Origin of the sequence: Paenibacillus ginsengihumi DSM 21568 (assembly GCF_000380965.1) — a bacterium.
Lineage (GTDB): Bacteria > Bacillota > Bacilli > Paenibacillales > NBRC-103111 > Paenibacillus_G > Paenibacillus_G ginsengihumi.
The window spans coordinates 1-41,599 of sequence record NZ_KB905592.1 but is presented as its reverse complement, the minus strand read 5'-3'; the positions used below and the strand labels follow the sequence as shown (position 1 = coordinate 41,599).

Annotated in this window: 39 protein-coding genes and 4 pseudogenes; 18 read left to right on the top strand and 25 right to left on the bottom strand. The window is 49.1% G+C overall.

The annotated features are described in order from the left end of the window. Positions 1-377 precede the first annotated feature (377 nt). A pseudogene (locus F591_RS30655) lies at positions 378-751 on the top strand (transposase); the annotation flags it as partial. A 37-nt stretch (positions 752-788) separates the two neighbouring features. Here the strand turns inward: F591_RS30655 and F591_RS32085 are convergent. The 4 genes and pseudogenes from F591_RS32085 to F591_RS28505 all read right to left on the bottom strand — a co-directional run bounded on the left by F591_RS32085 (position 789) and on the right by F591_RS28505 (position 3,651). Next, positions 789-944: a hypothetical protein gene (locus tag F591_RS32085; RefSeq protein ID WP_019536247.1), complete on the bottom strand. Its 156-nt coding sequence runs from the start codon at positions 942-944 to the stop codon at positions 789-791. Further along, positions 911-1,165: an ImmA/IrrE family metallo-endopeptidase gene (locus F591_RS33615; protein ID WP_425414369.1), complete on the bottom strand. Its 255-nt coding sequence runs from the start codon at positions 1,163-1,165 to the stop codon at positions 911-913. The genes F591_RS32085 and F591_RS33615 overlap by 34 nt, the downstream gene beginning before the upstream one ends. A 153-nt stretch (positions 1,166-1,318) precedes the next feature. Further along, a complete protein-coding gene (locus tag F591_RS0119215; protein WP_019536246.1) occupies positions 1,319-2,092 on the bottom strand; it encodes a TerC family protein in 774 nt (257 codons plus the stop codon). 201 nt (positions 2,093-2,293) lie between these two features. Beyond that, positions 2,294-3,651: pseudogene (locus F591_RS28505) on the bottom strand (IS4 family transposase). Between the two features lie 394 nt (positions 3,652-4,045). On the opposite strand from F591_RS28505, the gene F591_RS0119205 reads away from it, so the two are divergent. Together F591_RS0119205 and F591_RS0119200 are read left to right on the top strand one after the other, a co-directional pair. After that, positions 4,046-4,363: a hypothetical protein gene (locus F591_RS0119205; RefSeq protein ID WP_019536245.1), complete on the top strand. Its 318-nt coding sequence runs from the start codon at positions 4,046-4,048 to the stop codon at positions 4,361-4,363. Positions 4,364-4,369: 6 nt separating this feature from the next. Next, a complete protein-coding gene (locus F591_RS0119200) occupies positions 4,370-5,242 on the top strand; it encodes a hypothetical protein (protein WP_019536244.1) in 873 nt (290 codons plus the stop codon). 112 nt (positions 5,243-5,354) lie between these two features. Here the strand turns inward: F591_RS0119200 and F591_RS0119195 are convergent, their stop codons facing one another. Further along, on the bottom strand, positions 5,355-7,475 hold the full coding sequence (locus F591_RS0119195; RefSeq protein WP_245581083.1) for a multicopper oxidase family protein: 2,121 nt from the start codon (positions 7,473-7,475) through the stop codon (positions 5,355-5,357). Positions 7,476-7,641: 166 nt separating this feature from the next. On the opposite strand from F591_RS0119195, the gene F591_RS0119190 reads away from it, so the two are divergent. Continuing rightward, positions 7,642-8,340 carry a response regulator gene (locus tag F591_RS0119190; protein WP_019536242.1) on the top strand — a complete coding sequence of 233 codons (699 nt, stop codon included), beginning with the start codon at positions 7,642-7,644 and terminating at the stop codon, positions 8,338-8,340. Continuing rightward, a complete protein-coding gene (locus tag F591_RS0119185) occupies positions 8,330-9,661 on the top strand; it encodes a sensor histidine kinase (RefSeq protein WP_019536241.1) in 1,332 nt (443 codons plus the stop codon). Before F591_RS0119190 ends, F591_RS0119185 begins: the two co-directional genes overlap by 11 nt. An 81-nt stretch (positions 9,662-9,742) precedes the next feature. Here F591_RS0119185 and F591_RS0119180 read toward each other — a convergent pair whose 3' ends face one another. Both F591_RS0119180 and F591_RS0119175 read right to left on the bottom strand, forming a co-directional pair. Then, the gene (locus F591_RS0119180) at positions 9,743-10,867 is read right to left on the bottom strand and encodes an FtsW/RodA/SpoVE family cell cycle protein (protein ID WP_019536240.1); all 1,125 of its coding nucleotides are present in this window, start codon (positions 10,865-10,867) and stop codon (positions 9,743-9,745) included. 56 nt (positions 10,868-10,923) lie between these two features. Beyond that, complete coding sequence (locus tag F591_RS0119175; RefSeq protein WP_019536239.1) at positions 10,924-12,042, bottom strand: LCP family protein; 1,119 nt, start codon at positions 12,040-12,042, stop codon at positions 10,924-10,926. Between the two features lie 286 nt (positions 12,043-12,328). Here F591_RS0119175 and F591_RS0119170 point away from each other — a divergent pair, with 286 nt between their 5' ends. Beyond that, positions 12,329-12,979 carry a DUF1232 domain-containing protein gene (locus F591_RS0119170; RefSeq protein ID WP_019536238.1) on the top strand — a complete coding sequence of 217 codons (651 nt, stop codon included), beginning with the start codon at positions 12,329-12,331 and terminating at the stop codon, positions 12,977-12,979. An 81-nt stretch (positions 12,980-13,060) separates the two neighbouring features. Next, positions 13,061-13,873 carry an undecaprenyl-diphosphate phosphatase gene (locus F591_RS0119165; RefSeq protein WP_019536237.1) on the top strand — a complete coding sequence of 271 codons (813 nt, stop codon included), beginning with the start codon at positions 13,061-13,063 and terminating at the stop codon, positions 13,871-13,873. Between the two features lie 111 nt (positions 13,874-13,984). Here F591_RS0119165 and allB read toward each other — a convergent pair whose 3' ends face one another. The 4 genes from allB to allC all read right to left on the bottom strand — a co-directional run bounded on the left by allB (position 13,985) and on the right by allC (position 19,590). Further along, positions 13,985-15,385, bottom strand: a complete 1,401-nt coding sequence (gene allB / locus F591_RS0119160; protein WP_019536236.1) for an allantoinase AllB — start codon at positions 15,383-15,385, stop codon at positions 13,985-13,987. Beyond that, a complete protein-coding gene (locus F591_RS0119155) occupies positions 15,382-16,809 on the bottom strand; it encodes an NCS1 family transporter (RefSeq protein ID WP_019536235.1) in 1,428 nt (475 codons plus the stop codon). The genes allB and F591_RS0119155 overlap by 4 nt, the downstream gene beginning before the upstream one ends. A 298-nt stretch (positions 16,810-17,107) precedes the next feature. Continuing rightward, complete coding sequence (locus F591_RS0119150) at positions 17,108-18,343, bottom strand: pyridoxal-phosphate-dependent aminotransferase family protein (protein ID WP_019536234.1); 1,236 nt, start codon at positions 18,341-18,343, stop codon at positions 17,108-17,110. Further along, entirely contained in the window at positions 18,340-19,590 is a 1,251-nt protein-coding gene (gene allC, locus F591_RS0119145; protein ID WP_019536233.1) for an allantoate deiminase, read from the bottom strand. The genes F591_RS0119150 and allC overlap by 4 nt, the downstream gene beginning before the upstream one ends. 234 nt (positions 19,591-19,824) lie before the next feature. On the opposite strand from allC, the gene F591_RS0119140 reads away from it, so the two are divergent. From F591_RS0119140 to ggt, 3 genes are all read left to right on the top strand, one after another. Continuing rightward, positions 19,825-21,468, top strand: a complete 1,644-nt coding sequence (locus F591_RS0119140) for a PucR family transcriptional regulator (RefSeq protein WP_019536232.1) — start codon at positions 19,825-19,827, stop codon at positions 21,466-21,468. Positions 21,469-21,684: 216 nt separating this feature from the next. Further along, positions 21,685-22,860, top strand: coding sequence for an amidase (locus F591_RS0119135; RefSeq protein WP_019536231.1), 1,176 nt, complete (start codon positions 21,685-21,687; stop codon positions 22,858-22,860). 40 nt (positions 22,861-22,900) lie between these two features. Further along, positions 22,901-24,505: a gamma-glutamyltransferase gene (gene ggt, locus F591_RS0119130; RefSeq protein WP_026326737.1), complete on the top strand. Its 1,605-nt coding sequence runs from the start codon at positions 22,901-22,903 to the stop codon at positions 24,503-24,505. Between the two features lie 48 nt (positions 24,506-24,553). Here ggt and F591_RS0119125 read toward each other — a convergent pair whose 3' ends face one another. The 4 genes from F591_RS0119125 to F591_RS0119110 all read right to left on the bottom strand — a co-directional run bounded on the left by F591_RS0119125 (position 24,554) and on the right by F591_RS0119110 (position 27,306). After that, on the bottom strand, positions 24,554-24,823 hold the full coding sequence (locus F591_RS0119125; RefSeq protein WP_019536229.1) for a CD3324 family protein: 270 nt from the start codon (positions 24,821-24,823) through the stop codon (positions 24,554-24,556). A 16-nt stretch (positions 24,824-24,839) separates the two neighbouring features. After that, positions 24,840-25,787 (bottom strand): hypothetical protein, encoded by a 948-nt coding sequence (locus F591_RS0119120; protein ID WP_019536228.1) that lies wholly within the window; start codon positions 25,785-25,787, stop codon positions 24,840-24,842. Positions 25,788-26,188: 401 nt separating this feature from the next. After that, positions 26,189-26,545 (bottom strand): toxin-antitoxin system TumE family protein, encoded by a 357-nt coding sequence (locus F591_RS31595; protein WP_156829628.1) that lies wholly within the window; start codon positions 26,543-26,545, stop codon positions 26,189-26,191. Between the two features lie 71 nt (positions 26,546-26,616). Then, complete coding sequence (locus tag F591_RS0119110; RefSeq protein ID WP_019536226.1) at positions 26,617-27,306, bottom strand: helix-turn-helix domain-containing protein; 690 nt, start codon at positions 27,304-27,306, stop codon at positions 26,617-26,619. 183 nt (positions 27,307-27,489) lie between these two features. On the opposite strand from F591_RS0119110, the gene F591_RS0119105 reads away from it, so the two are divergent. After that, complete coding sequence (locus F591_RS0119105; protein WP_019536225.1) at positions 27,490-28,668, top strand: FAD-dependent oxidoreductase; 1,179 nt, start codon at positions 27,490-27,492, stop codon at positions 28,666-28,668. Between the two features lie 161 nt (positions 28,669-28,829). Here the strand turns inward: F591_RS0119105 and F591_RS0119100 are convergent, their stop codons facing one another. Beyond that, complete coding sequence (locus tag F591_RS0119100; protein WP_019536224.1) at positions 28,830-29,873, bottom strand: ankyrin repeat domain-containing protein; 1,044 nt, start codon at positions 29,871-29,873, stop codon at positions 28,830-28,832. Positions 29,874-30,049: 176 nt separating this feature from the next. Here F591_RS0119100 and F591_RS0119095 point away from each other — a divergent pair, with 176 nt between their 5' ends. Next, positions 30,050-30,868: a hypothetical protein gene (locus F591_RS0119095; protein ID WP_019536223.1), complete on the top strand. Its 819-nt coding sequence runs from the start codon at positions 30,050-30,052 to the stop codon at positions 30,866-30,868. Between the two features lie 112 nt (positions 30,869-30,980). Here the strand turns inward: F591_RS0119095 and F591_RS0119090 are convergent, their stop codons facing one another. The 3 genes from F591_RS0119090 to F591_RS30645 all read right to left on the bottom strand — a co-directional run bounded on the left by F591_RS0119090 (position 30,981) and on the right by F591_RS30645 (position 34,350). Next, entirely contained in the window at positions 30,981-31,487 is a 507-nt protein-coding gene (locus F591_RS0119090; RefSeq protein ID WP_019536222.1) for a GNAT family N-acetyltransferase, read from the bottom strand. A gap of 524 nt (positions 31,488-32,011) precedes the next feature. Further along, on the bottom strand, positions 32,012-33,274 hold the full coding sequence (locus tag F591_RS28500; protein WP_245581082.1) for an ATP-dependent helicase: 1,263 nt from the start codon (positions 33,272-33,274) through the stop codon (positions 32,012-32,014). A 302-nt stretch (positions 33,275-33,576) separates the two neighbouring features. Beyond that, on the bottom strand, positions 33,577-34,350 hold the full coding sequence (locus F591_RS30645; RefSeq protein WP_019536220.1) for a GNAT family N-acetyltransferase: 774 nt from the start codon (positions 34,348-34,350) through the stop codon (positions 33,577-33,579). Here F591_RS30645 and F591_RS33610 point away from each other — a divergent pair. The 4 genes from F591_RS33610 (at position 34,240) to F591_RS33605 (ending at position 37,227) form a co-directional block, all read left to right on the top strand. Further along, the gene (locus F591_RS33610) at positions 34,240-34,659 is read left to right on the top strand and encodes a hypothetical protein (protein WP_425414368.1); all 420 of its coding nucleotides are present in this window, start codon (positions 34,240-34,242) and stop codon (positions 34,657-34,659) included. The genes F591_RS30645 and F591_RS33610 overlap by 111 nt on opposite strands. 103 nt (positions 34,660-34,762) lie before the next feature. Continuing rightward, positions 34,763-36,022 carry an IS481 family transposase gene (locus F591_RS0119070; protein WP_019536219.1) on the top strand — a complete coding sequence of 420 codons (1,260 nt, stop codon included), beginning with the start codon at positions 34,763-34,765 and terminating at the stop codon, positions 36,020-36,022. After that, positions 36,015-36,815, top strand: coding sequence for an ExeA family protein (locus F591_RS0119065; protein ID WP_019536218.1), 801 nt, complete (start codon positions 36,015-36,017; stop codon positions 36,813-36,815). The genes F591_RS0119070 and F591_RS0119065 overlap by 8 nt, the downstream gene beginning before the upstream one ends. Then, positions 36,772-37,227 (top strand): DUF5348 domain-containing protein, encoded by a 456-nt coding sequence (locus F591_RS33605; protein WP_425414367.1) that lies wholly within the window; start codon positions 36,772-36,774, stop codon positions 37,225-37,227. Before F591_RS0119065 ends, F591_RS33605 begins: the two co-directional genes overlap by 44 nt. Before the next feature lie 632 nt (positions 37,228-37,859). Here F591_RS33605 and F591_RS33600 read toward each other — a convergent pair. The 4 genes from F591_RS33600 to F591_RS32070 form a co-directional block, all read right to left on the bottom strand. Further along, positions 37,860-37,949, bottom strand: coding sequence for a DUF4411 family protein (locus F591_RS33600; protein WP_169445865.1), 90 nt, complete (start codon positions 37,947-37,949; stop codon positions 37,860-37,862). A gap of 134 nt (positions 37,950-38,083) precedes the next feature. Beyond that, positions 38,084-38,275, bottom strand: coding sequence for a DUF4411 family protein (locus tag F591_RS33595; RefSeq protein WP_083935554.1), 192 nt, complete (start codon positions 38,273-38,275; stop codon positions 38,084-38,086). Beyond that, positions 38,272-39,423, bottom strand: coding sequence for an ImmA/IrrE family metallo-endopeptidase (locus tag F591_RS0119050; protein WP_019536215.1), 1,152 nt, complete (start codon positions 39,421-39,423; stop codon positions 38,272-38,274). Before F591_RS0119050 ends, F591_RS33595 begins: the two co-directional genes overlap by 4 nt. A gap of 196 nt (positions 39,424-39,619) precedes the next feature. Next, positions 39,620-39,964 (bottom strand): restriction endonuclease, encoded by a 345-nt coding sequence (locus F591_RS32070; protein WP_019536214.1) that lies wholly within the window; start codon positions 39,962-39,964, stop codon positions 39,620-39,622. Between F591_RS32070 and F591_RS33590 the strand changes: the two are divergent. Beyond that, a pseudogene (locus F591_RS33590) lies at positions 39,878-40,120 on the top strand (transposase); the annotation flags it as partial. The gene F591_RS32070 and the pseudogene F591_RS33590 overlap by 87 nt on opposite strands. A gap of 75 nt (positions 40,121-40,195) precedes the next feature. Here F591_RS33590 and F591_RS0119040 read toward each other — a convergent pair. Together F591_RS0119040 and F591_RS0119035 are read right to left on the bottom strand one after the other, a co-directional pair. Further along, positions 40,196-40,594, bottom strand: coding sequence for a nuclear transport factor 2 family protein (locus F591_RS0119040; protein WP_019536213.1), 399 nt, complete (start codon positions 40,592-40,594; stop codon positions 40,196-40,198). Between the two features lie 72 nt (positions 40,595-40,666). After that, positions 40,667-41,131 (bottom strand): DinB family protein, encoded by a 465-nt coding sequence (locus tag F591_RS0119035; protein WP_019536212.1) that lies wholly within the window; start codon positions 41,129-41,131, stop codon positions 40,667-40,669. Positions 41,132-41,333: 202 nt separating this feature from the next. Between F591_RS0119035 and F591_RS0119030 the strand changes: the two are divergent. Next, a pseudogene (locus F591_RS0119030) lies at positions 41,334-41,498 on the top strand (LysR family transcriptional regulator); the annotation flags it as partial. Positions 41,499-41,599 lie beyond the last annotated feature (101 nt).

Sequence of the window (41,599 nt, the reverse complement as noted above, 5' to 3'; positions counted from 1 at the left end):
ATGGTAGAGATATCTCAGAGGGCTTTTATTCGACAGGGGTGGGTCATTTTCTTTCCGGCGATCCTGGGTCAATTATAATCCGGCGGTAACAATTAGGGCATATGAAAGAATGGGTGAACTTCCAAAAAGAATGACTATGTATGTTGACCGTAAGACTTGTAATATGTGTTAGGGTGAGATGCCTGCTTTACTGAAGCATCTGGGCATTGAAGAGCTTGAGGTCTTTAGCGGGGATAGCAAGGTACCAATAATTTTAAAAGCTGCTAAGTAAAATAGACGCCCATGCGGCTGGCGCGGCACCATCAGAAGGATGAAAATGGGCCGCGCACCCCCGGGCTATTTTCAAGATAGAATTAATAGAAAGGTTGGGAGAACACATGGGATTGTGGTCAAAGGAGCAGCTTAGGGCATTTATCAAGGAGAACAACCTGGTTACCGCTCAGGACTCACAGAACGCATTAAAAGACTTATTCGCTGAAGGAGATGCTTGAAGCAGAGTTGGACACCCATCTGGGTTATGAGAAGCATGATGTGCAAAACAAGCAGACAATTAACAGCCGCAACGGAAAAAGCAAGAAGAAGATCACGAGGCGAGTACGGAGAGCAGGAAATAGCCGTCCCCAGAGACCGTCTTGGTGAGTTCGAGCCGCTTGTCGTTCGGAAACATCAATCCAACGTAACCGGCATGGAGGACCAGATCATCGCGCTCTACGCTAAAGGTGTCAGTACCCGTGATATTCAAGATCATCTGTAAGGGCTGTATAGCATCTCTCTATTCCTCCCTCTGGTTACGTTCTGCCTGTCACGCTATTCATCGTTCCACGTACTGCGTCCTGAACTGTCACTCTCAATTCAACTGTTGAGCCTATATCATCAACTTCAATGACTTCACTATTGTCTACGATCTCAATTACAAAGCTATCGCTGCTCTTGTTGGCCTGCATCGTATAGGCTCCCTTCTCTTTATTAGATACGGGTATTTCAAGTATTTGTTTACCTGTGAGTGGAAGCCCGTTAACTGAGCATATTTCTTAAGGTCATGTAAAATATGGCAATAATCATGAGCAATGGTGTAATTTTGTCGACCAAGCGATTCGCTGGCATTCACAAAAATAGCTCTTTGTCCATCGAACACACGAACGAATCCGGAACATCCCAGATTCATCATTACGAAAGCAATTGGAAACCGTTCCCTTTGTATATAATCTCAAAGGCCACCCGCTTGCGGATGGCCTTTTCTTCGGAGCAACGAAGCCCGTTAATCCTCTTATGTTACACATGGATGGCGTATTGGGCCCTTTCCCCGCGCGCTGGCGGTTCAGGAATGCCCTCTTGCCTTGGATGGCTTGTTGCTGGGCGCAAACCAGCCGATCAGGGCGATCGCCACCAGGACGCCATAGAAGACAAGCGTCCAGCCCGTGCTGTGAGGAAAATGGTGCTCCAGGACGCCAACATCCTCATGCGCCAGCGTAATTACAGCCAGCTTCACGCCAACCCAGGCCACGATCGCATAAGCCGTCGTTTCCAGCGCCGGACGCTGCGCCAGCAGCTTGACAAACCAGGTCGCCGCGAATTTGATCAGGATCAGCCCGGCAATTCCGCCGAGCAGCACGACCAGAAATTTCCCGCCGTCCATACCGCCGAACTCGCCGAGCGGCGAATCAGGCAGTCCAAGCGCGAGCGCTACCGCGGCGAGAATCGAATCGATCGCAAAAGCGAGGTCGGCCAAAGCGATCTTGCCTACCGTAGGCCAAAAGCCTTTTCCTGCGGCTTCCTGCGGTTCTTCTTGATGAGCCTGCCCCTTCTTCCCGAAACGCGCCTGGATGATGTGCTTTAAACCGAGGTACAGCAGATAAGCCGCGCCAATCGCCTGAACCTGCCACACATTGGCGATAAAGGAAATCGCAAATAGAGCGCCAAAACGAAAAACAAAAGCCATGATGATCCCGTAATTGATCGCTTTCTTCTTCTGCTCGTCCGGCAAATGTTTCGCGATCACCGCTAACACGAGCGCATTGTCCGCCGACAGCAAGCCTTCGAGCCCGATGAGAATAAGTAATGCCCACGCATACTCCAGCCAAAGCGAATCCAACTTGAATGCTCCTCTCTTGATCTTGGCAAAGGATAGTACTAGCAAATACAGATGGAATGACGTTTTCTTGCTTAGGCATCAGCTCACCGTCAGCTTAAAACCCGAATCAAGTCAACTTTTCTTACAATATATCATAATCATGCTCCCGTACCAAGACCTCTCTTTGGGTTATTTTCAATGTTTCAAGAGGGACTTATTTACTCAACTTTCGCAGCTTAAATTCGGTAGGTAAGCCTTGATGTAATTGGGCAAACCGGCGATCCAATGCTGAAGTTGTGTTTGGATAAGTGTTGTGATCTTCTTACTGGCTTTCTTAGCGACTTCCTCGAGCAATTCAATAAGTTGCTTTAAGGCTACTGCCCAATCTAATTGACTTACTTCATCGCATAGCAAATGAAACAAGCCGCCTAGCGTGCGGTTGTCAGTGCTTTGTCGGTGTTGCCACGCCAGCAATATGTAACGGGAAAAGACAATCGTAGTATGACTGATGAGCAAGTCATACGAGCGCCCCTGAAACTCTTTTTGTAGACGCAGCAAGGATTTGGCGCACTTGAAGAACACTTCAATATCCAGCGAATTCCGTAGATCCGGATTATTTCTTCTTCGGGGATGGAGAGGTCAGTGCATAGAATCGCAAGCCATTCTTTCTTCTTTGAGCGGTGGCGCACGAAAACCATTGTGACCGGAATCCCTGGGGACAACTCGGTACGAATGGAACGCAGGATTCCATTGTTCTTCCCTTGAACGGGGATGGCTTCAAAGTAAAGCTCTTGCAAGGATAAACGGCGACCGCGAACAAGATAACGTTTCTTGTCCGCTTTGACCATGCCGATCACATCCAGACCGCAATCAAGGATCGCTTGGATTAATGGGGCATGTGTGAACCAACTGTCCATGAGGACGTACGAGGCTTGCATGCCCGCCGAAAGCGCACGATCAATCATCGCTGGAATGACTTCAGGAGCAGGCAGCAAAGCTTCGACCCGCCGTTTGTAGCCGGACGTTCTCTTGTCGATCCCCTGCATGATGCCGTTCACTTGCGACTTGATTGAAGCGAGCAAAGAGAAGTCAACCGGAATAAACGTATGGCCGTCCGACCAGCCTAGCGTGAGCATCCGGAATCCTTTGTAGTAGCAACCCGTCGCATGATCCTTAAATCGGGAAAGCAGTTCAACCGCCTTGCTGCGATTTCGCTCAAACATGGAGTCGTCAACAACAAATACGGATACGCGATTTTCTCCTGTCAGCGGCTGAATCTTACCAATGGTGGAGGAACTAAGCAATGTTAGAAATCTGCGCCATGCATAGCCGCTGTGATTTAGGAAGCGATAGACCGCATCCTTGCCAGGAAATGATTCACCCTTGTGGCTTTCCAACAAACGAAACCAGTTCTTGTGATGAAACAAGAGCACAAAGACAAGTTGGAATAGAAACGAGCAAGTATATCCGAATTTCTTTTTGAAGCCCGCTGTTCTTAAGTGTTGCAACACTTTCAGTTCTTTGAAGGCTGATTTGATTTCATTTGGAAGTTGATTCTGTTGTACGTTTTGCTCTATCATGTAGAGGACACCTCTTCTGTATGGTAGTGTTTGATTCGACACTCTCACTTTACCAAACGAAGCGGTGTTTTTCTATTTTTACAACATCCGTATTGAATCTGCTGTTTGTCTAGTCACATCATGCAATTAAACCGATTTTCGCTCTGCGAAAGTTGAGTTATTTACTATGAAGTATGCCACAAAATGCATCGGTTTAAATGCACCCAAAGAAAAAAATGCCTGTTCGCAGTGCGAGGCCCTTGTTCTTACGGGCAACTTATAAGCTACCCGAGGGCCGAAATCCCCCGTATCCATTAGTAAAAATAATCCATCTGTTATGATTTAAACAGGAAATTACCAATTATTCTCCATATTTTTGGTTGCGAGGACATAAGCTTTTGCGGAAGGTGCTGCCATGAGAACGCGATCCACTTGCATTGTGCTGTTTTTTATTTTGCCACTTCTGTTCATGACAGGATGCTCCAAACATTACAAAACGGATTTTCTTAACAAGTTTGATTCCTATCTCGAATATTCTTTAGGCGACTTTGAAGTGATCGTCAATAAAGAAAAAATCGAATGGAGAGGCGACCCGCTCCCTGTCAGCGGAACGGGGCTGCGGTGGGTCGTAGCTTATACGGATGATGGCGGGTCCCAAAGAGAATTTGAATTCCTCAATTACGGGTATACGGAAGGCGGGGATGCATCGAATTTCGGGTATGCTGTCATGTAATATGCCATGAACTTAGGCAGAGAGCGAATTACCCAGGATGTGCTGCTTCAATACTTCCAGCCAGACGAAATCGGAGTGCCCGAAGACGAAACGAATGAGCCGGAAACATCGGTTTTGCTGATCTTCGAATATCCTCCTAAAGGGGACGACGAGTACGCACGATTCGTTGACCCCCGCCAAGGACTCCAGCTAAAATCGCTTCATCCCAAGCAGCTCATTCATGAATGGGGGGCTTCCTATAACTTTAAGTTTAGGACTTCACTCATCGACGACGAAGACCAGGCGAAACAATTCATTGCCAAGATTGAACAGGTATTAAGAGATTATATGAAATACGTGGATAGCGATGATCTCCTTCCCATTGAGATCCACGATAAGGATTACGAGGATGGATACCGTGGGACCTATGATAAAAAAACAGACTCCTTTACTTGGATCACAAAAAAAGAGTACGAAAAATCGTTAGATTACATTGATGGAAAATTAAAAGAACTGAACAAGGTGATCCTTAACGGCAAAGAGTACATAGTGGGTGAAACGTATGCCGATGAAAAGGTCTATTATTTGGCCGCCACGATCACTTATTGCCAAGATACCCAGCAGTATCATATTCGCGATTTTGAAGACCTGCTGACCTTGCTTGGGATTCAGGTATCGAATCTTGACAAAGGGAATGCGTTTGAATGGACCATCGGTTCAGACACTTACGCGGTCAATAAACTAGGAGGTTGGACGCTGACCAAGAATGGCGGCGCGAATTTGTTGCAATACAACGCTCATGAATGTAAGGGAATCTCGCAATCCGACTTTGAAATGATCAGCAACACGACAGTGAATGTGGACCAGGAAAATGGGGCTCTCATCGTTAACAGTCATTAAGCTTCCATCCGGATACCGATTCGAAAATAACGAAGGAGCTTGCCGCGGCAGCTCCTTCGTTATTTTGGCATGGACCCGCTTGATCCTGAATCGCCCTTCTCGATCAATGCTTCTAATCAGGCAAGTTGCCGGACCGCGTCCCGACTTCATAAGAAGGACGCACGTGATCGTACATCAGGTGCAAAACCATGCCGGTCGCCGCATGATCCAGGTTATGGCAGTGGTCCATCCACATGCCGGGATTATCCGCGACAAATGCGACCTCGTACGATTCGCCGGGCATGACGTTTAGCGTATCGGTAAGCCATGGCGTGTTCACCTTCTCGCCGTTTTTCTTCAAAACCGTCATATGATGCCCGTGCAGATGCATCGGATGCTCGGCCAAGCTTTTATTGACGAACGTCGTTTTGACGAGATCGCCTTCTTGGACGACGAAAGTCGGAACCCGAGGATACACCTCCCCGTTGATCGTCCACAGAAAATGAAACATGCCGTTGTAAAAGCCCATCTCGTTGCCGAGTATCATTAGGAACTCCCGGTCGAATTGGCTTGCCGCAGTGACGGCGTTCACGACCGGCTGGCCGTAATCGGACGGATCAAACATCGCAGATTCGGCTTGGAGGACCGGTTTCTCCGGAGGACTGTCAGTATAAAAAACGATTCCCGGATTGCTTTCGTTCCTGGCCTCGCCGAGCTTCAAGAAGACCGGCCGGTCCGGCATCGTGAAGACGACGTCATATCTGCCGCCCGAACCGAGCCGAAACGCCGTTTGATCGGACAAGGGCTGCGGGTCTTGAATCCGCACGCCGTCAATGCTTGCAATTCGGAAATCGGTTCCTTGCAGCAGGTACTTTTCCGACAGGTTATGGGCATTGATGATTCTCAGCTTGACGGTTTTCCCCAGCTGCACCTGCTTCCACTGCCATTCGTCGCGGCTTCCGAATGCTTTTCTATATCCTTGGTCGGTCTTCCATCGATGGTTAATGACGGTTACTTGTTCATCATAAGTCTCGGTTTCCTGCTCAGGCTCGACGATCAGTATGCCGAATAGCCCCTTCACCACCTGCTCCGCCGCCTGCTGATGAGAATGGAACCAGTAGGTCCCTTCCTGCTCGGCCCGAAACTTGTAAACGAACGATTGTCCCGGCTTCACGACATTTTGGGTCATCCCCGGCACGCCGTCCATTGCATTCGGCACGTTATAGCCATGCCAGTGAATGGTAACCCCGCTCTCGATATCTTGATTGATCAGCTTCACTTCGACGATATCGCCCTGCTTCACTCTCAGCTCGGGCGCGATTTCTCCGTTATACGTCCAGGCGTCGATAACGGCTCCGGAAGCAAGCGCTACCTTCTTCTTTTGCGCTACTATCTCAAAGGTCACATCGGCAGGATCCGTTATATTTCCTGTCAGAGCAGCGACCTCCACCGTATCAGCTTGATGATTCGCGTGATGCGATGGATGGTGATCGGAGCCTCCGGACATCCGGGTAGCTGCGCCGCCTCCTTCGTCAATCCAGTCGTGATTCATCATATCGGAGGCTTCCGGCAGCTTGGAGGCTTGGACTCCCGCCAATACATGGGACACAAGGATAACGATTGCCACTATGGCCGTAAGAATACCTGCCGATATGACGTTCAACAGCCTGGCGGCAAGGCTACGCCGAAGCGCTTCCCCTCGCATCACCTTCAAGTACCTTCTTCTCGCAAATATCGCCGGCACGAGCAATAGCAGCGTCACCAGCACGAACCGCTGAGCGATCTCCGCCGGGCCGGGCAGGACCGGTTGGGCAAAGACGAAGCTATGGGCGGAAAGGCCGGAGGCGAGCGCGGCCGCATAGAAGGACAGCGAGACGGAAGGCTGAGCCGCCGCTTGCAGCGCCGCCTGGGCCGGCGGTTCTTCGCCGGAATCCCGCAAGCCTTTTAACCGGGGAAGCACCGTTAACGCTATATACCCCTGAGGAATCAACGTCAGCGGGATGAGCGTCTTGACCGTACCCTCTACAAACAGCCAGCCGCTCTTGATGCATTGAAGGATAATTGTCACGTACCAGACGGCACTTAGCAGAAGCGCGGCGCCGGCCACCCAGAGCAAGAAGGTTCTTTTCCTCGTCAAGCTTCGGTTGGTACTGGCGTAGGGCAGGATGGCCGCGGCGATGCCGGCGGTCCCCCATAATAAGGTCATGCTGACCGTAAGGATGACGCTGGTGAACGTTCCGAACAAGATTACCACTCCTTATGACCGGATGCCGCCTCAGGCTGCCGCCCCCGGATTCGATTTGCGAACCTTATCTTACCAGCGAAATGTTGTGAACTTGTGGTGAAACCATTTACGGATTGTGGAGGCCGCCAACATCTTATAAGATAGGGACAAGAATGAATAGGTCTGGGGTGCAGGAATGGGAACCAGAGTTCTGATCGTTGAGGATGAAATCAAAATTTTGTCGGTCATGGAATCGTTTCTTCAATCCGAAGGATACGATGTCCTGACCGCGATGGACGGCCAAACCGCCTTGCAGCTTTATAGAGAACATAAACCGGACATCGTCATCTTGGACTGGATGCTTCCGCACCTGAATGGGCTGGACACCTGCCGGCAGCTCAGACAGACAGGGTCGCCCGGCATTATCATGGTAACGGCCAAATCAGAGGAAACCGACAAAATCGTCGGCCTCGAGATGGGATCGGACGATTACTTGACGAAGCCCTTCAGCTTGCGGGAGCTTTCCGCACGTATCCGCTCCTTATTGAGACGAATGAACTTAACCGTGAACGACGAATCCGGCAGCGTGCTGCGAAGAGGCGATCTGAAGATTGACGAGGAACGTCTGCAGGTGTTTAAAGGAACGCAAGAGCTGCATCTGACGCCGACCGAATTCAAGCTTCTTCACCTGCTGGCGTCGAAGCCCGGACGGGTATACAGCCGGATGCAGCTGCTGCGGCACGCGTTCGAGGAGGAATTTATCGTCGACGAACGGACGGTGGATTCCCACATCAGCAAGCTTCGCAAAAAGATTGAAGGCGGCGGCCGGACCTCCGACTACATTCAGACGGTCTACGGGTTCGGCTACCGTTTCGGAGCGGAATATGACCATTAGAACGAAGCTGACCTTGTCGATGAGCGTGCTGATCGTGTTTATCCTGCTTTTTCTCCTGGGCGTCACGCATGTCCAGTTTTATATTTTCCGCGATTTTGCCTATCTTGAGGACAAGGCTGCGTTCGAATCGCTCAGAGAGGAGTTCGAACAGTATTACAGAACCAACGGAGATTCGTGGGATCATGTTCAAAGTGCGAGGTTCGAATATAGCGGCTCCTTTGCCGAAATCGTTTTGTCGGCGGAGGGAGAATTCTTGGTTCAGCAAGGAACGCTCAGCGCCGATGAACTTCGCAAGAACGGGTACAAGCTGGTGCTTTTCGAGGGTGACCGGAGGGTCGGCAGACTGTACGTCATGAACGATAAGCAGTACAAGACGTACGAGTTCAAAACAATGTGGTACACCATGCTGCCCAATATCGGCATCGCTTCGCTGCTGTTTACTTTCATCGCGGCGCTGCTGACCATCTTCTTATTGTCGTGGAGGCTGACAAGCCCTATACGCCAAATCATCCAAGGCATCGCGTCCATCCAAAAAGGCGGCGCCGCGGCCGTCTTTCCTGAGCGAAGGAAAGATGAATTCGGAGCGATCTCCAAGGCGCTTCGCGAGATGAACGATTCGCTGGCCGACGCGGAACGAACCCGCAAGCAGCTGATGTCCGATGTCGCGCATGAATTGAAAACGCCGCTGATGATCATTCAAGGGGAATTGGAGCTGGCCCATGAGACGGGGAAGCCCCTATCTGCCGCCAAGCAAGCTTCGATTCTCGATGAAGTGCTGCGGCTGTCGCGCTTGGTTCATGATGTGCTGGATTTGTCCAAGCTCGAAGCCGGCATGACGGAGCTGCGTCCGCGAACGGAGAACCTGGCTGCGCTGCTGGAGGATGTCGTGGAGAAGACTCGGTATATGGCGGAGGACAAGCAAATCCAGCTTTCCATGCACGCCGTGGAGGAGTCGATTCCCGTATCGGTAGAAAAATCCCGTATTCTTCAAGCGCTGTATAACCTCCTGACGAATGCCATCTACTATACGAACCCCGGCGGACAAATCCGGCTCCTTGTAGAAACGACGCACGTCCCTAACCGGCAGCAGCCCTATGCCCGCATCCGCATTGAAGACAGCGGCGTCGGCATTTCCGAGGAGGATTTGCCCCATATCTTCAACCGTTTTTATAGAGCGGATCATTCCAGGGCCCGCCCCAGCGGCGGAACCGGTCTGGGGCTCGCCATTGCCCAGCAAAACATCCTTGCTCACCGGGGGTGGATCGAGGTGCGGAGCGTGGTCGGCGAAGGTTCGGTGTTCACCATCTATTTGCCGATGTGATGTCAAGAAGGCCGGTTCCCCGGCCTTCATTTCGTCTGCTGCTTGCGGATTACGCTCTTCCCATTGGATATTCGGTCGGAATTACGAGTATGGTTGGAAGGAATGGATTCTTACGCTTAATACAAGACCGATAGCCGCCATATTGGTAAGCAGCGAGCTTCCTCCGTAGCTGATAAACGGCAGCGCAATGCCGGTGAGAGGCATCAGCCCCAAGTGCATGGCGATATTCTCGAAAATTTGAAGAACGAACATGGACATAATCCCTACGACGATATACGTTCCGGAGACATCGCTGCTTTCGGAAGCGATTCGAACCATTCTATAGATGAGTAGAAAATAGAGAAGCAGCAGCAGCGCACTCCCCAAAAAACCGAACTCCTCGCCGATCACCACAAAGATCGAATCCGCGTAGTCATACGGGATAAATCCGTTCTGCACCATATCCCCTTGCCGGTAGCCTTTCCCGAAGACATCTCCCGTACCTACTGCTCTGATGGAATTCAGCACATGCCAGCTATGATTCGGGTCGGAGGCGGGATCGACAAACGCTTGTATTCTGGCCATCTGATGAAGCTTAATCATCTTGGAGAGCCATTCGTGATTGAACATATACAAGCAGGCAAGGGATGCAGCGAGAACAGCCATCGTTGCGCTGCCGATGATAACATGAATCCAGCGCATGTTCCCCATCCAGAGCAACCCCGCCAGAATACCGAAATACACAATCGAAGTGCCGAGATCCGGCTGCTTCAAAATCAACAAAACCGGAATCAACGTGACGATCATAATGGGGACCATATCTTGAAGGATTCGAAGAGGTTCGCCGTTGCGACGCTTCAACATTTTGGCAACCAATAGGATAACAAATATTTTCACAAGTTCAGACGGTTGGAATTGGATAGGTCCCATGCTGATCCAACGCGTAGAACCATTCAGATTCATTCCTTTGAAATGGACGAGCACAAGTAAACCGATTCCCAATGCGTACAAGATTATAGAGCAGTGGCGAACGATTCCCCGATAATCAAGAAAGGAAATGGCCAGCATCGGAATAAATAACACTATGTACATGACGAAATGGTTGACGTGAAGTCCCTCATACTTGGTGCCCGTCGTTGCGCTGTGGATTGCGAGAGTGCTGATTATCATAAAACAAATCAATATGAGCAATATTGTACCATCTAATCGGCTCGCCAATCTTTTCATGCTTCCATTCGAACCTCTTCTTTCTGTCATCCACCCTTCCCGTCTGTTGAAACAAATCAAAGCGGATCGATCGATATAAATTGTTCAAGCAATGCTTCCAGTTCCTCTTGTTCAACGTCGACATACGGATGATTCCAATAGCCCGGGAACGGCAAGCTATAGATATGGTCTGTGGCGATTTTTCCGTAATATTCCTTGACCATGGCCATCATCGTGTTCGGCGTCATGTTGGTTTTCAGGTTGGACGATACGGTATCTATAATCTCGAACACCTTCGGCAGATTGTTCCAGGAATTCAGCTTATCGATGAGTGCGACAATGATCTGTTGCTGGCGCAAGCCGCGTTCGAAATCGTCGGAATGAAACGCCGCCCCGCGGTTATCTTTGCGAAACCGCGCGTAATGCAGCGCTTTTTCCCCGTCGAGCACCTGCACCCCCGGCTCCAAGCGGATGAACATGTTTTCCGAAGGCGCATCATACTCCATGCTCCGCTCCACGTTGATTTCGATGCCTCCTACCAAGTCGACCAGCGAAATCAAGGACTGATAATTGACAAGGAAGGTGTACTCAATATCAATATCCATATAACGCTCAATCGTCTCCCTTGCCATGACCATGCCTGAGCTTATGTATTCTTCGGGAACTTTGTTATGACCAAGCTGTGCGTACTTGCCGGAAAGCAAGTTCGGATTCTCCCTTGCTTGACGAACCGCGTAATTGTACCCGTTAGCGAAAATCGAGTTAATCTTAGCCTCTGAACCCCGCAAATTCTTCACACGCAAATCCCGCGGGATCGACAACAGCTTAACGATATTGTTCTGGGGAATGACATGGGCGACCAAAATCGTATCGGTATTCATGCCATCGTGACTGTCGCTGTTATCGAGGCCAATGACCAGCGTATAGAAATCCTCCGGTTCTGCGTCCCATTCAACAAGCTTTTGTTCATTTTTCATATCCCAGTTATTGATGTTTTCCAGATCGCCCTCATCAAGAATGGCATTGGCCAAATTGATCGTGGATTTATGAAAATTATGGTATAAAGCGACGCACCCCAACACACCGAATAGGAAAACGATCAAAATAATGAGCATGCAGATCTTTTGCATACGCGATCGTCCGGCATACCATTGTAGCAACACCGCGGACCTTGTTTTCAAGCGATTGGTTTTCAAGCCGGTCCCTCCTGATTCTGCCGACGGATTCGATCACAGACATAGCATTTCTATGGCTAGCAATATAGTAACGACTATACATCTGCCGTTGACAAATTGTCAACACTAGGTGTATAGTCGTTATGAATTACAGCCTGGCTGCAGTCCTTATATTATTCCAAGTCAGACGTCTTGACGAACGAATCCTTCGTCATCGGCCGTCACCTTCGGTACTGAAAATTCGCCGACGGACTTCGTCGAACTTCAGGATCGGATTAAAGAATGATAAGGAAAGGACCATTGGAATATGTCCATACAACCCGCAAGCAATAGACTGGGTTTACTACTGGAAGAACGATTGAAGGAACGATCGTTATCCATACGGAAATTAGGCAAGCTGACGGATATTGATGCGGCCACCATTTCCCGAATCATGAGCGGGAAACGAAGAGCCACTCCGGCTCATTTACAACGATTTGCCGACGGTTTGGGGATTCCCGTCTCTGAGCTGCTGACAGCGGCTGGTTACCTTGATCGTCCGGGGCCATCGGATCTCCAAGTATCGGTTGCCAACATTGAAGAGATCCTTGCATCCTCCGACTTGCACAACCCCCATTTTAGTATTGAAAACTTAGAAGAGCAGCTGGCCCATTACGAGCAATACGCTCAAACCAATGAAGGAAGACATACGGTCCTCCAACAATTTGCCGAGAAAATCCACGAAATACGAAGCTCGGGTCCGTTCATCCAACAGCTAAAAGATATGTACGAACGCTTCCGTTCCAAGCGAGGCACTGCAGCCGAACTGGCCTTCATCGGAAGTGCGCTGGTTTACTTTATCTTACCTATCGATTGTATTCCCGATTACCTCTTTCCGATTGGTTATATCGATGATGCTGTCGCCGTAAATCTTGTTATGAACTCGCGATTAAAAGCATTGGGAGAAAAGGGGTCTTGATATCTTTATCTATACGGAATCGAGGGCTGCCGCTCCTTGGACCGGCCCTTCATATGACGATCGATAGGAGTAATTCTTAATATGGATACCATAATAAACCTTCTTCAATATGCCCTCTTAGGGTTATTTCAAGGATTAACCGAACCGATTCCCGTATCGTCAAGCGGCCACCTGGTCATCGCGGAACATTTAATCGGATTACATATCGAAGGGCTTAGTTTCGAAGTGTTCGTGAATTTCGCATCACTGCTGGCTGTTGTGCTCATTTACCGGAAGGATCTTGTTCGGATTGCAGACCATGGCCTGGGCTATATTCGCACGGGAAACAAGGCCATGAAACCGGATTTTATGTTTATATTGTATATCATTATCGGCACTATCCCGGTGGTCGTGTTGGGACTTCTATTCAATGACCTTATAAGTGATTACTTGAAAGGAGTAAAAATCACAGGGATTACATTGCTCATTACGGGATGCGCCCTGTGGCTGATCCGTAATCTTCGCGGCAGGAAGCAAGACAAGGATTTAACGTTGCGTGATGCCGTGATCGTCGGTTTGAGCCAGGCCGTTGCTCTGCTGCCGGGAATCAGCCGTTCCGGCGCAACGGTTGTTGCCGCAATGGCGCTTGGAATGAGGCAGGATACTGCCCTTCGCTTTTCTTTTTTTCTTTATATCCCGGTTAGTCTGGGCGGCATGATTCTTGAAGGAAGAACCATGATCAAGGATCCGAACATGAATGAATTGCTGATTCCGTATCTCGTGGCTTTTATATGCGCATTGGTCGCGACCTATTTTTCATTAAAATGGTTTATAGGAATCATGGCCAAAGGAAACTTAAAATGGTTCGCCATCTACTGTTGGATTGTCGGCTGCGTCGTTCTGCTCTTTTTATGATTGGCAGTATGTTCAAGCCCCCCACTGTCGTAAAAAAAACTTTACTGACGTCTTCCGTCAGTAAAGTTTTTTTAGCTGAATCATCATTTATCCATAAGCTTCGCTGTACCATCACTTGTGACTCGGTTCCGCGTAACGAGACCCGTCCAGGGATGGTAGGATGAACTGCCCAACGGGTTCGCCTACAATGCCTTCATTCAAATCAAACACCAATTGCCCTCTAAGGAAGGTTTTGGTAACCCGGCAATGGATAGTTCTGTTGGTATACGGGCTATGCTTATGCCGGTAATAAAAGTTTTCGGCTTTCACGACATACGATTGATCAGGATCGATCAATATAATATCCGCGTCTTTAGAGATGGCGATCTCGCCTTTCGTCCCTAAATGAAACCTTTCCGCCGGTTTGGTCGCAATCATTTGGGCAAATTGGGTTACCGGCACTTGGCGCTTAAGCACAGCCTCGTCGAACATCAAGTCAACGTTGTTCTGGCAGCCGGTAATGCCGCCCCATACTTCAAATATATTATTGGTATCGCTATGCTTCATGTTCGGCGGACAAGGGGAATGGTCGGATGTCAGCATATCGATTTTGCCTTGCTTCAAGGCTTCCCATAACTTTTCCTGCTCCGCTTCGTCCCGCAAAGGAGGCGAACATTTGGCAAGCGGCCCGATTTCTTCGAATTGTTCGGTCGTAATCGTAAAATAATGCGGGCAGGACTCCAGGGTCACATCCAATCCTTCATTCCGCGCTTTGATGATCTCTTCCACGCCCGCAGCACTGCTAATATGGACAAAGTGCAGCTTACACCCGGTTTCTTTCGCCATAAATATAGCTCTCTTGATGGCATCGACCTCCGTAAATACCGGACGGGTTGCGACATAATCGGAAGCCGTCGTCTTGCCTTGCTTGATGCTTTCTTCGGCCAAACGGTCCGTAATCTCGGCATTTTCAGCGTGGATTAATAAAATATGCCCGAGCTCGGCTATTTTTTTCATTCCCGCATAAAGCGTAAAGTCATCAACATTTTTAAAATCGCCCGGCAAATCGGTACCGCACGTAGCCATGAAGCATTTAAAACCGACCACTCCCGCGTCAGAAAGCTCCTGCAGGTTTTCGAGATTCCCCGGAACGAGTCCGCCGTACAAGGCATAATCGACGTAGTTGTTCCCGGCGGCAGCGGCCAGCTTCAATGCCAACGCTTCTTTCGTCGTTGTCGCAGGCAATGCATTCAGCGGCATATCGACATAGGTTGTCGTTCCTCCGGCCGCCAATGCCTTTGTGCCGGTTTCAAAGCCTTCCCACTCCGTGCGCCCCGGTTCGCAAATATGGACATGCGCATCGATCATCCCGGGCAGGACGTATTGGCCGGCCGCCTCCACGACTTGGTCTGCCGCGTCGTTGATTTGTTCAGCAATGGCGGCAATCTTGCCGTCTCGAATCGCCAGATCCGCCTTTTTCACAGCATCTCTGAATACGACATGACCGTTTTTAATCAATACATCGTATTTCATAACCGGTTCCCTCCTGATTTGAATGATGGTTCATCAAAGATGGTGCCCTTCTTGAATTTCGAATGTTTGAACGCATACTTTGTCAGCAAAATATAGGCAATGCCCGATACGACAAGGCCGATAATCCAGGCCAGCTCCACTTGGATAAAGGCCGCGCCGGCACCGAGCAGCATGGCAAGCATCGCAGCCGGATTCGATCCGGCGAACGGGCCGCTCTCATTGTACAAATCCGGGACATGCACCTGCTGTTTTCTTAACACATAATAGTCAACCAGCAAGATGGATACGATCGGCCCCAAAAAAGCGGAATAGATCAGAATGAACATCCCGAGCCCCTCAGCCGAAGAATCCTGCACAAGCACCCAAGGGAACGAACATGACGCCAGCAGACCGGTAATCGTAACAGCCGGTTTGAACTTTATCTTGGTAAGCAGGGTAATCACATAGGCTGGCGGGATAATATTGGCGACCATGTTGACCGCAACCGCCCCGAGCACAATAAATGCGGAAACGAAGATGGTAATATAAGAGTTATCCACCACTTCCGCGAACGCCTTGACCGGATTGGAGATCCCTGTCGCGGAGGCAAGCATGGCGCCGATGGTAAGCGTCAAGCCGTATGCCACAAAAATCGGAAAGAAGTACAAGAGACCGCGTTTTTTGTCGCTGATGCCGGTTTTCAGCTCTCTCGAATAATCTGCCGCGCTTAAAAAGATGGCCGCATAATTCCCCATAAACATCATGATGAAGGCAAAGAACGGCAAGCCCCAAGAGCCTTCTGCACGGACCCATTTCTCCGCAATCAAATCGCTGTGGGATGCGAGCAGCACGCCAAACACATAGAGCAGCGCCAAGGTAATCACAACGGATGTCACGGTTTCAACCCACTTAACGGCGTGGAAGCCGTACAGCGAAAGGCCAATTTGTATCACTTGCAGCACGATAAAGCAAACAGCCACGTTATCGAAGGAACCGCCCGAAACGATCTTCGCAATTTCATTTAAGGCCGTGCCGCCAATCCAGCTTTGGAATCCGTACCAGACGATGGCGGGAATCCCGCGGCAAAGCGACGATATCACGGAACCTTTCAAGCCAAAGGACATTCTGAGCTGTACGACATAGGGAATCCCTGTTCGGTAGCCGAGCCTGTCATTTAAAGCAAAAATAACCGAAATGATACCGATGGCTATGATCGCTGCGGCAAAGGTCTGGAGCAAATTCAACGTTGCAACTCCCGCCACCACCAAGCTGGCACCCAGCGTCATATTGCCAAGGTTGACGCCGTCTCCGATCCACATGAAAATATAGTCTATCGGACTGACCTTTCTGTTCGCCTCTGTTTTCGGCTGGAGCGATTCATCCATATTCGCTGTGTGGTGGATATGCGCATCCGGCGTAGGATAAGCTTCTATTTGGGTATTCATATACACAAAACTCCCCTTCGGTTAAATTCCGCACTTCGGGTCATGCCTCGGCCGCTGAATACGACTCCTTCCTTTACCATCCCATGTGTTACTTATTCTCCCGTATAACGTTATGAACATTTACTTGTTATATTCCTAATATAATTGAAATCCATTGGTTTTTCATTATTTACCCTATACAAAACATAACATCCGAACTGGTCACCGTGCATAAAATACAAACGAAAACAAAAAAAGACAGGGATTCACCCTGTCTTTCGTGACATATTATGTTATGTTATTTGAACGCCAACGGTATTTAGCGATGTTCGTTCGCTTCGTAAACATCCAACGCCGCCTGAACTGCTCGGCCGGCCGCAATCTTGGCCTTATGGCGCAGAAGTACGGCTTCGAGCGCCCCCAGGACATGAAGCACGTTCTTCTTCCTGCAGCTGTAGCCCATGGTGCCGATCCGCCAAATCTTCCCCTTTAACGGCCCGAAGGAGCTGGCGATTTCAATATCAAAATCGTTCAGCAGCATGGCGCGAACCGACTCTCCGTCAATGCCCTCCGGTATCGTGATGCAAGTAACGACAGGGAGTTTGCAGGACGGATCGCCGTATAATTCCAAGCCCATCGCCTCAATCCCTTGAACCAGCGCTTGTTCGTGCAGGCTGTGCCGAGCGAACCGATGCTCTAATCCTTCTTCCAGGACGATGCGCAGCCCTTCCCGCAGTGCGTAGAGCATCGAGGTGGCTTCCGTATGGTGATTGAGACGGGCAGGGCTCCAATAATCCATCAATTGGCTTAAATCAAAATAGTTGGTTCGAATCACCCGCGGCTGCGCTTTCTTGTTTGACCCTGGTTCGGCAAGCCCCTGTTCGATCTTTTTCCGTTCCAAGAGCAGCGCCTCTACGCGGGAATTGAAGGTGATCGGCGCCATGCCGGATGGCACGGACAAACATTTTTGGGTCCCGCCGATGGCGGCGTCAATGTGCCATTCATCGACTTTGACATCTACCCCGCCGATGGAGGCAACCGCATCGACCACGAAGAAGACATCCCGTTCCCGGCAAGCCCCGCCAATTTCCTGTAAGGGCTGCATGCGTCCCGTGGAGGTTTCCCCGTGAACCATCGCAACGATTTTAGGCTGAACGCGATCGATTTCGCGGATGACCTCTTCCGGATCGAACACCGTGCCCCACTCTGTTTCGATGTTATAAATCTCCGCGCCGTACCGTTCCGCAATCTCCGTAAGAAGATGGCCGAACCGGCCATAAATCGGGATGAGCACCCGATCGCCCGGCTCGATCATGCTGGCCAATACCGCTTCGATCCCGGCGCGCGAGGTTCCGTCAACCGGAAAAGCCCAGTGGTTCTTGGTCTGAAACAGTTCGCGAATCATCTCCATCGTTTCATTCATCATATGCGTGAACTCGGGATCGAACTGTCCGAGAATGGGCGTCGCCATCGCGCGGAGCACGCGAGGCTCCGCTTCCACGGGGCCGGGGGTCATGATCGTTCGGGTTGAAGCATTGAGATCTCTGTATTTCATGATATCGTCTCCTTTTCATAACCCAGCTCATACAACAACCGGATCAGAACTTGCACGCCTGCCGCCAAATCTTCTTTGGACGTATATTCCGCAGGATTGTGGCTGATTCCCCGATGGCTCGGCACAAAAATGAGCGAAGTCGGATAATGGGCCGCCATAATTTGGGCATCATGCCCCGCCCCGCTTGGCATCAGCCTATAGGGAAGACCTTGAGCTTGACAAATCGTCTCGATGCTCCGGAGCAGCGATGCATCCATGCCTACAGGACGCACATCAAGATGTTGATTCACCTTCACTTGAAGTCCGCGGTCCTGCGCGGCGGCAAAGCATATAGCGACCGCCTCCTCGCAGAAAGCATCCAGCACATCGCCTTGGGGATGGCGGATATCCAAGGTAAAGGCGGCTTTATCGGGAATGACATTGGATACGTTGGGCTCCACTTCGATCTTTCCCACCGTGGCCACGAGCGGAGCTCCTCTCCGGTCGGCCGCTTCCATGATCGCCACGATCATTTGGCTGGCTCCACGCAAGGCGTCTTTCCGCCAACCCATCGGCGTCGTCCCTGCATGGTTGGCTTCTCCGCTGCACTCGATCGTCAACCGCTTTTGTCCTACAATTTGCTCCACGATGCCGATCGTCGTCTGTTCGCGTTCCAGAATGGCGCCTTGTTCAATGTGAAGCTCAATAAACGATAGGATATCCTTCCGCAGCGGGCTTCGATAATGCCCCAAGCCGAAACCCGCCTTGTTCATCGCCTCGACGAAGGGAATTCCCTCTGAATCCCGAATCTGCGCGATGTGATCCGTCGGAGCTGTTCCGGTAATGTTGGTTGACCCCCAGAAGGTGAGCGGGAACCGGCTCCCTTCCTCCTCGCATAACGAAACGACCTCGATATTCCGCTTGGGAGGTCCGTACGTTTCTTTTAAATAACGCAGCGCCAATAGCCCGGCTATAATTCCGAATGCCCCGTCATATTTTCCGCCGCACTTGACCGTATCGACATGGGACCCGGTAAGAATCGTTCCGGCCTCAGGGTCTTCTGAAGCAATCCTCCCGAATAAATTCCCTGCATCGTCGTAATACGTATCCAAGCCCATGGCTCTCATCTTCCGGTCCATGGCCTGCTGAGCTTCGATCCAGGAGGATGTATATAAAAGGCGCGTGACGCCGCCCTCCGGGTCCGCTCCGTACGCCGCTAACCACTCCACCATTTCTTCCGCTTGCTGCTGGAGATCCGCTATGTTCATCCGCGCGTCCCCCTTTTTTGGCTGCTGGAGATCCGCTATGTTCATCCGTATGTTCCTTTCTTTTTCTCGCACAGTCGTTTTGTTCCTACGGTGCTCCCCATGTTATCCCTATTGTAGTGAATCCTTTTCCAGAAGTCATTGTATCCCTTGAATAAAATATAGCCAATTAATCGTGCATATTGTACAATGAACATACTTATTCAACGATACCATCAATCCATGGGGGTCGTGGTCATGAAAATGGCGGATGTGATCCGCATGCCTCTTCTGAAGCATGCCAAGCTCGCCGCGGGCCGTCTCGGCCTGAACCGAACAGTGGAAAGCGTCAATATGATGGATGCTCCCGACATCATTCATTATTTAAAACCGAACGAATTATTGCTCACGACGGCTTTTGCCATTAAGGAATCGCCGAACGACCTGCTGGAATTAGTTCGGCAGATGGCCGACAAGGGGTGTGCCGGACTCGGCATCAAAACCAAACGGTTCATTTCCGAGATTCCGCCTTCCGTGCTGCAATTATCCGACGAATTGGCTTTTCCGATTATCGAAATCCCGCTCGATTCCCCCTTGGGAGAATTGACGACGCAAATTCTCAGCTACATTCTGGAGAAAAGAACCGACGAATTGCGTTATGCGCTGGAAACCCACCAGGCTTTTTCCCGCATCGTGATGGAAGGCAAGGGGCTGCAGGGAGTGATGGACAGCTTGAGCTCTCTCATTCAGCACCCCGTGCTGCTTTTCGATCACCGGGGACAGGTGCTGGCCGAATCCCGCTCCACCCCTTCCCCTTCTCCGGACACAAAGAAGAGCATTGCCCGGCTTTTAGCTTCGATTCTCGCAGGCCGAGTCTCCTATTTCTCGCTGCTGGCCCCCAAAGAGCCGGTGACCGCCTTTTCCATTGAAATCTATAAGCAGCGGCGGGGATTCTTAATCGTTCCGGGGGCTATGCTGGAAGATCCTTTTTCCGTCCTGGCCGTGGAGCAGGCCGCTAACGTCGTACGGTTTGAATTTATGAAGCAGCATGCTCTCGAAGAAAGCTCCAGACGAATTAAAAATGAATTTTTCGCCGATTTGCTGGATGAACAGATCACTTCCGACGAAGAAATTGTGAACCGGGGCAAGCACTACGGCCTTCAGAAAAGGCAAACATACAAATGCATTGTCGCTGCCATCGATCAAAGTCCGGAAATGTACAGCAAAAAGCGGGTTCACCGGGAAGACGCCATCAGTCAACTGCGGGATCAAGTATACGAATATCTGGATGACGAGCTATCTCGCCTGAAGAAGCCGTACATTTTGTTTACGAAAACCCATTATTTTATGATGCTGATTCCGGTCGAGCTGTCGCAGCCGCCTCAAGAAACCGAGGAAGAGGATTGGAACGGCATCCTGCGAACCATTCAGGACCGGCTTTACCGGGAGCTGGAAGTCAGCCTTTCGTTTGGCGTCGGCAATTACGCCGAACAGTTAACGGATATCTCGACCTGTTTCCACAAAGCGTTGGAAGCTTTGCGGTCCGGATACCAATCCAAGAAAGCGCGCTTTATTCAATCGTATCGCGTTAAAGAGCTGACCGAATTGCTGCGGATGATTCCCTATAAGAACTTAAAGCAATTTTATGACAGCACCCTCAAGGGTCTTGCGGATTCCACCGACCGGGAGCATATGGATCTGATTCAGACGCTCGCCGTATTTTTGGAGAACCACTGCCTGATTACGGAAACCGCTAAACAGCTCTATATTCATCGAAACACCGTCTCCTACCGCTTGAACAAGTGCGAGGAGATCCTCGGCAGGAGCTTGAAGGATCCGAACGAAATCCTGAAATTGAGGATAGCGCTCATGGCGCGTTCCCTGCTGCAATCTTCATCATGAATATTCAAGATGCACAATCATCGGTTATAATTTTATTCAATATATCCAATGACTTCCTTCCCTACAATGACTAATATAAATTTCATATAGACGCCTATGACGAGCGCTAGCTTTCGTCAATCGGTCGTCACCTTCGGTATTGAAAATTCGCCGACGGACTTCGTCGAATTTTCAAGAGAGTGTGAATAACGATGTACGGAAGGTGTGTAAGCAAAAATGAACGATGATTGGGGCGCTTTTGTCCGTCCAGATCTTGTGGTGAAGCCTTCCGGCTCCGGTATATTGGAAGGTTTATCGTTTGCGGTGAAGGACGTCTTTGACATTCAAGGATATACTTCCGGTGCGGGAAATCCGGATTGGCTGTTAACCCACGGACCGGCCGATCGCCATGCCGCCAGCATCCGGCTGCTGCTTGACCATGGAGCCCGGCTAACCGGAACGGCCCATACCGACGAGCTGATGTACAGCTTGGACGGTGAAAATGAACATTACGGAACGCCTGTCAATCCGAAGACCCCGGAACGGATTCCCGGCGGATCGTCCAGCGGATCGGCTGTAGCCGTTGCCGCAGGTTTGGCTGATTTTGCGTTAGGTACCGATACCGGGGGCTCCGTGCGGATTCCTTCCAGTTATTGCGGGATATACGGTTTCCGTCCGACTCACGGTCTCGTCGATCTTGCCGGAGTCGTCCCGTTGGCTCCCAGCTTTGATACCGTAGGATGGATGGCCGGCGATGCGAAGACGCTGCTTGATGTCGGGCGGGTGCTGCTGAACGGCCGCCCCTCCGGCGGGCCCGAGTTTCGGCGTCTTTATATGGCCGAGGATGCCTGGGCTGTCGCAGATGCCGAGTGCCGCGATGCGATTTCGGGAGTTCTTCCGATATTGGAAAGCCGGGTTCATGAGCGGAAGACGATCACCTTAACTCCATCCGGGTTAGCGGAATGGGTCAACATTTTCCGGGTCCTGCAAGGTCTCGAGATTTGGGAGACTCATGGCGGTTGGATCGAACAGACGAAGCCGCGCTTCGGACCCCATATCGGCAAACGGTTCTCCTGGGCGAGCACGTTGAATGGCAACGAAAGCCGCGATTTACTGCAGCGAAGACAACATATCAAGCAGCAAATGGCTCAGCTACTGGGCAGCGACGGGCTGCTCGTCATTCCTACAGCACCGGGAAGCGCTCCCTTGCGGGGCGAGTCCGGGGATGAGGTCGAGCAGCGACGGGCCCGAACCTTGCAATTATGCTGCATCGCCGGATTGGCTGGCTTGCCGCAGATAACCTTGCCCGCCGCTGACCTCGACGGAGCTCCGGTAGGATTGTCCGTGATCGCAGGGCATGGCCAAGATATCAAGCTTCTTGAATGGGTGGATCTCGCGTTGAGAGGTAGATAAATAATATCAAACAAAGTTTGCAATCTGAGGAGGGGCTAACATGGCAGATCGACCCACGGGTTACCGCAAACAAACCCGCTCTGTAGTTCATGCACAAAACGGAATGGTTGCCACCAGTCATCCCCTGGCGGCTATGGCCGGCATACAAATCCTCCAGCAAGGGGGCAATGCCTTCGATGCCGCGGTAGCCACCGCTGCCGCTTTATGTGTGGTAGAGCCGATGATGACGGGGCTCGGCGGCGATATGTTCGCCCTGATCTATGATGCTAAGCGACGGGAAATAAAAGGACTGAACGCAAGCGGACGCGCTCCGCGGGCGGCAACCCCGGATTATTTTGAGCAAAATGGCTTCACCAGCATCCCTGCTAACGGGATTTTATCCGTCACCGTACCGGGCGTCGTTGACGGCTGGGCGCAGCTGCTTGAAAGCTGCGGGACGCTCACCTTTCAAGAGGTACTCGCTCCGGCCATTCGATATGCGGAGGAAGGCTTCCCGATTCCGGAGATGGTGTCTTATTACTGGAAAAAAGCCGAACCGCTCCTCTTGCGCTCCGAGGAAGCGAGCCAGCATTATTTAATTCACGGAAAAGCGCCCAAGGAAGGGACGCTGTTCAAACAGCCCGGGTTGGCCTGGTCCCTCAAACAAATCGCAAAGAACGGAAGAGATGCTTTCTATCAGGGCGAGATTGCCGACAAGATCGATCGATATATGACGGATCATCAGGGATTGCTCCGTAAGGAAGACCTGAAGGAACACCGTTCCCAGTGGGTGCAGCCCATATCCACCCATTACCGCAGCTATGAGGTCTTGGAAATTCCGCCGAACGGGCAAGGGCTTGTGGTTCTCCAGATGCTGAACATCCTCGAGAATTTCGATCTAAAGGCTATGGGGCACAATTCTGCGGAATATATCCGGCTTTTTGTCGAAGCCAAGAAATTAGCCTATGCCGATCGGGATCGCTATATTGCCGATTCCGAATTTGCTGACATCCCCCTAGACCGCCTGTTGTCCAAGGAGTATGCGAAGGAACTGGCCGGGACCATTCAATCCGGGGTGAAGGAGATTCCATCGGGGGCAGAATTAGGCGGAGATACGGTTTATTTGACGGTTACCGATAAGGAAGGAAACGTTGCCTCGGTGACCAACAGCATTTTCAGTGTGTTCGGAAGCGGCGTCCTGATTCCCGATACTGGAATCTTCCTGCATAATCGGGGTTCGTTATTTTCTTTGGACCGTCATCATCCTAATGTTCTCCAACCGGGGAAACGTCCGTTCCATACCATTATCCCGGGAATGGTGCTGAAGGACGGGAAGCCGCTGATCTCCTTCGGCGTGATGGGAGCCGACATGCAGCCGCAAGGGCAGGTCCAGACGCTGGTGAACCTGATCGACTTCGGCATGAATATTCAAGCAGCCGGCGATGCCCCCCGGTTCCGCCACTATGCTCATGGCGTTTTCTTGGAGTCGGAGATTGAGCCAGCGATTTGCCGGGAGCTGTCCCGTCAAGGCTATACGCTGTTAAACCTGTCTGACGGTGACGATTTCGTCGTCGGGGGATACCAAGGAATATTCATCGATCCGGAAACCGGGCTGTTCCAAGGAGGCTCCGATCCGAGGAAGGACGGCTGCGCCATAGGCTTCTGACGGGATGACATATGAGGGCCGGTTATCCGGCCCTTTCAGTGACACTCTTTATTCCGTCTGCTGCTCGTGAATGATTGCCCGTATTCGCTCTTCGCTTAAATGGTAGATTTCAGATAATGAACGCACGTTAATGCCCTCAAGAAACTTTCGGTAAATTTCCCTGTTTCTCTGCAGCAGCTCTTCACGTATACCAGTAGTAGTGCCCCAATCTCTACGTTCCGTCTGGGGAATATACAGGTGCTGTCCCTTCACATATTTCTGAATTTCTCGGATCAAGCTTTCCGGCAGCACGTCCCTGGCATTCGTATATCTTTTCATCGCAATAGCCGCCTACTTAATGAATAGGTTTCGTCAAGCGAACAGAATTAACAATAAAATCTGTGAAGCCTTCATTAGCCAAGATAACAAACGTTTCAAAATTTTTAAGGGACATCAGGGTAGTCACACTTGTTGCATTAAGCTGTTTCATAGAACGAAGCGCTGCGCGAAGCAGCCTCCTTTTCTCATTTAACGTTAAATGATATTTCGGTCTAAAATGAATGCCGAATGCATTAGCAGAAGGATCGGTGTGGCTGGGATGTGCCAATCTTACTTTATAATAGGCGAATCCTGTCATTTCGTTATCCGCATTCTTTAAAGTCAAAATGACAACATCCGGGGTCTGTTCGCTATACGAGTTCTTAAATTGCTCTGCCATGGATAATTCCCCGTCTTCCACGAGCATTTCTTCGATATCGGTGAGGTCAATATTCCTATCTGCGTAAATATTCGAGGTATCTAACTCCTGCGGTTCTTCCCAATGATTTAAGGCCAAATGAGTAGAGCAATTCGAAAATTCATCCGAAATGAATCCAAATTTCTCAAACTGTGTAATCTCGGGGTTTCGAATTTGTCCAAACTGCGTGAAAGCGAAATAATATATTTTATTTCCGCCATTTTCAGTAACGACATCACAGCATTTCTCGATTAATGAATGTAAGGTAGCCTCGTCATTTTCTAAAATGCCGTATTCCACAAACCCATTCTTTGTCGCGTTATTCAGGGAAACGCCCATAAAGGCATTGAGATTGCCATCCTTCACCGAAATAAAGCCTTTCTTCGGACCATACTCGACTCGAGATGGCTCTGTTGGAAAATAAGCGTTCTTAAGTTCTTCGGCCGAAGGGACGGACATCCGGTCATCATTGATATATTTCTTTCTTGTATGTTCCAGGAGCCTGCGTATTTCTTCAAAATCGTCATTCTCATGAAGAGCTCTGATCACATAATCTGGATTCGACATGAAATCATCCTCCGATGGTTGATAATTCCATTATAAGGAGGATTGGTCCTTTTCCATATCCTAAAAATTTGTATACAAATTTTTAATTAGCCTGGCAATCCGTCATATAAAGAGGCCACCCATTTAAGGATGGCCTTTACTGTTATAGGAACGACAATCGTTATAAGTGCTCCACAAGATTTTCTAATGTCATTTCCCATCGTCCGTTAGAAAACTCTACTTTATGAATGCCGGTGTTGGCCGCTGGAAAAGACTTGTTTGTATTGGTCCATTCTACGCCTTTTAACAGATGATCAATGATATTTATGACTTGCCACTAATGATCGAACCATGATTTTTCCCTTCACAAATCTTTTTCATTGCATGATGCTGCTCGTTAACTTAAAAACCGGATCAATTCGTTATATTTTTTTGGCAGCAATAAGCGAGAAGAAAATGTGTTCCATGATAGTATGTAGTTCCTGATGATGAAAATTCGGGTAACGCGTGAGATTGGTCAGTTTGGCATCAGCGGGGGGATGAACATGATGCGGTTCCGTCGCAGTCTGATAATGTGGGTCCCTGTCATGAGGCTCGCTATGAAAACTCAAAATCTCGTTCCCCTTGGCATCGACCCAGTTATAATACGAAACATCGATGAGGCCATTGCTTAATTCTTCCGTAACATATAAACGCGATCCATCGACAAAGATGAAGGTGTGACGTGTGAATTTACGTGAAGACATCAATCCGGAACCATCACCGTCTCTGGTATCCATGAGGATCGATGCGAAATCCCGTTCCAACTGTTGGATATTTGATGGTGGCCTGGACATTTGATGCGAAGGAGTCAAATGCTGGTTCCCCGCCTTTCAATCGACTGCAGTAAGCCAGCCCACTGCGCTGCGTCGCGCGATTCATCCGGGGAAAGATTAGATCGGCTGCCGAGCGTTTCTTCATAGGTTCCGCCGTATTTCTTCTCGAAATGAACGACTGCACTTGCCAGTTCAGAAAGCTCCTCGGCCTCCGTCATTGGCCGGTTCCGGTTCAGTCGCGCCCGCTCAAGCTCATACATTTCAGCGGCCTCCGCTACGGTTGTTCTCACGCCCGTCGAGGCGGCGTAAACGGCGTTTTCAGGAATGCGAACCTGTTTAAACCTTTCTCCCTTTTCTACGCCAAGAAAGCGTCCCTGGTTGATCCAGTTATTAATGGTAGCGACGCTGACGCCGAAAAAGCGGGCGACATCTCCTGTCGAGTACAACCGCACATTAAGCGCATCCTCGGAAGTGCCGATCGTCACCATATATACGAACAACCGCTGCAGTGCGCGGTGGGGGTTTTGCTCAGACAAACAACGTTGAACCTCATCTAGTATTGCACCCGGATTTTGGAATGACGTCTTTTCGATATAGTTGGCCAAAGCCTTGATGAACAGCGACACCTGTCTATTCTGCGTCTCCGGAAGATCCTTGATTAATTCGGGAATCGTAACTGCTTCGGAAATGGCAGCTTCCTTTTCGGCCAGATCGAACATATACATCACCTCACCCCCATTCTAGCAGTTTTAACCCCGAACTTCAATTTAACTTAAAAATACAATGAATCAAACTTCAAATACAGTATAAACACGAAATGTCCGAAATATTCCTTTTGCCCTGGCTCCAACTCGGTATATAGTAAACATAAGAGCTGAACAAAACCTCACCGCGATAGGGGGAAATCAATGAAAGCCATGGTCATCGGCGGCGGAATTGGCGGGCTCAGCTGTGCCATTGCCCTTCGCAAGGTTGGTTGGGATGTCACCGTATTTGAACGGAACGAAAGGCTGGCAGAGGATGGGGCCGGGATCGTGCTCGCCGCGAATGCCATGAAAGCTCTGGAGAGACTCGGTACAGCGGGGCGCATCCGGGAAGAGGGGGCACCGGTCGGGGTTGCGGAGCTGAGAACGTGGAAGGGGAACCTCCTGGCGCGTCTGCCGGTCGAGACACAGGCCTTGCGTTATGGCACGCCGAGCTATCTCATCCACCGCGGTACTCTGCAATCGATTCTCTATGCGCATTCCCTGCATCTTGGCGTCACGGTCCAGCTGAGTAAAAAGTCAACAGAGTGGATCGAAACGAAGGAAAGCGTCGAGCTGCGTTTCACGGATGGAACGACGGCAACCGGCGAGCTGCTGGTGGCCGCCGATGGCCATCGTTCCACAAGCCGCGATCAGCTCTGGGGCCACATTCCGTTACGATATTCGGGCTATCGAGCGATACGAGGCATAGGCCGCTTTGAGGACCCGCGCTATCCGCTTGCAGCCGGGGGCGGATTTGAAGCGCTTGGCCGCGGCACCCGGTTTGGATTTTCTCATCTTGGCGGAGGGCGTATCTTCTGGTTTGCCGCAATCAATGAGCCAGAGCGACAGGGAACGCCCCTTTCACCCGAGGAACGCAAGCGGCACGCTCTGCAAAAGTTTCGGAACTGGTATTCACCGGTCCCGGCGGTGATCGAAGCAACGCCGCCTTCGGACATTCTAACCCATTCGATCTACGATCTGGCGCCTCTGAAGCAGTGGAGCAAGGGCCGGGTAACGCTGCTTGGAGATGCGGCGCACCCGATGCTGCCCAACCTGGGGCAAGGCGGAGCCCAAGCGATGGAGGATGCCGTCGTGCTTGCGGATCTGCTTAGACACAAGCCGGCAGGCGAAGCCTTAGTCCAGGCTTTAAAAGCATTTGAGAGAGTGCGCATTCCGCGTGTCCATAAGATCGTCCATCAATCGCGCCTTATGGGACGGGTCATGCAGCTCGAGTCGCCGCTGGCGCTGGCTGTAAGGAATACGGCTTTGCGCGCGGCAGCAGACAAGCTGTTTATCGCCCGGCTCCACCCATTGGTCGGTTATGAGCCGCCGACGTTATAATACAATAGAACACGCCAGCAGCAGGCCCTGGCAAGCAATGAAGGGGCGCCTGCTCATCTCTGTGGAGTATCGTAATCCCACGCGTCGGAGCAAGAAAAAAGAGAGCGGGAGGCGCTTCTCCCGCTCAAAATCACACGCTTCTCAACATGCCGCCGCGCATGTTAAACCAGCATATCAAGAATGGCTTTGCTGTCGCATGTTTTCGCTAAATCCACAGCCGTCCGCCCATCCTGATCTGCGGTATGAATGTTCGCGCCATGCTTTAACAGCACTTCAACGGCGGCAGCTTTTCTGCCCCTGATCGCTCTATGTAAGGCGGTTTGTTTATATTGATTTCTGCTTTCGAGATCAGCTCCGTGATTTAACAGGAATTGAATCCCGACAACATTATTAAAATCCGCAAAGTTATGTAGCGGAGGGAATGGCTTCCCTTCCTGGTTCACTTCGCAGCCCAGCTTCAGAATGCCTTCCAGCAGAGCTTCATCTTGACAATGAAAGGCGATCCCGAAGCCTTTCTTTTTCACCTCTTTGTGATATACATCCGGAAATTCCGAGCGAATATAATTCACAATATCGCTTGAGTATTGAAACGCCATTTCAAGAGGCGTTCGCGTCATGACCCGCTTTCCTACGTTGGCCCCCTTCTCGGCTAACCGTCTAAACGCCTCCAGATTATTGTGTTTGCAGCAAAACTGCAGCGGAATTCCGCGATATTTAAGCACTTTGTCTAAATCGGATTTTTTCGCATTGATAACCCGTTCTTTAATTTTGTCCATGTCATTCATATAACACGCAAAGACCAATGTATTTTTAATTTTTTCGGCCTTTAACGATTTCTGTAAAACTTCCTTTCTTTCCTCCCCCTGCGGCTCCAAACCATATCTCTGGTAAATGAGTAACTCAAAGGCATCCGAATCGAAAAGCTCAGGGTTTATGTCCTTCACCAGGCAATGCTCAACCCGTTTGCCCGCTTCGACTTTGATACAAAGAATACCTTTTCCTATCATTAATTCTTCAATTTCATCCATATATTTATCAAAAAGAGCAATCGTCACGTCGCCTTCATATGAAACTTCATTTTCTAAAATGTCAAAATATCCGCTCGTAAACGAATTTTCCGTGCCTAAAATCAAATAGATATAAGTTCTTTCCTTTAGCATCGGTTCATTGACAATCGCTTCTACTAAATCATCCAGGTTGTTCATCTATTGATGCCTCCATGTCTCCAATTACTAGAAATATACCATGGATTTTCAAGACCATTCAACTGAGCTGTCACATTAAGGCAGGGCTCATGCGTAGAAAAGAATACAAAGGTTCGATAGGCGCCTAACGAATCCGATGCTTCTAAAATCTCATGAACAAATTGGAGGACAATGGGATGAATAACCGCTTCGCTAAGTATAAGGTGAGTACGCTTGTTGCTTTGGGATCGCTGTTGTTGACTTCGTCGGCCTTTGCCGCTACGCATTTGATAACACTGACTAACAGCAAAGGCGATGTTGTCTATGAACAAAAGAAATACGAGGATTCAGTGATTCCCGATAATACGAAGGAAAAGCAGCTGCGCAGCTTGAAAGCATACGGCTTGGGACAAGACTTGCTGCAGCCAGACCAAGCAGCGGCCATTTATATGGCAGGAGAAGATAACACTGAAGGAGAGCTTCATATTGTCAGAGGATCGGGATTTCAGTTCACCGATGCCGCTTCACTTCGGAATGAATTGAAGGGATCCGGCGTGCATACTTTTGATAAGCTTCAAAATAAATACCATTTTGTCGGAAGTTCTTTGATCTATAACCCCGATGAGCTTACGGATCAAGAAAAAGCCGCGCTGACCGATCAATTGGCGCAAGAAGCCCGGGATTCCAACCAAGAATATGCTATGAAAATGCTTGATGTGTCTAAAGAGGATTGGAGCATGATTGCCACCTATCAAGGGGAAGGACAAACCATCCTTGTTCAGCCGATGAGAACGGACGATAAGGTGATCACGCATCTTGCTGATGAGCCATCGTCAGAAAAAATGACGGTAGACGGCGTAGAAATGCTGTATTCCGCATACGACAGCGGCAATCACGGGGTTCGTTTCATTTACAATATTCCTAATAGCGATTTCCACATTAATTATTATATTGAAGCGACAAAGGGAGTCGCCAAGGATGACTTACTGGCGATTGCCAAAGCGTATTTGCAATAATTGCGGAATGCGTCAGTAGCGCGGCCGCGGCTGATGAGACCGTTCGCCGCGGTATAAGCAGGCGCGTAATTAGGGCCACCCCGCCAAGGGTGGCCTTTGCTTTTGCTTTCGCTTATGGAACTTGAATTGCTTTCTCCATCACATAATCATCCATGACGAATCCGTTGCCGATATCTGCGACTTGTTCCCGTACGATCTGAAAGCCTTTTTTCTGGTAAACGGCAATACTCGATTCATTATGACGATTGACCGTCAGCCAAATATGGCTCAGGTTTCGGTCTTGGCACAGCTGCTCCAGGAATGCCATCGCTTGGCTCGCATAGCCGCGTCCCCGGTACTCCTTGCCGATATAAAACTTGCTCAGAAAGAGCTTCCCCTCATCCTGCTTTACCGCCATATACCCGGCAATGTAGTCATCGCTTCCGATCGAATAATATTCGTAGCCCTGACCATGAATCTGCTCCGTAATCGCTGAGACCGATTGGAAGGTTTCGATCATATAATCGATCTGCTCCATCGTAATAATGGAAACATAATATTCGCGCCAAATTCCGGCCGCCAGTCGGGCAAGATCTGCGATTTGTTCCGCTGTGTTCACGTGCGTAATCTTAAGGCTCATAACATGTGGCCGCCTTTCCTGAATCTTTTGCCTATGCTAATGACAAGAATACCATGAATTTCAGCAAAAAGGCAGCCGATCGTTTTACCCGAATAACAAGTCAAAGTCTTTGAGCATCTCAAGATTCGATAGAACTCATTAGCTCGAAGAAGTATTTCGGTTCATGAGTCTGATAAAGATTACCTCCAAAGGCGCTATGGAAGATGGTCTAGCTCAATATCCTTCCACATTGACCGTCCCTCCTCGTCATAACCAGTCATCCCGGAGGCGGAAAATATTTCGCCTGTTGAGCCGGCAAAGAATACATTCATTCTCAAGCTCTCATCTTACTGTTGGGGGAATTCGGTGAGATGCCCGTAACTCTTAAAAGCAACCGCGTATCGGAGGAGTCCGGGTCCGTCATAAATCTGCTGAGCACAAAATGATCCCCCTTGATCCAGTCATCCTCAATTTCCGGATTTCCCGGCCGCATACCCAGTATTTCTACAACTTGTTTAACAGCCTCAAGGGAATCGATTTTAATGTCAGAAATGGCATACCTTCCTATTGTTCAGGTTCTGATCGATGAGCGGCTTGACGATCCAATGATCGTAGAACGATTCATCACTCCCGTAATCGACAAACGGAACGTCCTCCACGACGAACTGTTCGATGATGGCGCGGCTGTTGCTGGCGGTTCGATACAGGATGGCAAAATCGCCGAAGGCCCGTTTTCCCTGCTTTGCTTGGTTCAGGATGTAACTTATAATCGTTTTCGCCTCGTCGTCCGCAGTTTTCGGCCGGAGGTATTGCGGTGATGTTTTGCTTTGTCTGGTCGCCTTCAGCGTCTTCTTTTTCCGTCGCGCATTATGCCGGATTACCTCGTTGCCAAGCCCGACGATGCTGCTTGTGGAGCGGTAGTTGATATCCAGCGTAATCGTTTTGGCCTCCGCAAACACCTTGTCGAAGTTCAAAATAAATTCGTTCTTTGCGCCGTTGAAGGAATAGATCGTTTGATCGTCGTCGCCAACGATCATCAAGTTGCGGTGCGGTTCGACGATCCTCTTGATCAATGCATACTGCGCCATGTTGGTATCCTGAAATTCATCGACCATGACATAGAGAAACCGTTTCTGCAACGCGGCCAACAGCGGCGGCTTCTGTTGAAGCAGTTTGTAAGCCATCAGCAGCACATCGTCGAAGTCGATTTGGTCATTGGCGGCCTTCCATTTGTCGTATTCGGCGAAGATTAGTTTTAGTTCTTTTTCTTCGCTGCTGGATTCGGGCAGGCTGTCCACGTCGATCATCTGCATTTTGTACGAAGACAGCAGGGACAGAAGCGGCTCCGGCTGATAAGCGTCCTGCAAGCCCATCTCTCGCAAAATGCGCTTTAACAGGATATGCTGATATCGTGTTTCGCTCAGGATGTCCTGCGTCACGCCATGCATTCGGATAATACGCAGAAAGAACGAATGAAACGTGCGGGCCTGGATGGTTGCGGCAATACTGTCGTTCAGTCCGGGCAAACGCGCGATCCGCTTCCGCATTTCCTCCGCTGCTTTTTTGGAGAACGTTACCAGCAAAATGTTCCTCGGATCGACATTGCGGACAGCAATCAGGTAGCCTGTCCGACATACCAGAACCGATGTTTTCCCTGATCCCGCTCCCGCCAGCGTCAGCAAAGGCCCCTTGAAATGACGCACCGCCTGGATTTGCGGTTCATTCAGATATATCCCTTGCTTTTCCAGTGCCCGAAAATAAAAAGCGTCGCTATCCGCGTCGGATATCAGGTCTTTGCTTGTTCTCATCGTTGCCATGTCTGCATTCGGTATCGCGCGGCTTCCCGCTCCTAGCGGTATGTTAAAAAACGTTCGTTTACTCAAAAACCATCACCTGCGAGCTACAATGGGTCTTGGTATTGTTACGTAGAAGTGGATTCGATTGCGGGCGAGAAAATCTGCGACGCTTCTGCACGCATGGCACTGCTCTTGGGATCGAAGCTCCCATCCCGTCTACCGCTTACGATGCTTGCCTGCGCTGCCGCTCCGATTGTCGAGGAGGATGACTCTGTGGTTCTTGCGCCAACCTCGCTATGATCGGTTTTCGAAATTCAGGTTTGTTTCATTTGCTTTTCAAACCTAAAGAAAAGTTCTCCTCCCGGAGTATTTGCCTCATGAGGGTCCGGATGCTTTGGATTAAAGAACTCAACAATATGAAATCCACATTTATTAACATAGAAATGGATGTTTCGGATTTCAAAATATGGGGTATGCGTTTCCCAAATCTTTGTTTCTGGATATTTTTCCTCTATCATTTTCCAAACCGTACATCCGATATTTTTCCCTTGGATTGCAGGGTCTATAAACAACAGATCCAACGAATTGTGCCCTGATTCCTTGTCAATTTGTACAACCACGCCGCCAACAATATCACCGTCTACTACAATATTGAAAGCTTCGGCAGTATCGGTGTTTAGAGAGGATAGGATATCTTCTCTTGATATAACTGTGAATGAGCACTTTGTTTCCGCAGGAAACAGGTGCTTTTTTGCATATTGGAACGGATTCCCTCTATTTTTATGCCGCTGTAATTTGCTAAACTTTTTGCAAATTACAGCGGAGGGTTTCCTATGATGTACTACCATAACTTTCTGGTGGATGTATCTCGATATGCGGAGCTTGGAAAGGATAACGATTTCCCCGAATTGGACTGTTGCCCGATGTGTAGGGCTAGAAATCGACTTCAGCGCCATGGATTCTATGAACGTAATGCCATCGAGACGGAAGCGTCGACCTACCGGGTCACTATTTGTAGGCTGATCTGCCCTGACTGCAAAAAGACCGTTTCCATCCTGCCAACCTTTCTCCTTCCTTACTTCCAGCATACCTTGGATTTCATTATCTTCATCCTGCTCGCATTCTGGCTAACTCGATCTTGCTTATGTACACACCAGTTGCGGCGGTTTTACGAAAGGCGCGCCTACGGAAAGCAAACCGAATGGACCTTGTTTTTTCGGGAAGAAGGATACCATCAAGTATTGCCGAAGGATCCAAAAGAAAAAGCCATAAAATTGCTTCGGATGATCCAGGCTTTGGGGAAAGCAACCTTCGTAAGAAGGTGGTGGGGTCATCGAATCAACAGTTTTATGGCACATTCATTGTACCACGGCGCAAGGGTGGCGAAAACAGAATAACGTTTCCACATACCTTTTTCATAGCCTCATTGTAGGCGACTCGGTATAATGGCGGCAAAGGTTAGCCGGCTGGCCTTCCGATTCATAAGGAGGCTATTAACCAATGGATGAAGCAATACGGGAGAAGATTGCGTTATTTCGTTACGGACTCATTGCGCCGCTTTTAAATGAACAGGTTGACCGAGGGGATTATTTGGCGGAAGTGTCGACTAAAAAGCATGATGTGCCGCATTACGGGGAAAAAAGGTATTCGCCGAAGACGATTCTGGAATGGCATCTGCTTTACCGCAGGCACGGGTTTGACGGCCTAAAACCAGGCCGACGTTCCGATCGGGGCCAGCTCCGTACGCTGTCGCAGGACCAGCAAGACCACGTATTAGCGCAGCGAAAAGAAAGGCTCTGGATGCCCGTCACCGTCTTCTACGACCAACTGATTGAACAAGGGGATATCTTCCCAAAGGAAGTTTCGTATTCGACGATTTATCGTTTCCTGAAGAAGAATGGTCTGCTGGGGAAGGAAACACCGAATACGCCTGAGCGCAAACGCTTTGCTCACGATAAAGTGAATGTATTGTGGCAGACCGATGCAAGCGAGGGTCCGCGTCTGCGCATTGACGGCAAAATGGTCAGAACCCACCTGATTGCCTTTATTGATGATTGCAGCCGGCTGGTTCCATTTGCGCAGTTTTTCCCGTCCGAAAAGTTCGATGGACTGCGAACTGTGATGAAAGAAGCGATGATCCGCCGAGGTATTCCCAAAATGGCGTATACCGACAACGGCAAGATCTTCCGTTCCGACATTATGCAGTTTGCCTGCGCTGGGCTAGGCATACAGCTTCTTCATACACGCGCATACGATCCTCAAAGCAAAGGGAAAATAGAACGTATGTTCCCGACCTGCAAGACCAGGTTTTATACGTTGCTTCGAGAGAAGCCTGCGTCTACGTTGGAGGAACTTAATGAGCGGTTTTGGAAGTGGCTCGAGGAAGATTACCACCGCAAACCCCATGCCTCCTTGAATGGCAGGATGCCGCTTGAGGTTTATTTATCCCAAGTGGACAGTATCCGTACCGTGGACGATCCATCCGCGCTGGATGCTTTGTTTCTCAAGCGTGCCTTTCGCAAGGTCAAACATGATGCTACATTTTCGTTAGAAAACCAGCTGTACGAGGTTCCGGATGTGTATGCCGGAAGGAAAGTGGAAGTCCGCTATGACGAAAGCGGCGTTCATCTTTACGAAGAGGGCAAAGCGGTAGCTCAGGCAACACAAGTGCGTTTTCAAGATAATGCCCACGTCAAGCGCCAGCGTTCCTCCCTCTCTTTCAAAGAAATGCAGGTGGAAGGGGGCGCTGCGGATGTTTAAGGCCTTCTATTCGCTTTCTAGCGCACCGTTTTCCAAGGAACTGAAGGTATCCGATGCCTATGCGTCAACCTCGCACCAGGAAGCGCTGGGATGCCTGAATTACATGAAGCAGGTGCGCGGTATGGGGCTTCTCGTCGGCGAACCCGGAGCCGGGAAAACCTATGCGCTGCGGGTATTTACCGAATCCCTGAATAAATCCCTGTACAAAGTGATCTATTTTCCGATGTCTACGGGATCCGTGAACGACTTTTACCGGGGACTCGCCTTTGGCCTTGGGGAAGAACCGAAAACCCGCAAGGTTGATCTATTTCGTCAAATTCAGCAAGCAGTAACGGTTTCATACCATGACCGAAAGATAACGCCCGTGTTCATTCTCGACGAGATGCAAATGGCCAAAGACGTATTCTTAAGCGATTTGAACCTGCTATTCAATTTCTCTATGGATTCGCATAATCCTTTTATTCTGCTGCTATGTGGACTGCCGTATTTACGGGATCGGCTTACTCTGAATCTGAACCGTCCGCTCGCCCAGCGGCTCCTTCTAAGCCACCAGATGGAGCCGCTGAACAAGGACGAGGTGAAAGGATATGTTCAGCACCATATGACGATTGCCGGTGCCAAACATCCCATCTTCACCGATTCGGCCACGGAAGCCATATCCGCTTGCACACGTGGATATCCCCGCCTCATCAACAAACTAGGAACCCACGCCTTGCTGCACGGCTACATGAGAAAGGCCGAGCAGGTCGATGCTGAGATCATCCGCATTGCGGCGGAAGAGAACGGGATGTGATGATGAGATGAACCGTCGTCTTCACATTCTGAATTGTTGGCCACGTTTGCCGCGTCAATTTCCGTCCGATTGGCATGCTGGACTTCGTTTGGAGAAGGAACAGATTTGCTTCGTTTTCTGCGAAGTGTATCTGGCCAGATGGAAACGCCCTACCTTTCGAACGAAAGGGGGGCATACCAAGATGCAAAGAGAAGGCCGACTGTTGTTTTGCAGCCAGCGAAATCGTTGGAACGTGCATGGCGTGTACGATAAACCCATTGGGTTGCATTGCGGGGAATGTTTTGAAATCCAGGTAGGGCAATCCTACTTGCTCTGCCGCATCGAGTTGGACAAGGAGTGGTACGTAGTCCTTTCCAACTCAACGATATTTCATTTGAGTCCCAAAGCAATCTACAACGTAAAAGGGATTTAACGGGAGTATATCTAGTTGGTTGAGAATTTGGCAAGTGGAAAGCAGTTGGAAACTGAGTTTCCGGCTGCTTTTTTGGTAGGAAACGGTAGCGGAATTACCGTGATTATGTGAAAATGAATGAGGTTCAGTGCGGATTTAATTTGCAAAACTACGGTAAAGAGCGACTCTTTGCGCTGATTTAATTTGCGAAGTTGCTGCCGGATTAAAATGCAAATTCACAATATAACCTCATCTGTTTGCGGACCAAATTCCTCCATTGCAGCCTTTTTGAACGCCGTTTGATTTCTTATGATAAACGATTCTCGTTCATTGGGAGAAAGCGGGATTAACTCAATCATCATTGGAATAACAACCCCTTGAATTCAAATTTTGATACTATCAAACAGCTCTTTTCTAAACATTCAGTCATTGCGGCTTCAACATTCAGTTTCATTCTCCATTTTACCACGATTTGTGATACGGTTCAGCGTGCTGATTTAAAGGTAGCGATTTGAAGAATGATAGGGAAAAAGCAATAGACGGCTTGCGAGCCATCTTTGCTTTTTAGGGAGGAAGTTGAACAGGACAGCAAAGGAGAGGCAAAGACTTCGCCTCTCCCAAAATTATGTGCATGTGTTAATTTGTCGCTGTCATTACTCTCCAAGGCTAGCATTTAGCTTACGAAGCATTTCAAAGGTATTCATGTAATCAACACCTATAGCTCTACAGGCATTAGGGATCAAAATTCTTCTCCTAGCATCCCTGCTATACTGTTTGATTTTCTCCCATAGACCAGTCAATTAACTGACGATATGCTTCGAATACTTCTTCATTTTCAGTCGAGGCAAACCAGTGATCAAATTCCGAGAGTGCCCACTTAATTAAGGCATCTTCTTGGCCTGAATTTCATCAGCTCATCCTTAACTCTATCAATACTTACAATATGACCTCTATCTGCTAACTCCAACAGGACACGCCAAAAACAAGGCGCGATATCAAAAGCATAGTACCTCCTATGTGCTTCAACCAGAACATTAGTATCTAATACAAATCTTAATGATTCTGTCATGAATACACCTCAATTCCAAGGTGTTTCGCATACTCTGCAAAGGTATCTCCTTTAAGGCCTGTCAGTCTATATGCTTCGTTATATTGCAAACGCCCTTCCTTTGCACTTGTAAACACAGCTTCCGCAAAACGCCGGCCAATTCGGAAGTGTTGGTTGAAATAGAAGTTACCCCCACCTTCACCATCTTGAGCTTGTTTACGCTCAATTTCCATCCATGCACGATAAAAATCAAAAAACTCATCTCTAGATATTAACATCAAGTCTAATGCTCTTCGAGCTGTTACAATGCTGCTCACCTTGAAATGTCTTGCCAAAAGGTTGAACCGATCAGGGGCATTATTGATACCCTCCCATACCGATCTCAACTCATCTTCTGGCACCAGAAATTCTGCTGCTGTTTGATTACAAGCTTGCTCAATCTCTTTATCAGAAGGCTGTAAGTTAGAAAGATCAAAGGCTGCACTTACCCCGAACCAGATGTGAGCTAATTCATGAGCAATCGTGAACATCTGAGCGGCCTTGCCATCAGCTCCGTTAATGAATATCAGCGGGACATATTCGTCCACAAGTACAAAACCCCTGAACTCATTCACATCCAGCTTCCTGTGAGTGTTATTCCCTACTATTCCATTTCTAACAACCAAGATACCTATATTTTCGATTTTAGTCAGTAACATTTGGAGAGCTTCCTGCCAACTTCTACAGTCTGCTGCCCAACCATTTTCAATTTCCAGAGTCCTTCTAATATCTTGGGCCACGTCCTTGGGTTTATCCGACAATTGGCAGGATCCAACATAGGATAGCGGCTCTTGACCCATATCCAATAAATAATCACGCATCCATGCTTGCCGTCGCTGCATCATCTGAACCGTTTCCAACAAGTCAGGACTTGGTTTAGAAGCATAGGTATCGTCAATTGTCCTGTAATGTGGAATAGGCAACTGTATTTGTGGTGGTTTAGATAAAAAGAAAAACCCGAGTGGTGTGGAAGTGGCTTTAGCAAGCTGTTCCAGCTGTTTTAATGTTGGTTGTGTTTCATTGTTCATCCAACTCATCAACTTCGGGAACTTCTTTTCAATCGTCTCAGCTATATCTGCACGTTGTAAAGCCCATCGAATCACTTCCGGGTTCACTGCAACTCTTGCCACTTTGCCACCTCCTTTTTAGTTCATTTTATGCTATTTCATTAGTATTTGGAATTATAATTTTTAGCTGTAGCTATTCAACCAATATCACCGATTAACAAATTCCAGCAATATTATACCCAAAGATGAATTCAAGCCTTCACAATTTCCAATAATTTCCCACAACTGTTCACAACATCGTACTTCAGCTATCCTGTATTCAGCTTGGCGAAGTGTTTGCGTGCACATTCAATCTTCGCCTTCCCACTTCACGCAGTTCCATGGATTCCATGGAGCCTTTCGTCTCCGCGATGAAGTAAATGTGCTTCACATCCTTGAAAACAATCGCCCAGTCCGGAATGTAATTGCCCATTGGCGTCGGGATAAAAATCCCCGCGGCAGCTTGGCGGCACGAAGCATGAATTCCTCCGGATTTTTGCGGAATTGCAGGAATGTGGATTCTTTGATTCCCGTTAAAATGGCCACGATCGTTTATCTCGTCCGCCGCGTTTCGTCCATCAGCTTTCCGACAGATGAAGATCTGAAAACAGACAAAGCGTATCACTTAAAGCTCGCCTTTTCAAGATTATGGGATCAAGAAGACCCGGAGAAAGCCAAAGCATTTCTGGACGACGGTTATTACTGGGCAACCCATAGTCAGATCCCCGACATGGTAAAAGCTGCAAAAGCGATACGCCAGCATGAGAAAGGAATCCTTCGCTGGTTTACATCCAGAGTAACCAATGGCATCATGGAGGCCCTCAATGGCCTTGTCCAAAATGATACCGAGAAAAAATCAATCCCCTCTAAAAGAGGCCTCCAAAGCACCCGTATCTTCAAAGCCTCGAAAATACTTAATCTTGCCGTCTTCCACTTCGCAAATGATCGCCCAATAGCTTTCAAAAATTTTATCGGTAGGCCGAATCCGATGTTTAAATCTTCCCCAAGCAAAAACTGTGATTTCATCAGCGAGGATCTTATAGATCTCGAATTCTTGGGTATCAAGATCTTTCTGGAACTTAGACAATAGCGTCCTCACACCGTCTATCCCATAATAGGTTCCATAAAAGTGATGTCGGTCCGTCTCCTTCTCGAATGCAGCGATAAACTTGGCATCGCTGTGAACATAGCTGAGGGCTTTATCCATATCCGCTAAGTTTTCGAGATATGATTGTAACACTTGATCAGGTTTCATATCGCATCGGTCTCCTTTTTAGAGATGGAACATTTGTCGGTAGCTCCGCATACGATTCGTCATTGCTTTACCTTATTGCATGGTTTTAAGCTGGCTCGAAATGATACCAAGGTGTATGGCTTCGTGCATCAGAGCGAAGTTGAACAACTCGCCGGAGGTCATGAGTTGGAACGGGCCCATGATAAACGGCATTTTGAGATTCATGTCCAGCATTTCGGGTGTCAGCTCGGAGAGACGGGAAAGCTGTGCCATTAACATTTCGGTCAACTCTTCCTTCGAGGGCGGAGCGATCGTCCAATCCGAAGGTTTCGTTCCGGAGCCAAACAGTGTTTCATATTGAGGTGGAATTGCCGACGGAAATCCGAAGGATAAAGTGGTGTATTTGTCCATCCAATAAACCATATGACCGACATTCCAACGAATCGTGTTATTGAAGTGTTTGGATTGAATGTCGAATTGATCTTGAGAAATGCCCTGAAGTTGCCCGATCACGATCTGACGCAGAACTTTTCCAGTTGTAATTATCGAATTTCCCATGGTTAAAACACCTCTCAATTCATTTATTGTAAGTGTTTCGCTTTTACATCCAAATTGTACCTTTGACCCCACAAAGCAACAATCACGAGATTCCGATTCAAATGATCGGTTTTAGTAATGATTGAATGAGGGAGGTTGGGATAAGTTGAATTACTATTTATAATGAAAACCGGAGACCACTTATTAAAAGGGGGAGTGAGGAATGGAATTTAGACAGCTTGAGTATTTTGCCGCCGTTTGTAAGGAAATGCATTTCTCAAGGGCTGCCGAGAACCTGTGCACGACACAGTCGAATCTGAGTCAGCAGATCAAGTTTCTGGAAAACGAGCTCGGGATGCCTCTCTTCGATCGTATTGGTAAATCGATCAATGTCATATTATCCTGAATTTCGAAAGCGCATAAGATCAATGCAAGATGCTAAAGCAATGGCGACTTAAGATGTAAAAATGTAGGAGTTTCCCATGCCTG

Bases quoted from the DNA above. Each gene is read 5' to 3' on its own strand.
- F591_RS32085 (WP_019536247.1), bottom strand. From the start codon at position 944: ATGCAGGCCAACAAGAGCAGCGATAGCTTTGTAATTGAGATCGTAGAC.
- F591_RS33615 (WP_425414369.1), bottom strand. From the start codon at position 1,165: ATGAATCTGGGATGTTCCGGATTCGTTCGTGTGTTCGATGGACAAAGA.
- F591_RS0119205 (WP_019536245.1), top strand. From the start codon at position 4,046: ATGAGAACGCGATCCACTTGCATTGTGCTGTTTTTTATTTTGCCACTT.
- F591_RS0119200 (WP_019536244.1), top strand. From the start codon at position 4,370: ATGAACTTAGGCAGAGAGCGAATTACCCAGGATGTGCTGCTTCAATAC.
- F591_RS0119190 (WP_019536242.1), top strand. From the start codon at position 7,642: ATGGGAACCAGAGTTCTGATCGTTGAGGATGAAATCAAAATTTTGTCG.
- F591_RS0119185 (WP_019536241.1), top strand. From the start codon at position 8,330: ATGACCATTAGAACGAAGCTGACCTTGTCGATGAGCGTGCTGATCGTG.
- F591_RS0119180 (WP_019536240.1), bottom strand. From the start codon at position 10,867: ATGAAAAGATTGGCGAGCCGATTAGATGGTACAATATTGCTCATATTG.
- F591_RS0119170 (WP_019536238.1), top strand. From the start codon at position 12,329: ATGTCCATACAACCCGCAAGCAATAGACTGGGTTTACTACTGGAAGAA.
- F591_RS0119165 (WP_019536237.1), top strand. From the start codon at position 13,061: ATGGATACCATAATAAACCTTCTTCAATATGCCCTCTTAGGGTTATTT.
- allB (WP_019536236.1), bottom strand. From the start codon at position 15,385: ATGAAATACGATGTATTGATTAAAAACGGTCATGTCGTATTCAGAGAT.
- F591_RS0119155 (WP_019536235.1), bottom strand. From the start codon at position 16,809: ATGAATACCCAAATAGAAGCTTATCCTACGCCGGATGCGCATATCCAC.
- F591_RS0119150 (WP_019536234.1), bottom strand. From the start codon at position 18,343: ATGAAATACAGAGATCTCAATGCTTCAACCCGAACGATCATGACCCCC.
- allC (WP_019536233.1), bottom strand. From the start codon at position 19,590: ATGAACATAGCGGATCTCCAGCAGCAAGCGGAAGAAATGGTGGAGTGG.
- F591_RS0119140 (WP_019536232.1), top strand. From the start codon at position 19,825: ATGAAAATGGCGGATGTGATCCGCATGCCTCTTCTGAAGCATGCCAAG.
- F591_RS0119135 (WP_019536231.1), top strand. From the start codon at position 21,685: ATGAACGATGATTGGGGCGCTTTTGTCCGTCCAGATCTTGTGGTGAAG.
- ggt (WP_026326737.1), top strand. From the start codon at position 22,901: ATGGCAGATCGACCCACGGGTTACCGCAAACAAACCCGCTCTGTAGTT.
- F591_RS0119125 (WP_019536229.1), bottom strand. From the start codon at position 24,823: ATGAAAAGATATACGAATGCCAGGGACGTGCTGCCGGAAAGCTTGATC.
- F591_RS0119120 (WP_019536228.1), bottom strand. From the start codon at position 25,787: ATGTCGAATCCAGATTATGTGATCAGAGCTCTTCATGAGAATGACGAT.
- F591_RS31595 (WP_156829628.1), bottom strand. From the start codon at position 26,545: ATGGATACCAGAGACGGTGATGGTTCCGGATTGATGTCTTCACGTAAA.
- F591_RS0119110 (WP_019536226.1), bottom strand. From the start codon at position 27,306: ATGTATATGTTCGATCTGGCCGAAAAGGAAGCTGCCATTTCCGAAGCA.
- F591_RS0119105 (WP_019536225.1), top strand. From the start codon at position 27,490: ATGAAAGCCATGGTCATCGGCGGCGGAATTGGCGGGCTCAGCTGTGCC.
- F591_RS0119100 (WP_019536224.1), bottom strand. From the start codon at position 29,873: ATGAACAACCTGGATGATTTAGTAGAAGCGATTGTCAATGAACCGATG.
- F591_RS0119095 (WP_019536223.1), top strand. From the start codon at position 30,050: ATGAATAACCGCTTCGCTAAGTATAAGGTGAGTACGCTTGTTGCTTTG.
- F591_RS0119090 (WP_019536222.1), bottom strand. From the start codon at position 31,487: ATGAGCCTTAAGATTACGCACGTGAACACAGCGGAACAAATCGCAGAT.
- F591_RS28500 (WP_245581082.1), bottom strand. From the start codon at position 33,274: ATGAGAACAAGCAAAGACCTGATATCCGACGCGGATAGCGACGCTTTT.
- F591_RS30645 (WP_019536220.1), bottom strand. From the start codon at position 34,350: ATGCTGGAAGTAAGGAAGGAGAAAGGTTGGCAGGATGGAAACGGTCTT.
- F591_RS0119070 (WP_019536219.1), top strand. From the start codon at position 34,763: ATGGATGAAGCAATACGGGAGAAGATTGCGTTATTTCGTTACGGACTC.
- F591_RS0119065 (WP_019536218.1), top strand. From the start codon at position 36,015: ATGTTTAAGGCCTTCTATTCGCTTTCTAGCGCACCGTTTTCCAAGGAA.
- F591_RS33605 (WP_425414367.1), top strand. From the start codon at position 36,772: ATGCTGAGATCATCCGCATTGCGGCGGAAGAGAACGGGATGTGATGAT.
- F591_RS33595 (WP_083935554.1), bottom strand. From the start codon at position 38,275: ATGACAGAATCATTAAGATTTGTATTAGATACTAATGTTCTGGTTGAA.
- F591_RS0119040 (WP_019536213.1), bottom strand. From the start codon at position 40,594: ATGAAACCTGATCAAGTGTTACAATCATATCTCGAAAACTTAGCGGAT.
- F591_RS0119035 (WP_019536212.1), bottom strand. From the start codon at position 41,131: ATGGGAAATTCGATAATTACAACTGGAAAAGTTCTGCGTCAGATCGTG.